Here is a 48,649-nt window from a genome sequence, read left to right as displayed (position 1 = left end):
GATAAGGTAGTCGCTTAGCAAGAGATTGAGTCTAGAGAGATCTAGGCTCATTTGGGAGTTTAGCTCAGCTGGGAGAGCATCTGCCTTACAAGCAGAGGGTCAGCGGTTCGATCCCGTTAACTCCCATTCAAGCGGGTGTAGTTTAGTGGTAAAACTACAGCCTTCCAAGCTGTTGTCGCGAGTTCGATTCTCGTCACCCGCTTTGAACATTTGTTCATTACCAAGTTGTTTAACTTGGGCGCGTAGCTCAGGTGGTTAGAGCGCACGCCTGATAAGCGTGAGGTCGGTGGTTCGAGTCCACTCGTGCCCATTAATAGTATGGTCCGTTGGTCAAGGGGTTAAGACACCGCCTTTTCACGGCGGTAACACGGGTTCGAATCCCGTACGGACTATATTTTTGGAGGATTACCCAAGTCCGGCTGAAGGGAACGGTCTTGAAAACCGTCAGGCGTGTAAAAGCGTGCGTGGGTTCGAATCCCACATCCTCCTTAATAGTAACGCGGGATGGAGCAGCTCGGTAGCTCGTCGGGCTCATAACCCGAAGGTCGTAGGTTCAAATCCTGCTCCCGCAATATTTGGCTCGGTAGCTCAGTTGGTAGAGCAATGGATTGAAGCTCCATGTGTCGGCGGTTCGATTCCGTCTCGCGCCATTACATTTATAATTAGGAAGGGTAGCGAAGAGGCTAAACGCGGCGGACTGTAAATCCGCTCCTTCGGGTTCGGGGGTTCGAATCCCTCCCCTTCCATCCTTTACGGGCATAGTTTAAAGGTAGAACTAAGGTCTCCAAAACCTTCAGTGTGGGTTCAATTCCTACTGCCCGTGTTTATAATTATGGCGGGTGTGGTGAAGTGGTTAACACACCAGATTGTGGCTCTGGCATGCGTGGGTTCGATCCCCATCACTCGCCTATTTATTATTTATATTATTGGGGTATAGCCAAGCGGTAAGGCAAGGGACTTTGACTCCCTCATGCGTTGGTTCGAATCCAGCTACCCCAGTTAAATTTATGCCGGCGTGGCGGAATTGGCAGACGCGCTGGACTCAAAATCCAGTGTCCGCAAGGACGTGCCGGTTCGACCCCGGCCGCCGGTATAGTATTAAAGACAAGGTTTTCGGACCTTGTCTTTTTCTTTTATTTGTTGAATTTATAACGCTGAGTTACTTAAAATTACTAGTTTTATAACAAATCATCTAATTTATCCGCTAATTTTTGTTGCTTGCTTGGATACAAATGAGAGTATGTATCTATTGTTGTAGTTATAGAAGCATGTCCTAACCTTTCTTTTACGACAAGATAATCTTCTCCTTGGTTTATTAGTAGGGAAGCATGTGAATGCCTGAAGTCATGAATTCTTATTTTTTTTAAAGAACTATCTCTTTGTAATATTTTTTTATATTGTTTTTCGATTGAATCTTTAGTTATCGTAATCGGGCTATTTTGAAATATCTGTAGATCATCTAGGTTGGTTGTAAATTCTTTTAATCTTTCATGCTGTGTTTGCCTCCATTCTTCTAGTGTCTCCACTAGTTTGGTGTTCATGATGATTCTTCGGGTTCCAGCTTTTGTCTTTGTACTACTAATGTGTTCTTCACCTTTTTTAACGTATATTGATTTACTTACATGGATTGTATTTGTACAAAACTCTATGTCCTTCCACGTTAGAGCAAGAGCTTCTCCGAGTCTTAGACCAGTAAAAAATAGAACTGTGAATAGTAATTTTATATTGTATTCATCGTTGCTAAATAGGGTTAAGAAGTGCTTAAATTCTTTTACTGTCCAGAAATTTAATTTTACTTTTTCTATTGGTAATTTTTTCAGTAATCCTACGGGATGTTCCTTGTAAAATCCCTTTCTTAATCCAACATCCAGAATTTTCTTTAGTAAAATTATAATTTTATTAATAGTGTTTGGACTTATCTTCTTTTCTGAGTTTTGAGCATTTTTATCTCTTAGATGTTCTCTGAATTGATAGATATCTTCATAAGTTAATTTAGCTACATCATCAACTTTTTCAAAATAGTTTTTTATATGCCTGTTATAGTTGTTTTCTTGTGTATCTATATAGCTTTGTTTTCTGTTGTTTATTCTATCCTCTTCTTTTAAGAGATCATAAAGGATATCAATTGATATTTTTGAGTTGAAACTTTTTTCTTTAAGTTCGACACTTCGTAAGTATTGTTCGGCCTCCAATGCTTCTTTTTTAGTTTTGAATCCTTTTCTTACAATTCTACGTTGTTTTAGAGATATTGGATTTATACCATTGGAAACATCAACAATCCAAGTTCCGTCTCTACTTTTACGTAAAGCCATAAGCTACGCTTCTTTCTGGAGTTCAATTCCTAATAGTTCTTCTGCGACACTGGCTGGAATTGTACCAATCCGTTTGTTATCGTAGATGTTAAAACCACGATTCACTAATAGTAATTTGCCGGTATGGATAATCTTTCTTGCAGTTCCTGGAGCAAATCCAAGTTCGATAAGGTCATCTTTTGTTACAGTTTTAATCATGTGATCTCCTTTTCTAATTAGATTAAGTAAGGGGAGGATTAACTCCCCTTGTATTTTACTTATTTTTGTTTTACATCTACTAAATGGATAGCATCTGCCTTGTAATACATTGTCGTGCTAATCATAGTAGCTTGTAAATTGTCAAATGTAACTGGTACCTCGTCCATTGCTTGGATATAGTCATTATCAACCAAGGCATCTGGATTGTCTACTGAGACTTGGGTTGATTTCTTTTTGAATTGTCCATCCTTGATTGTTACATTGTATTTCCAACCAATGATTTTATCGGTATTAAAACGTCTTTCGCTACCATCTCGGTTTTTGATAATTTCTCCGTTTGCATCTGCTCGGACTTCCGTTTCAAATTTTGGAATAACTTCATCCAATTCAAATTTTGTTCCAATGTTATTAAAATTCCAGTCATTTTGTGAAAGCATTTTTGCCATAATTAATTTCTCCTTTTGATATTTTCTTTGATTGTGGGGATCAAATCCTCTCTTTTAAAGAGAATTGCCCTTTCTATTAATCCACTTGCTAAATCTGGTGGATATTCCATATTGTTGAGTGCAAGATAGTTAGATTTCTCGTACTCATGCAGTAAATTATTGTCGTATAGAAATTTATACGCTTTTAGAATAGCCCCTGAACCTTTATAAGTAAACCATTCTAATTTTTGTTCTAGTTCTGTTTTTGATTTTGAAATAATGATAGAGACAGGTTTTGAGTGACCTAAAAACTTTTCCCAAGATCTCAAAGGTTTTGAGAAGTGACTATCACTATAGAACCTCACTTTTTCCTTGAGATATCCCTTGGTAAAGTTGAGAAGGTCTATTTCTGAATGCAACCATTCTTGAATGAAGTAGTGAGCTTTTTCTTTCCTAAGTTCTAACTCAGTTCTTATCCAATTTTCTATATACCGCTTGCTGATACCGAGCTTCTCAGCTCGTTCTAAGCGTTTATCGTAAATTCTAAGTCTTTCATCATCATTGGGTTTTCTCAAATATAAGGTCTGGCCGATTGTTTCATCTCCGTAGGTATTGTAGTAGGTACTTTTTCCATATATAAAGCGTTTCTTCTGACAAATCTTTAGAAGCTGATTAGGAGTGAAATAGGGTGTTTCATTAAAATCATCTATTGCAATATCAATTCGTCTTACTGAAAATTGATTGTAATTGTAGTAGAGGTTGTTCAGAAACTGTCTTTCGGACAGACTATTTGGATCTAATACCATATCTCTATAGAACTCGAGTGCCTGTCCTGACATGACAAGCATGTAGGACGACTCTTTCGCTCCATAGTAGATACGGATATTCCCATAATGAAGCTGGCTATCATAGTTATAGTATTTAAGGCTCCCTATATTCTCAATAAATAGGTCATAGTCAAGAAATAGAATGTCTTCGATTATTTCTCTTGGCGAAAATTCAGTCTTATCAAACTGAATTTGAATCCAGTCAAATACAGAACGTAAATGTTCATTTTTTGCCATAGATTTTGATTCAACTTTTTGCCTAATTTTGCCACCCTTAAAATCTACGAAACCCTTGGAAATACTGAATTCTTTCGATGGTACACCTAACTTGCAGAGGGTGGTGTTACTACACACCCTATCGGTCAAAAATGGTCCGTCCGCATCTACGCTCATTTTCGGCTTTCTGCCTCATGGCTCAGCCGAAAACTCGCTATTAGCCGAACCTATTTTTTGACCTCTCGTTAACAAACCCTAGTAAGCCGGTTTGCATCGACTCTTCAATATCTTGGATTTTCTTTTTTAGGTTGGAATTCTCAATTTTTATCAGTCGCATTTCTCGCTTAAATTCCTGTTTTAAGGCGCTCAGTTCATCGTAGAGCTCATCTATTACTTGGTTTAGGGATTCATGCTCATTGTCTGCTAGACTCCCAAATACGGCTTGTATAGCCTCTTTTAGACCTATTTCAAGTTTTAGTTTAGCTAACTTTTGAAATTGTCTAAGGTCTTCGTCTGTAAAATCATAGGCAACTGTATAACTTAATTGATGAGTTCTGGGATTTCTACTGATAGGAACTTTAATTTTCTTAAATTCCTTGCCACTTATCTCTTTAATCAGTTGAATCCAATTTTTAAGAGTAGAGGTAGAGTTTAGGCCAGAAATTTGATTGACTAACTCTTTATTGGTCATCTTTTTGTGAAACCTCCGAAATTTTCTTGTGCAACTGAAGAGTTTTCTGTGGTATAATTGTTACATAATATGTTTTGATCTTGGAACGAACGGCACATTTGTTTCAAGATTTTTTATTTTGTCGAATCTTACCTCCTTTATTAAAATTTTTTAAATCGACTACTAGTTACATACGCTTTTACCTCCTTTTATGCTATAATATTCTCAATGGAATATTCAATCTCAAAATAAATATTCCTTATGGAATAATTCTATTTTATACCGTTTGGAATATTTTGTCAAGCTAAAATATACGAATAAGAATATCTATAGGAGAATTATGTATACAGAGGATTATAAATTTTCAGAGAGGTTAAAAACTCTCAGAAAATCAAAAAAGTTAACTCAAGTACAAATATCGGAATTAATTGGAGTTCAACAAGGGACATATTCTCGGTGGGAGAATGGAACGTTAGAACCAGGATTAGAATTCGTTGTGAAATTGGCAAATATCTTTGGGACTACTACAGATTATTTGCTGGGACAAAAACCTTATTCAATTATCAGTAGTTTACCTCTAGAACAATTAGATCTTACCAATATTGCAAACTTTTCAAAGGATGAGTTTGATATTTTGAAACATTCAATAGCAGTTTCGGTGGCAAGAAATAAAATAAAGGCAACAGAACTAAAAGATAGAGTTATAGAAAAAAATCAGTTGTCAGAAAAAGATGCAGAACTTTTGAATAAGATTTTTGAAGAAGTTAAAACTTATTGGGAAAATTAGGAGGACGCTAGTCTTCAAAATTCCCTCCCAAAATGTGTCCAAAATATTGACAGAATTCTAGCTTTTCATTATAGTTCTTATGGAACTTTTTTTCTACAACAAAATAGGCTCCATAATATCCATAGGGGATTTACCCACTACAAATAGTATAGAGCCGGTTTTATTAATGTCCTGCATTTCCTAATAAGTTAACCATGACAACACCAATGATAATCAAAATTAAACCGATAATGCTATAAACATTTAGTGTTTCTTTGAAAATCATTACTGAGATAGAGGCTATCAAAACTAAACCGACAGCTGACCATGTTGCATAAGCTATTCCTACAGGAATTTTTTGCATTGCTAGTGATAAGAAATAGAAACAAACGCCATAGCTAAGTAGGGCAGAAACGGTTGGAATAGGCTTTGTAAAACCGTCTGATAATTTCAAAAGGTTAGTTCCCAATATCTCTCCTACAATGGCGATAAAAAGATAAAAGTATGACATGTCTTTAACCTCCTATATGTCATGTTTTTGCTCTAAGAGCTATTATAGCTATCCGTTTTTTATAAATCTTGGCACAAGTCATGAGAATTTGTAGTAAAACTGTGGCAGACACTTTTTCAGAACCAATAGCTGATAAGTTTAGTATATCATAAGATAAATTTTAAATAAAGTCTTGATTTATTTCAATGTCTTGCGTGGTCTCGATTTTACTGGTAAAATTACTTTTAAGAACTTTAAAAAAGAGGCTTCTATATTTGACAAAACAATGACTTGTTGTCCCGAATGTGGGCATCCTTTGGAGAAAAAATTTTTAAAAGATGAGGGAGATATTCCTTATTGTTCACAATGTGCGAGTTTTCGTTTTCCAGTCTTTAATACAGCAATTAGTGCGATTTTATTTAATGAAAAACATGATAAGATTCTCTTGATTAAGCAATATGACATGGCTGAGCATATTTTGCTAGCTGGTTATGTGTCTAATGATATTCACAACCAATTTCTACAATCATTAAAGGCAATTAATTTAGCCTCTCTTATTACGGATATGGGTAATAAAATTGCACAAAACTAGTCCAAAACTCTTTTTAATAAGGAGTATACTTTCTAGCATTTTATAGTTACTAAAAAGTATCTAAACTTTGGAAGTGATACTAAGTTTTAAAAAATATTATGGAAAAAAAGCTTATAAAATCAATATTTCTGAGATTTAAAACTAATAATATTAGACTCAAAATCCAGTGTCCATTAGGACGTGCCGGTTCGACCCCGGCCGCCGGTATAGATTATAAAAGGAGTTTTTACTCCTTTTTTTGTTTGTTTTTTTTCTTTTTTGTGATATAATTAACCGGTAAAGTTTCTTTTAGTGAATTAGAAGGAGTTAATTTTGTCTGAAGTTGCAAATAAAATCGATCGATTTTTAAATTCTATTTTATTGTTATCAGAAAATCAGCATGAGATTTTAGTTGGTTCTTGTACAAGTGGTGTTTCATTAACCAACACTCAGGAACATATTTTGATGCTGGTTGCTGATGAAGCTCTAACCAATTCTGTCTTAGCTAAGAAATTGAATGTCAGTCAGGCGGCTATCACAAAGGCCGTGAAGCCCTTATTAAGTCAGGGGATGTTAGAGACTTATCGCGATGAGAATGATGCTCGGGTTCTCTATTATCGCTTAACTGAGATTGGTAAGCCGATTGCATTAGAGCATCAGCACCACCATCAGCATACTCTTCACACTTATGAGGATGTTTTGTCGAAGTTTACTAAGAATGAGCAAGGGGTTATTTCGAGGTTTTTAGATTTATTGGAAGAGGAGTTATAGTTTGAGGTATATTACGGTTTCAAATTTATCGTTTTATTATGATCGGGAACCGGTTTTAGAAGGGATCAATTACTACTTAGATAGTGGGGAGTTTGTGACCTTGACCGGGGAAAATGGTGCTGCTAAGTCAACCTTGATTAAGGCTAGCCTTGGGATTTTACAGCCCAAGGTCGGGACAGTTGAGATTTCAAAGACAAATGTAAAGGGAAAGAAGTTAAGGATTGCTTATCTTCCACAACAGATTGCTAGTTTTAATGCTGGATTTCCAAGTACGGTCTATGAATTTGTGAAGTCAGGTCGGTATCCTCGTAAAGGCTGGTTTCGAAAGTTGAATGAGCACGATGAAAAACATATTCTGAAGAGTTTAGAATCTGTTGGGATGCTGGAGTTCAAGGATCGGGCGATTGGTTCTTTGTCTGGTGGTCAGAAACAGCGGGCCGTCATTGCTCGGATGTTTGCTTCAGATCCGGATATTTTTGTTTTAGATGAACCGACAACAGGGATGGATGCGACGACAAAGAGTGATTTTTATGAGTTGATGCATCATAGTGCGCATCACCATCAAAAATCTGTTTTGATGATTACTCATGACCCTGAAGAGGTTAACCAGTTTGCGGATCGGAATATTCATTTGGTTCGCGACCAGAGCTCTCCTTGGAGATGTTTTAACGTCCATGATACAGAAGGGGAGGGTGACCATGCTTGATTTATTCCAGTATGATTTTATGCAGCGGGCCTTGTTAGCTATGGTTGCCATGAGTCTTTTTTCTCCTGTGTTAGGGATTTTCTTGATTTTAAGACGGCAGAGTCTGATGAGTGATACTCTGAGTCACGTCTCTCTTGCGGGTGTCGCTTTTGGGCTTTTCCTTGGGATCTCTCCAATGCTCTCGACTATGATCATTGTCATTATAGCTGCGGTCTTTCTTGAGTATTTGCGGACCTTATTTAAGGACTTTATGGAGATCGGGACGGCAATTTTAATGTCCACTGGTCTTGCCCTAGCTTTAGTACTGATGCGTGGTGGTGGGAAAAGCTCGATGAGCTTGGATCAGTATTTGTTTGGTTCTACCCTAACCATTACGGATGAACAGGTGATCGCCTTGTTTGTGATTGCTTTCGTTGTATTAGTGCTGACGGCCTTATTCTTGCGTCCTATGTATATTTTGACCTTTGATGAAGATACGGCCTTTGTAGATGGCCTTCCGGTCCGGACCATGTCCATCTTATTTAATGTGGTAACGGGGGTTGCTATCGCCTTAATGATTCCTGCAGCAGGATCGTTATTGGTTTCAACCATCATGGTCTTACCGGCTAGTATTGCGCTGAAATTAGGGAAGAACTTCCGTGGGGTCATGCTGATTGCGGTCATCATTGGTTTTATGGGGATGTTTAGTGGGTTGATTTTGTCTTATATTGCAGATACACCAGCGAGTGCCAGCATCACGCTTTTATTTGTGGCACTGTTCTTGCTTGTGAATCTTGGATCACGTTTGAGGAAATAGATATGAACTTTAAAAAATTTGGTTGGTTATTGTTAGTGGCTTTAACACTTGTTTTGACAGCTTGTGGCAAAAGTCAGAGTCAAAATGGGAAATTAAAAGTGATGACCACTTTTTATCCTGTTTATGATTTTACAAAAAATATTGTCGGAGATGAAGGAACGGTAGACCTGCTCATTGGAGCGGGATCAGAGCCTCATGAATATGAATTGTCTGCTAAGGGGCGGGCTATGATTCAAGATTCGGATGTTTTCGTCTATGAAAATGAAAATATGGAAACGTGGGTTCCAAATCTTTTGAAATCAATGAAGGATAAGAAAACCAAAGTGATCGATGCTACCAAGGGTATGGTCTTGCTTCCTGGATTGGAAGAGGAACATGAACACGAAGGTGGCGAAGAACACCATCATGAATATGATCCTCACCTTTGGCTCTCTCCACATCGTGCCATGAAGATGGTAGAGTCGATTCGTGATCAGTTGGTCGCAGCTTATCCAGATAAGAAAAAGACGTTTGAGAAAAATGCCCAAGCCTATCTGAAGAAATTACAGGCTTTGGATCAAGCTTATCAGGATGGATTGAAAGATGCGAAGCAAAAGAATTTCGTAACCCAACACGCGGCTTTCCGTTACTTGGCCTTGGATTATGGCTTAAACCAGGTGGCTATTTCAGGAATTTCACCTGATAGCGAGCCTTCTGCTGCACGATTGCGTGAATTGACAGAGTATATCAAGAAAAATGAGATCAAGGTCATTTACTTTGAGGAAAATGCTTCTAAGTCCTTGGCGAAAACCTTGTCTTCTGAAGCTGGTGTTGAGTTGGCTGTCTTAAATCCTTTGGAAAGCTTGACGGATCAAGAAATGAAAGATGGCGAAGACTACGTGTCTGTTATGAAGGAGAATTTGAAGGCGCTAGAGAAAACAACGTCACAAGCTGGTAAGGATATTCAACCGGAACATGAGGAAGATTCTAAGACGGTTCAAAAGGGCTATTTCGAGGATAGTCAAGTGAAGGATCGTAGCTTGGCAAATTATGCAGGTGATTGGAAATCGGTTTATCCATACTTGCAAGATGGAACGTTGGATCAGGTCTTTGATTATAAGGCAAAATTAAATCCAACTATGACGGCTGCTGAGTATAAGGAATATTATACCAAGGGTTACCAAACAGATATTGATCGGATTAAGATTGATAAGGATTCAATGGAGTTTTATCAAAAAGGATCTTCTAAGAAATATACCTATAAATACGTAGGTAAGCACATTTTGACTTATAAGAAGGGAAATCGTGGTGTTCGTTATCTCTTTGAAGCGAAAGAGAGCGATGCGGGAGACTTCAAATATGTTCAATTTAGTGACCATGAAATTACTCCGGTAAAGGCAGCTCACTTCCACATTTTCCATGGAGGAAAGAGTCAAGAAGCGCTTTATGATGAGTTAGAAAATTGGCCAACTTATTATCCTTCCAACTTATCTGGTTTAGAAGTGGCACAGGAAATGCTGGCTCATTAAGAGCTGTATCAAAAGAGAGACTAGGACTGATTATCCCGGTCTCTTTTTGATTAAAAATGAGGAGTGAAGCTTGTCAAATACTTGAAAATACGTTACAATGAAAGGGCTTTAAACTAAAAAAATGTATGGGGAATTTTAAATGAAAAAAGTTGGTGCAATTCTTGTGAGTCTTCTCAGTGTAGTCCTGTTGCTAGCTTGTTCGCAACAGAGCGCGAGTAAGAAATCAGATTCTTCTTCTAGTCAAACGAGTGCTTCTTCTGAGGTGAAAAAGACGACAGCTTCTAGTTCAGAAGTGAAGGAGAAAGAAAAAAAAGAAGAGAAAAAAGAAGTGAAGAAAATGGATCTTGAGGCGATTGCTAATGGAGATTACAGCAGTATTGCTGGGATTTGGCAAGATGATAAGGGAAACAAGCTGGTCTTTAACGACAAAGGGTTGGTCTCACAAGAGTTAGAGGGCTATGGAGCTTCTTTGACGGATTATGGAACAGCATCAGAAGGCATTTATGGTGGTCGTGATGGAGGCTTCTTGTTGGAGTATATTCCTGCGGGAGTGACCATTGGTGATCAGGTCGATGATCAAGGACAAGTGGTCTTTAAGGATACATCAGATGCCTCTAAAAACCGCTTGTGGTCTGGTGTTGGTATCGCTAGTTTTGGGGAACAAGGCTCGATCTACTATCATGTAGGAGATGAATAACAGAAAAAAGAGGCTGGGACAAAAGTCCTAGCCTCTCAATTGTTTTTGGATTGTCAAGCAAGACGCAGTGGTTGAGTGGGCTCTACTACGCTGATTTCATCAGCTTTTACAGCCCTACTCAACTGTGCGGAGGTGGGACGACGAAATCGAATTCTAATGAATTACCGATTTCTGTCCCACTCTCTTTTTCTTATGCATGTGGGGGGAGCCAAGAAAGCTCAAACTGGAGCAATTGGGCTTCAAGGAGATCTTGATGGGAAATCTCTTGTTTCTCTTTGCCATCTAATAGGGCTTTTTGGATGAAATAGGCGCCTGCAGTGTGTGAGTTGGCGCAAATTTTGAGCTCATGATTTGGAAGATGGAGAAGAACTTCTTTAAAGAGAGGGAGGCCCAGATCATAGATTGGTTTTCCTGGGCAGGTTGGGTAGAGTCCAAGGGCTGACCAGATGTACCAAGCAGATAGGCTACCATTGTCCTCATCACCTGGATAGGCTTGGAAATCTTGATGAAAAGCTTGAGAACGGATCTGGTGGATCAGGAGATTGGTGTATTCGGGATGAAGGCTGTGACGGAAGAGGTAGGGAATGTGAAAGCTGGGTTGATTGGAGATGGCGATCTGCCCAAATGGGGCTTGGGCCATTTCACTCATTTCATGGATTTCATAGCCATATCCTCTTACATCAAATTGAGGTTTTTGATTGGCTAGATCCAGCAGTCGTTGGGTAAAGGCTTTTTTACCGCCCATTAGCTCTATCAGGCCGGAGAGGTCGTGTAAGGCTCCAAAAGTAGCCTGGGTTGCAGAACATTCTGCATAATCTCCTCCCCAGCTGGTAGGAGAGAAGGGTTCTTTAAAGTTTCCATTGGTGGATCGCGCCCTCATGAAGCCTGTTTGGGTATCATACAATGTTCGGTAGGAGAAGCTAGAAGCAGCATACCGAGCGGCTGTTTTTGTATGCCCCAATTGCTTGGCAACGGTAGCAATGCAAAAGTCACTATAGGCATAATCGAGGCTATAGCTCACACTTTCGTGAAAATCATCGGGTAGGTAGCCAAGGGCCTTGTAGCTTTCATTGCCATGGCGACCAAAATGTTGAGTGGGATCTGTTTTTTGGGCCGTCTGGAGCATGGCTGTCAGCATGTTTTCATGTAGGTCTGGTGCGATCCCTTTTGTGACAGCATCCGCAAAGACTCCATCGATGAGGGTACCTGGCATCATTCCTCGTTCATCTGGGGCCAACCATTTTGGTAGAAAACCAGTATCCTTGTAAGTGTTTAAAAATCCTTCGAGAAAGTGACGGTAGTAATCGGGGTAGCCAAGGCTAAAGAGCGGAAAAGAGGTCCGAAAGAGGTCCCAAAATCCGATATTCGTATAAGCTTTTCCTGATTTGATTTCATTATGGGTGACATCCAGGTGCCAGTCATTTCCCTCAGTATCCGTTTCATAAAAAGTTTGAGGGAAAAGGAGGAGTCTGTAAAGGCAATGGTCGAAAAAGGCTTGGTCACACCCTCCGCTATCCTTCACTTCAATTCGTTTTAGCAGCTGATTCCATTGATCGGTTGCTTCTTTTTTAGCTTCCTCTAGGGAAGGGTTGGGAAGATGGCTGTGAGCCATGTCTTGGGACAGATAAGAAGTTCCTAATTGGACGGTCACTTCATTGCTAGAAAAGGTGAGAAAAAGATCTTGATCGATATGAGTGACGTTCTCGATCGGCTGGCTAAATTGCCACTGGAGAAAGAAAGAGTAGAAAGTATCTGCGGTATGGGCCTGATCCAGAATGTGGAAGTGGCAGGTTTGGTCTGTCAGAGTCAAGTCCTCTAGTTCCTTTGCTGCATGAAAGCAGAGTGTTAGCTTTTCTGGTGCTCGAAAGCGCATGACAGCCCCGTAGCGACTTGGAACCAGCTCGCTTTGAATCTGATAACGTTCCGAAAAAATACGAAGGTAGTGGGGCTGGAAAAGAGCTTCTTTCATTGAATAACTGCTTTGGCGACGGAAGAGGTCGGAACTTGCAATTTCTCCTGTGATGGGCGTGATGAGGCACCAAGCGTAGTCTCCTATCCAAGGACTAGGCTGGTGGGTGAGACGAAATCCCTGAAAAATAGGGAGATTGGGGTTGAAAAACCAAGCTCCTTGTTCGTGTGTCGTCTGAGGAAGAAAGTAGTTCATCCCAAAAGGGACTCCGGTATAAGGGAGGGTGTTCCCGTGCGAATAGTGGGGATGATTATCGCTTCCCCAGCGGGTATCGATGGTTTGGCAATGTGTGCGCATCTTGTCTCCTTTTTCTTCATCAACCTTAAATGATCTGTGTTTTTCTTGGAACACGCGCTGGTATTTTCTTCATTGTATCAAAGTGTTGTCAAATATGATAGCGTTTTTATCAAATGGAAAATTTAGTAGAAAAAGGGCTATAGTTTGCGTATGTATTTCCCTTTTGAAATCTTTTATACTGAATAGGAAAGAATCGATACGTGTGAGGAAAATAAATGACCTATTCAAAAGAAATTGTGCGAGAATGGTTGGATCAAGTGGCTGAGCGAGCTAAGGAGTACCCTGAGTGGGTGGATGTCTTTGAACGTTGTTATACAGACACTTTGGACAATACAGTTGAAATTTTAGAAGATGGCTCAACCTTTGTGTTAACAGGGGACATCCCAGCTATGTGGTTGCGTGACTCAACGGCTCAATTGAGGCCTTATCTTCATGTGGCTAAACGAGATCCCCAATTGCGTCAGACCATTGCTGGTTTGGTCAAACGCCAGATGACCTTGATCCTCAAGGATCCCTATGCCAACTCTTTCAATATTGAGGAGAACTGGAAAGGCCATCACGAGACTGATCACACCGATTTGAATGGCTGGATTTGGGAACGCAAGTATGAAGTAGATTCGCTGTGCTACCCCTTGCAGTTGGCTTATCTTCTGTGGAAAGAAACTGGTGAGACTAGCCAATTTGATGAAACATTTATCACAGCGACTAAGGAAATTCTTCATCTCTGGACAGTGGAACAAGACCACAAAAATTCCCCTTATCGCTTTGTTCGGGATACAGATCGTAAGGAAGACACGCTGGTAAATGACGGATTTGGTCCTGACTTTGCTGTGACAGGGATGACCTGGTCAGCCTTTCGTCCAAGTGATGACTGCTGTCAGTATAGTTACTTGATTCCGTCCAATATGTTTGCAGTGGTTGTCTTGGGTTATGTGCAAGAAATCTTCGCAACATTGAATCTAGCCGATAGCGAGAGCATCATTGCAGATGCCAAACGCCTGCAAGCGGAGATTCAAGAAGGGATCGAAAACTACGCCTACACGACTAACAGCAAGGGCGAGAAGATCTATGCTTTTGAAGTAGACGGTTTGGGAAATGCTAGTATCATGGATGATCCAAACGTGCCAAGCTTGTTGGCAGCTCCTTATCTGGGATATTGCGCCATTGACGATGAGGTCTACCAAGCTACTCGTCGGACGATTTTGAGCCCTGAAAATCCTTACTTCTATGAAGGGAAGTATGCTAGTGGGCTCGGAAGTTCTCATACCTTTTATCGCTATATCTGGCCGATTGCTTTATCCATTCAAGGATTGACAACAAATGATAAAGCTGAGAAAAAACATTTGCTGGACCAGTTGGTTGCCTGCGATGGAGGCACGGGCGTCATGCACGAAAGTTTCCATGTAGATGATCCAACCAAATACTCGCGTGAATGGTTCTCTTGGGCCAACATGATGTTCTGTGAATTGGTCTTGGATTACTTGGATATTCGCTAATGAGCTGTCGCTTAACAGATTCTGGGAAAGAATCAAAAATATATTTTTAAATTTAAGTTAGAATGAGGTTTTACTCATGGAAAATGTTGTTGTACATATCATCTCTCACAGCCACTGGGATCGTGAGTGGTATTTACCTTTTGAAAGTCACCGCATGCAATTGGTGGAACTCTTTGACAATCTCTTTGATCTTTTTGAAAATGACCCTGAATTCAAAAGTTTCCACTTGGATGGACAAACCATTGTCCTTGACGACTATTTAGAAATTCGCCCTGAAAACCGTGACAAGGTGCAGCGCTATATCGACGAGGGCAAGCTCAAGATTGGTCCCTTCTACATCTTGCAGGATGATTACTTGATCTCCAGCGAAGCCAATGTCCGCAATACCTTGATCGGACAGGCTGAATGCGCTAAATGGGGCAAATCCACTCAGATTGGTTACTTCCCAGATACCTTTGGAAATATGGGGCAAGCACCTCAAATTCTTCAAAAATCAGGTATCCACGTAGCAGCCTTTGGTCGTGGAGTCAAACCAATCGGATTTGACAACCAAGTCCTCGAAGATGAGCAGTTTACCTCTCAATTTTCTGAAATGTACTGGCAAGGGGCGGATGGTAGTCGCGTACTCGGTATTCTTTTTGCCAACTGGTACAGTAATGGGAATGAAATTCCAGTGGATAAAGATGAAGCCTTGGCTTTCTGGAAACAAAAATTAGCAGACGTTCGTGATTATGCCTCAACCAACCAATGGTTGATGATGAACGGTTGTGACCATCAACCAGTTCAACGGAACTTGAGTGAAGCTATTCGCGTGGCCAATGAACTCTTCCCTGACGTGACCTTTATTCATAGCTCTTTTGATGAATATGTGCAAGCAGTGGAAAGTGCGCTTCCTGAACAATTATCAACAGTTACGGGAGAATTGACCAGTCAGGAAACGGATGGTTGGTACACACTGGCAAATACGTCTTCCTCTCGGATTTATCTCAAGCAAGCCTTCCAAGAAAACAGCAACTTGCTCGAGCAAGTGGTGGAACCTTTGACCATCATTACTGGTGGGCACAACCACAAGGATCAATTGACCTATGCCTGGAAGACACTCTTACAAAATGCGCCACACGATAGTATTTGTGGATGTAGCGTAGATGATGTTCACCGTGAAATGGAAGTTCGTTTTGCCAAGGTCAACCAAGTCGGAAACTTTGTCAAGACCAACCTTCTGAACGAATGGAAGGGTAAACTAGCGACTCAAAAAGCCCAGAGTGAGCACCTCTTTACGGTCATCAACACTGGCGTGCATAATAAGGTGGACACCGTCAGCACGATTGTCGATGTTGCGGTTTGTCCATTTAAGGAATTGCATCCGACAGAAGGCTTCAAGAAAATGGCTGCTTTGAGCTTACCAGACTACCATGTAGAGGATTTAGATGGACATATTGTAGAAGCAGAGATTGAAGACTTGGGAGCAAGCTTTGGCTATACCCTGCCTAAGGATAAATTCCGCCAACCCTATATTGCACGTCAAGTGCGCGTGACGGTTCCTGTTCATTTGGCAGCCTTGTCTTGGACGACCTTCCAGCTCTTGGAAGGCAAAGCACCTCATCATGATGGTCTGTTCCAAAATGGGGTGATCGATACGCCATTTGTAACCCTTAGTATCGATGATGGCTTGACCCTCTATGATAAAACGACCAATGAGGCTTATGAGGATTTCCTTCGCTTTGAAGATCGTGGGGATATCGGTAATGAATATATCTACTTCCAACCAAAAGGAACCGAGCCGATCTATGCGGAGTTAACAGCTTATGAGGTCTTGGAAAACAATGCTCGCTATGCCAAAATCTTGCTCAAGCATGACTTGACGATCCCGGTCAGCGCGGATGAACAATTGGATGCGGAGCAAAGAGGCATTATCGAGTTTATGAACCGCAAGGCAAGTCGCTCAGAAGAGATGACAACCATCCCTCTTGAAACGGAGATGACCATCTTTGTGGATGACCCGCAAATTCGCTTCAAGACACGCTTTACCAATACTGCTAAGGATCACCGCATTCGTCTCTTGGTCAAAACTCATAACACTCGTCCAAGCAATGACTCGGAAAGCATTTATGAGGTGGTCACACGGCCAAATAAACCGGCTGCTTCTTGGGAAAATCCTGAAAATCCTCAACACCAGCAAGCTTTCGTCAGCTTGTATGATGACGTCAAAGGGGTAACAGTGGCCAATAAAGGATTGCATGAATACGAAATCCTTGGAGACGATACGATAGCTGTAACACTTCTCCGTGCTTCCGGTGAACTTGGTGACTGGGGCTATTTCCCAACACCAGAAGCACAATGCTTACGGGACTTTGAGGTTGAATATGCAGTAGAATGCCATCAAGCTCAGGGGCGCTTCTCAGCTTATTGCCGAGCGAAAGCTTTGCAGACACCGATGACCAGCCTTCAAGTTGAAAAACAAGAAGGAAGTGTAGCAGCGTCTGGTAGCTTACTCAAGCATACAGCTTTGACACATCCTCAGGTTTGTCCAACAGCCTTTAAGGTAGCGGAAAATGAAGAAGGTTACATCCTTCGCTATTACAACATGAGCCAAGAAAATGTGCGCGTGTCAGAAGGACAACAAACGGTTGTCGATCTTCTGGAACAACCGTATCCGGTCCATACAGGTTTATTGGCACCGCAAGAAATCCGGACAGAATGGATTAAAAAAGAAGAAATCTAATTTCAAAAAGATAACATAAAAAGAAAGGAGGAGCGAAAAGAGTAAGAACCGACTGCTGACTCGCTCCTTTTTACAGGTAAAAGCCATGACCCTTGCAACGATTGATATCGGAGGGACTGGGATTAAGTTTGCTAGTCTCACTCCGGATGGAAAGATTTTAGATAAGGCCAGCACCCCAACGCCAAAAACTCTAGAAGATTTGTTGGTTTGGTTGGACCAGCTATTGTCAGAACGTGACTACCGTGGGATTGCCATGAGTGTACCAGGAGCTGTTAACCAAGAAACAGGTGTGATTGAAGGGATCAGTGCCATTCCTTATATTCATGGTTTTTCTTGGTATGAGGCGCTTGCCCATCACCAACTACCTGTCCATCTAGAAAATGATGCCAACTGTGTTGGACTGAGTGAACTGCTGGCACATCCTGAGATTGAAAATGCAGCCTGTGTCGTGATTGGTACAGGGATCGGTGGAGCTATGATTATCAATGGCAAGCTTCACCGAGGTCGTCATGGATTGGGAGGAGAGTTTGGCTATATGACCACCATTGAACCCGCAGAAAAGCTCAACAACTGGTCACAACTCGCTTCTACAGGAAACATGGTTCGCTATGTGATTGAAAAATCAGGTCAGTCTGACTGGGATGGACGTAAGGTCTACCAAGAGGCTGCAGCCGGCAATGCCCTTTGCCAGGAAGCCATTGAGCGCATGAATCGTAATCTTGCTCAAGGACTGCTCAATATCCAGTATCTCATTGACCCAGATGTGATTAGCCTAGGTGGCTCTATCAGTCAAAACCCAGATTTTATCAAAGGGGTTCAAAAAGCAGTGGACGCCTTTGTGGACAGATATGAAGAATATACCATCGCTCCAGTCATTCAAGCCTGCACCTATCAGGCAGATGCCAATCTCTACGGTGCCCTTGTCAACTGGTTACAGGAGGAAAACCAATGGTAACTTTTACAGGACTTAGTCCCAAACAAGCCCAATCTATCGAAGTATTAAAAAATCACATTTCTCTACCAGATGTAGAAGTGGCAGTCGCTCAGTCTGACCAAGCTTCTATCTCTATCAAGGGGGAGAAGGGGCAGTATCAACTGACCTACCGTAAACCGCATCAACTCTACCGTGCTTTATCTGTGCTAGCAACAGCTTTAGCAGAAGGGGACAAGGTAGAGATTGAAGAGCAGGCGGCCTATGAAGATTTAGCCTATATGGCGGACTGTTCGCGCAATGCCGTGCTCAATGTCGCATCTGCCAAGCAGATGATTGAGGTCTTAGCTCTTATGGGTTATTCAACTTTTGAGCTCTACATGGAAGACACTTATCAAATCGAGGGACAACCTTACTTTGGTTATTTCCGTGGAGCTTATGCTGCTGAAGAGTTACAGGAAATCGAAGCCTACGCCCAGCAGTTTGACATGACCTTTGTACCATGTATCCAGACCTTGGCCCACTTATCAGCCTTTGTCAAATGGGGGGTCAAAGAAGTGCAAGAACTCCGTGATGTAGAGGACATTCTCCTTATCGGCGAAGAAAAAGTTTACAACCTAATTGACGGCATGTTTGCGACTTTGTCTAAACTGCAGACACGCAAGGTCAATATCGGCATGGACGAAGCCCACTTGGTTGGTTTGGGACGTTACCTTATCCTAAACGGTGTTGTGGACCGTAGCCTCCTCATGTGCCAACATTTGGAGCGCGTGCTGGATATTGCAGACAAGTATGGTTTCCACTGCCAGATGTGGAGCGATATGTTCTTCAAACTCATGTCAGCAGATGGCCAGTACGACCGTGATGTCGAAATTCCAGAAGAAACTCGTGTTTACTTAGACCGTCTCAAAGACCGTGTGACCTTGGTTTACTGGGATTATTATCAGGATAGCGAAGAAAAATACAATCGTAACTTCCGTAATCACCACAAGATTAGCCAGGATATCGCTTTTGCAGGTGGAGCTTGGAAGTGGATTGGTTTTACACCACACAACCATTTCAGCCGTCTCATTGCAGTCGAAGCCAATAAAGCTTGCCGTGCCAATAACATCAAAGAAGTGATTGTAACTGGTTGGGGGGACAATGGTGGGGAAACAGCCCAGTTTTCTATCCTGCCAAGCTTACAAATCTGGGCGGAGCTTAGCTACCGCAATGATTTAGAGCGTCTATCTGCCCACTTCAAGACCAATACAGGCCTATCCGTTGAGGACTTCATGCAGCTGGATCTGGCCAATCTCTTGCCAGACCTACCAGATAATCTCAGTGGGATCAATCCTAACCGTTATGTCTTTTATCAGGATGTCCTCTGTCCAATCCTTGACAAGCACATGACTCCTGAACAGGATAAACCCCACTTTGCCCAAGCAGCTGAGACTCTTGCTGCTATTAAAGAAAAAGCAGGCGTCTATGCTTATCTCTTTGAGACTCAGGCTCAGTTGAATGCTATTTTAAGTAGCAAGGTGGATGTGGGACGACGCATTCGTCAAGCCTATCATGCAGGCGATAAAGAGAGCTTGCAACAAATTACTCGAGAAGAACTGCCAAAACTCAGAAGCCAGATCGAAACCTTCCACAATCTCTTTAGCGACCAATGGCTGAAAGAGAATAAGGTCTTTGGCTTGGATACAGTAGACATTCGTATGGGAGGCCTCTTGCAACGGATCAAGCGCGCAGAAAGCCGCATTGAAACCTACCTTGCAGGTGAAATTTCTCGTATCGACGAACTAGAAGTAGACATCTTGTCATTTAATGATTTCTACGGAGATAAGGACTTCGCCGCAACGACAGCTAACCAGTGGCATACTATTGCGACAGCTTCGACTATTTATACGACCTAAAAAATGCCAAGTTGGATGACAGAAGTCTCATCCACGGTCGATAGGAGTAAAAGAGGAGCTGTGTTTACGATCGCCCTTTTCTACTCCTTTTTTAAATCTATGTCATAAATTTGTAGAATTTTTTCTATAATTAGGAGTTTGAAAATCGAAAGGGGCTATCTTATAATAAGTGATGTAAACGCTATCAATGCATAAACACGCTCAAGACTCAAAGGGGGGAGTTAGATGAAAAAGTTTGTGAGAACTCTGAGAGAAAATTTCATTTTTCTTTTAATGGTCTTACCTGGTGCAGCGTGGTTAATCTTATTCTTCTATATCCCGGTTTTTGGGAATATCGTAGCATTTAAGGACTATCATATCACAGGAGAAGGCTTCGTCGACAGTGTTATGAAGAGTAAGTGGGTTGGTTTTGACAACTTCAAGTTCCTCTTTAGTTCCAAAGATGCCTACATTATTACAAGAAACACGGTATTGTACAACTTAGGATTTATCTTCCTAGGATTGATTGTTTCCGTTGGGATCGCCATCATCTTTAGTGAGTTGAGATCAAAAAGAGTGGTCAAGGTGCTTCAAACCTCCATGCTCTTCCCATATTTCCTATCATGGGTTATCATCAGCTTCTTCACCGATGCCTTCCTAAATGTAGACAAAGGATTGGTCAACCACATCTTAACTTCATTTGGCATGAAAGCCATCAATTTCTACTCAGAATTGTGGATCTGGCCAGCGCTTCTCCTCTTCCTAGGGATATGGAAAGGCTTTGGTTATAGCAGTGTCATGTACTATGCGACCATCATGGGAATCGATCCAACCTTCTATGAAGCAGCGACCGTGGATGGTGCCTCTAAGTGGCAACGCATTCGCAACATCACCATTCCTCAGTTGTCTTCCTTGATTACGGTCTTGACCATTCTTGCAGTCGGAAATATCTTCCGCGCAGACTTCGGTCTTTTCTACCAAATTCCGCATAATGCTGGAGCACTCTATAGTGTGACCAACGTTATAGATGTCTATGTCTACAACGGTTTGACCAAGTCAGGGGATATCGGGATGACTGCGGCAGCAGGGCTTTACCAATCAGTTGTCGGTCTGGTTCTTGTGTTAATCTCAAATATCATTGCCCGTCGCATTGATAAGAATGCTGCTCTCTTCTAGAAAGGAGGATCGTATGAAAAAATCAACCATTCAAAAAGAAAAAATTGATAATGTCGGGATCCATTCTTTCAGTAAGAAGAGCAACTTTTTCTTCACTTTATTGTTGACCCTAGTCGGCTTGACCTGTGTGCTTCCCTTCATCTTTGTTGTCATGATCTCTTTGACAGATGAACAAAGTTTGGCAGTCCATGGTTTCCAATTCTGGCCAGCAAAATTTGGATTTGACGGCTACCTTTTCTTGGTACAGTTTAAAGAAAAAATCTTGCAAGCCCTCTTCATTACCTTGTTTGTGACCATTGTGGGTACAGCATGTAATGTCTTTATCACAACAACCTATGCTTATGCGATCTCACGGACGACCTTTAAATACCGCAAGTTTTTTACCGTATTTTCACTCCTTAGCATGCTCTTTAGTGCAGGGTTGGTACCAAGCTACATTGTTACCACTCAACTCTTGCAGTTAGGTGATACCATCGGGGCTTTGATTATCCCAATGTTGCTCAGCCCATTTAACATCATCTTGATGCGGACCTTCTTTAAACGGACCATTCCGGAAGCCATTCTGGAATCTGCTCGGATCGATGGGGCAAGTGAAACACGGATCTTCTTCCAAATCTGCTTACCATTGTCTCTCCCAGGGATTGCAACCATTAGTCTCTTTACCGCTTTGGGATTCTGGAACGACTGGTTCAACGCCCTTCTCTATATTAAGAGTGACAACCTTTACCCATTGCAATACCTCTTGATGCAAATCCAAAACAATATGGATTACATCGCTAAAAACGTCGGGGTATCCGGCCAATTGGCAGGAGCTGTACAATCCATCCCACGGGAAACAGGACGTATGGCCATGGTGGTTGTGGCGACTGTGCCAATCGCCATTCTCTATCCATTCTTCCAACGCTACTTTGTAAAAGGCTTAACCATCGGTGGTGTGAAAGAATAGGAAAACAATCGAAAATCAACATGATTTTCAACTCATAACTTAGTCTATAAAGAAAATAACATAAAGGAGATTTTTCTTATGAAAAATTGGAAAAAATACGCGTTAGCATCTGCTAGTGTCATTGCTCTTGGAGCTACTCTTGCTGCTTGTGGGAACCTTACAGGGAACAACAAGAAATCAGCAACAACAGAAGATGGTAAACCAATCATCAAAATGTACCAAATCGGTGACAAACCAGATAACTTGGATACCTTGTTAGAAAACGCCAACAAGATCATTGAAAAGAAAGTTGGTGCTAAATTAGATATCCAATACCTTGGTTGGGGTGATTATGCACAAAAAATGAACGTTATCATCTCATCTGGTGAAAACTATGATATTGCCTTTGCCAATAACTACGTGATCAATGCTCAAAAAGGTGCTTACGCTGACTTGACAGAGTTGTACAAGAAAGAAGGAAAAGACCTTTACAAAGCGCTTGACCCAGCTTATATCAAAGGAAACACTGTAAACGGCAAGATCTATGCTGTTCCAGTAGCAGCCAACGTTGCATCTTCTCAAAACTTTGCCTTCAACGGACCACTTGTTGAAAAATATGGTATCGACATCTCAAACGTGAAAGACTATGCTTCTCTTGAACCAGTCTTGAAAGCCATTAAAGAAAAAGATCCAAACGTTGTTCCATTTGCAATGAACAAGAGTTACGGTGGACCTTCAGATGACTTCGACTATGTGGCTGTTGATGGACTTCCATTCGTTGTTGACTTGAAAGGTGACACTACGAAGATCGTGGACCGTTACACAATCCCTCGTTATGTAGAAAACTTGAAGACTCTTCACAAATACTACGAAGCAGGATACATTCCAAAAGACGTAGCAACAAGCGATACTGGTTATGACCTTTCTCAAGATACTTGGTTGGTTCGTGAAGAAACAGTAGGGCCAGCTGACTACGGTAACAGCTTGCTTACTCGTGTAGCAAACCGTAAGATTGATATCAAACCATTTACTGAACTTTACAAGAAGAACAACACCACTCAAGTAGCTAACTTTGTTATCTCAAACAACTCTAAGAACAAAGAAAAAGCGATGGAAGTGTTGAACCTCTTGAATACAAACCCAGAACTCTTGAATGGTCTTGTGTACGGACCAGAAGGCAAGAACTGGGAAAAAGTTGACGGTAAAGAAAACCGTGTGAAAGTCTTGGATGGCTACAACGGAAACACTCACATGTCTGGATGGAACACAGGTAACAACTGGATTCTTTACATCAACGAAAATGTAACGGATGAACAAATTGCACAATCTAAGAAAGACTTGGAAACTGCAAAAGAATCTCCAGCATTAGGTTTCATCTTTAACACAGATAATGTGAAATCAGAAATCACTGCTCTTACAAATACTTTGAACCAATTCGCAGGTGCGATCAATACTGGTACTGTGGATCCTGAAGTAGAAGTTCCTAAGATGCTTGAAAAATTGAAATCAGAAGGTGCTTACCAAAAAGTGCTTGACGAAATGCAAAAACAATACGACGAATACCTTGCTTCTAAAAAATAAGAAACAGGTCGTGTAAAAAGGCTTTGGAGGGATCTCCAGAGTCTTTTTGTTTCCTTATGAAAATGAATCATGTAAATGAGAATTAAAATGTTAGAGTACCATTGTAAGTGTGTGAAAACGTTTTATAGTTATGATATAATAGAATGACGAATAGGAAAAGAGGTTGAACGATGGGGAAAATCATCGAGCTCATATTTACGAGAGTCTACGTTGCCATGCTGGTAACAGGGATTTTTTGGATCTTGACGATTTGTGGAGGAGTCCTTTTTGGAGTGGGACCAGCCGGTGCTACTGTCATGAGCCTCTATGCGGAAAATGGCATGACCTACAAAGACTACCATTGGTCACGCGCTTGGGAATTGTTCAAAGAAAATTTTGTACCAGCCAATCAAGTCTTTTACTCCTTTTTCGCTGTTGAAGGAGTGCTAATCTATGGCATGTATCTCTTGATCCAGATTCCTCACTTGAATTTCTTCCAAATTTTGGTTCTCTTGTTTAATCTGGTTTTCCTTTTGGTTGCACCTCTAGCTTACGCCGTTTATTTGAAATTGCAAGTTCATTTCGATCTCTCTTATGTCAATAGTATTAAGCTCAGTTTGATCGGAATGTTGTTAGACATTCGTCCGATTCTCAAGCTGATTCTTGGGACAGCCTTACTGGGGGTTATCAGTTACTATATGCCCGCCCTTCTCTTTTTTGTCTTGATCGGCGTCTGGCATTTCTTTGTCAATGATATCTTTGATCCTGTTTATCAAAGTATTCACGAAAAATTGGTACCTTAACGATGAAAAAAATCTGGTTAAGTACGCTTTTAAAATTCTATGCCTATGTTATGGTAGTCATTTTGACCATTATGGGTCTGGTCGTAGCAGGGATCTCTTGGAAAAACCAACAAGCGGAAGCTGATCGGATCGCCCAACGGGTCTTGACAGAAGTCGTGACGGATCTTGAGACCTCTTACCAACGGGTTACCCAAGAAGGGCGTAGTCTTGTTGAAAATCCTGCAAAATTAGAAGGACTTTATCGCTATTTTACCTTGTCACCATCGGAGTATGAGACCTGGCGGCTGAATGCCCAATTCCCTTCTTATATCCAATTGTCCCTACATAAGAATATTGATAGCCTCTATTTGAGCAATAAAAATATCGAGGGGATCGATATCACCTTGTCTGACTACAAGACAGTTTTTGTCTCTACGCGGCAATCCAAAGGTGGCAAACAGGTCTCGGCAGATCATTACCAGGCTCCTGCGACCGCCATCCCTGTTCCTTTGACAGATCCGACCACGGGTGCGGGAATTGGGATTGCTTATTTGACTTTGGACCAAGAAATATTGACAGCAGCGATTGACAATGCCAGAGGCGATCTTCCGATCGCTGTACGGATCTTCACTCCCTTTGGGAAAGAGATGTACCATGAAGGGGATAAGGAGCAATCAAAAGATGTTAAATGGCAAACCCGTAGCACGATCTATGGCTACAAGGTGGATGTAGCTGTTTCTGAAAGTTATCTGGTCAAGAAGGGTCTAGCTAACTTGACCACTTTTCTCTCCATTGCTTTCCTGATTTTCTTGATCCTTTACTTGTTATTAGGTCAGATTTTCAAAAATTACCGGCGTCAAGTCCTCGATTTGGTCGATACCATGAATCTGATCAGTCAAGGCGATAGTGAACGACGGATTGATACCTCGACCAAGGACCAAGAACTGCTGGTTATTGGTAATATGATCAATACCATGTTAGACAATATGGATAAGAATATTCGGGATATCTACCAGCTGCAGCTCAGCCAAAAAGATGCCAATATGCGGGCCCTACAAGCCCAGATCAATCCCCACTTCATGTACAATACACTGGAATTTATCCGCATGTATGCCGTCATGCAAGAGCAAGAAGAGTTGGGTGATATTATTTATGAGTTTAGTAGTCTCTTGCGCAATAATATCTCAGATGAGCGAGTGACGACAGTTGACAATGAGCTCGAATTTTGTCGCAAATACAGCTACCTCTGTATGGTGCGTTATCCCAAATCGATCGCCTATGGCTTTAAGATCGATCTAGGCTTGGAAAAAATGAAGATTCCAAAATTCACCATCCAGCCTTTGGTCGAGAACTATTTTGCCCATGGAGTGGACCACAAACGCAAGGACAATGTGATTAGTGTCAAAGTCTTGCAAGGAGAAGGGCAAGTCATGATTCTAGTTACTGATAATGGGCGCGGGATGGAAGAAGAACAGCTAGAAAGCATTCAAGAGATACTAGCCAATCGCAATCCACGCTCAGAAATCGAAGAAAAGAGTGGGCGGCAGTCCATCGGAATTATCAATGTTCATGAACGCATGCTACTCTATTTTGGAGATCGCTACCATATCCAAGTCTTCTCCCAACCTCACCATGGAGTGACCTATACGATAACCATTCAAGATGAATAAAGGAGATAGAATGTACAAAGTCTTATTAGTAGACGATGAGTATATGATTACAGAAGGGTTAAAAAAATTAATCCCCTTTGACCACTGGAATATGGAAGTGGTCGCAACTGCTGAAGATGCAGACCAGGCCCTTGATTATGTGCGAGAACATCCGGTGGATGTGGTGATCACGGATGTCAATATGCCTGGAAAGACCGGACTTCAGATGATTGCAGAGATGAAGGATTTGATCCCAGATGCTGCCTATATCATTATGTCAGGCTATCAGGATTTTGAATATGTCAAAACAGCCCTCAATTTGCGCGTGGCAGACTACCTGCTCAAACCTGTCAATAAGGTGGAGATGGGCAATATCCTAGAAAAAATTCAGCACCAAATCCAGCAACCAAGCCAAGAGTTGGCCAATCGTTTGATTCACGATGACATCTCTGAGGAAGAGTTTTGTCGGTATATCGCAGGCCGGAACTCATTGTGGATTGGAGTCGCTAAGGAGAAAAAAGGCTTTATCAGCTCGTCTTACCAAGTTCTTGGGCAAAATCTTCAACTCTTTATCTCGGATCAAAAAGAAGATGCCATGATTGAGAAGGCCTTTGAGCCTCCTTATAAGGAGCACTTTCATCAATTTAAGGACCTAGTGGAGCGGAGTCTCTTTTATGGGGCGACCCCTCTCAATCAAGATGAAGAGGTCTTCCATTACTACGAGCCGGCCTACCGGGTGATCATGCAAGGAAATATCCAACAGATCTTAGAAGAACTGGACTGGTTGGAAAAAATGATTCTTGAGAAGACACCTAAGGTTTCGCTGACCAAGCAGCTCTTTATCCAATTTTTGATGGATGTCTTTCATTTGTTTGAATACCTGCAAGGAGATGATTTGGCTGATGTGGTCAAGAAAGTCCAAGAAGCTGCTACCTTTAGCGATATGCTTGGCTTCATCCAGGAAGAGTTGTCCCGTTTCTTATCCCACTATCGGATGAACGAAAATGTAGCGAGTGTCCTCCAAGTGATTAGCCGTGATTACCAAAAAGAGCTGTCACTCAAAGACATCAGTCGTGAACTCTTTATCAATCCAGTCTATTTAGGACAATTGATTAAACGCGAAACCAACGCAACTTTCGCAGAACTCCTAAACAAACAGCGGATCAAGGCTGCCCAGCAGCTCCTCTTATCGAGCAATGACAGTATTGAGGATATCTGCTACAAGGTCGGCTACAGTAATGTTGGCTATTTCTACAAGGTTTTCCGTAAACTCTGTGGAAAATCTCCTAAAACCTATCGTTTACAAGTTATGATAGAGCATACAGAAGATGAGTAAAAGGCTGAGACGATTTGTCTCAGCCTTTTAATTGAAGACAAAGTCTTCTTAAAAACTTTCCTTAGGTGAGTACGGACGTTAGGTGAAATTGTCCAGTGGATGATTTCAGCAATCCAGGAAGTTCCATGACTAATTATTGAACCTAAGGTTTCAATAATTCCGAGTACTTGAAACAAATGTGTTTCAGGTAATTTTTCACGGCGGAAAGTTCAGTAGATGATTGGATAATTCTAACGAATGAAGTTTTTTAGGATTTGATTAGATTTATAAAGATGTATCCTCCTAGAATCTAATGATTCTGCATCAAATACCCTATTTTGACTTTATCCGCTACGTCCTTTGTGTCTTGATTTTCCCAACCAGAAGCTTAGCTTCGATGGTGATTTCTGTGAGTTGGGTCCAATCGATTTTTTCTTGGTCTACGTGAAATAGAAGGGGGGTCATGGCGAGGAGCGCTTGGCGTTCTTCAGGAGTTAAATTCTTGGTGAGGCTGATCGTTTCGGATGAGAGGATCTGGCAGTGGTCTTCAAAGTGCTCCAAAATTTCCTGGTTGGAGTAGGATTGCTTGGTCAATTGATCTTGGGCCAACTGACGAATTTCTTTCAGATGAGAAGAGGTTGGGACGACCTTAATGATCACCCCTTCATCCTTTAAGACACGCTCAAATTCAGCGTAATTAGCTGGGGAGAAGATGTCCAAAATGACCTCCATACTTTTGAATTGAATGGGTAAATGAGCCAAGTCTCCTACAAACCAATTGACCTTCCAGTTAGCGTCACTCTTGGCAGCTAGTTGCACAGATTCCTTGGAAAGATCGAATGCATAGAAAGTAGCTTCGGGATAAGCCTCTTGTAGTTTACGGGAGTAATAGCCTTCCCCACATCCGATATCTAAAATCTTAGCATCACTGGTCGGAATTTTTTGTCCGATCGCTGTTAGAATCGGCTCATAAAAACCTGCTTCTAAGATCAGCTGGCGATTCTGGAAATTTTCTTTGTCATAGTCCTTCGATTGTTTGATCTGGGGAGCTAGGTTGACATAGCCAAATTTCGCTAAATCAAAAGAATGGCCCTTGGGACATTTAAAACTGGTCCCCGCAAGTTCTAGGTCCAATTGACAGATGGGACAGGCAAAAGCAGTGGCTGTTTGAAATCGTTGTAATTTTGGTTTAATCGGTGTATTCATATTAGTAGTGTAACAAAAGAGCTTCTAGATAGCAACCGATGCTCTAATAGAGCACCATACAGAATATGAGCTGACAGAAAAAGGCAAATCACTGATGCCGATTTTAAAGGACTTGAATCAATGGGGAAAAGAATGGCTGCAATAAATTTTCTTCTTCTTTTTGTCTCTTTCATCTTGCCACTCATCTCTTCATTTTGACCACTTATCCCCAAAAGTCGTTTTTTAAGTGGCTTTTTTGCTAGACTGATACTGTCAAAAAGGAGAGAGAACATGATATTACAAGCTAAAAACATCAGTAAACGGTATGGAAATCATCTAGTGGTTGATCATATTCACCTACAGTTTGAAAAGGGAACGTTTAATGCGATTCTAGGACCAAATGGGGCGGGGAAATCAACGACGATTTCTATGTTGATCGGTTTGAAACAACCAACGCAAGGCGAAATAATCTATGAACCCGGTACTAAAATTGGTGTGGTCTTCCAAACCAGTGTTTTAGATGAGATGCTGACGGTTAGGGAAAATCTGACCATTCGTGCCAGACAGTATAAAGGACTAAAACCAAATCGTGTGTCTGATCTTATTGATCGACTAGGGCTATCAGCTTTTCAAAAGCAGAAATATGGGACACTTTCAGGTGGCCAAAAGCGTCGGGTTGACATTGCGCGTGCTCTACTGCATGGTCCAGATCTTCTGTTCTTAGATGAGCCAACGACAGGTTTAGACATTCAAACTCGGAAGTCTATTTGGGATTTGCTCTATCAATTGCAGAGAGAAGAGGGAATGACCGTTGTATTGACCACGCATTATCTTGACGAAGCAGATGAAGCTGATCAAATTTATATTGTAGATCATGGGAAAGTGATTGCTCAAGGATCGGCACTAGATATTAAGAGCCAGTATGCTACTAATATCTTAAAGATTCGTTTCAAGGAGAGACAGCAGATAGAAAGTCTCAAATCTTCGGGAATGTCAGTAGAGCAACAAAGTCAATTGGAGTATGTTCTTCAACCCGAGAGTGAAAGGGAAGCCATTGATTACTTGGCGCAAGTTAGAGATAATCTAGCCCATTTTGAGTTTCGTCCAGGGACCATGGATGATGCCTTTATTGCACTTACAGGAAGGGAGGTCCGCTAATGCTAGCCTTACTAAAACGAAATTTTTTATTGTATTTTAGGAATCGTTCAGGAGTTTTCTTCTCCCTGTTGGGAGCCTTGATTTCCTTTGTTCTCTATATTATTTTTCTTCAAAAAAATCTAACAGATGCTTGGGCTCAGCTACCTAATAGTGGTCCTGTGTTAAATAATTGGTTAATGAGTGGGACGCTGGCTGTGACAGGGATTACGACAAGTCTGGCTGCCCTGACTCAGCTAGTAAAGGATCGTGAACATCAAGTAGATCAGGATCTTTATTTATCGGATCAAGGGAAGTGGCGGTTAGCATTTTCGTATCTAACGAGCGCAATCATCATCTCTTTTTTCATGCAAGTCCTAATGTATGTACTGATGTGTGGCTATTTTAGAGAAGTTCCAACCCTTTCTCTATTACCTGAGGTGCTCCTCATCATGCTGCTTAGTAGCCTGCTTTCTAGTTTAGTGAATGCCATTTTTGTTTATTTTTTCCAATCCGTAGACAGTTTGGGGAAGTTTGCGACCATAGTGGGTACAGCTTCTGGTTTTTTGGTAGGGACTTATGTACCTTTAGGTGTTTTACCTGATTTTGCACAACTACTAATGAAATGTACTCCAGCAACTTATATTGCTGCACTTTATCGACAAGTCCTCATGAAAGAAGCAGTGAGCGAAACCTTTAAGGGGCGAGATGATCTTCTTCGAGAATTTCAAGAAAAAATGGGTGTTCAGCTCAAATGGCAAGCTTTATTGACAAAGGAACAAACATACCTTATAGTGTTAGGAGGTATTCTTCTAGCTTTGGGGATTTGGATTTCCTTGGCAAAAAGATCGAGTAAAAGAAAGTAAGTGAGAATTGGAGTAGGAATGAAGATTCGTTTTGAGGAAAAACAAGATATCCCAGAAAACGACCCCTGTGTGGTCATTCAAGCCAAGCATTTATCTGATCAAGCACGAGAGGTGATGGACTATCTCGAACAATTTTCGACAGTGAATCAAGTAGTGATCCCTATCAAAACAGATGATCATTTGATCATGGTGAAAATTGATGACATTATTCTAGCCGAGATTGATAAGAATCAGCTAACCATTTATACGACAGACAAAACGTTCACCGTCAGAGATACTTTGACAAATTTTCAACATCGGATTAATCGTCGTAATTTTTTACAGATATCCCGCCACGCGGTGATGAATATCGACCATTTGGAATCGCTATCGGATAGTTTTTCAGGCAATATGATGGCTAAACTGACACGCGGAGTAAAATCAAGTGTCAGTCGGAAATATGTCAAATCCTTGATGGATTATTTAGGGGTATAGGAGAAAGTGATGAAACGAGTTATAGCTTATTTTGTATCTGGTATGAGGACAGGATCCTTCTTTTATTTGTGTTTGGTGTTATTATCCCATGTCTACACCAACATCGTATATCCTGCCGTGAATGTACGCAACATCTTAGCGATCTTTTTAATGAGTGGAACAATGGGAGTCTTGACGTTCATTCTTGAGGAAGAAGAGTTTTTGACCTATAGTTTACGTGTGGCTTTGCATTTAGTTGTGACAGCTGCCATCTTAGCATTGACCTACTTATTTTTTGGCTGGGGGGCAGCCTTACGGAGTCCGATTCCTTGGTTGATCTTTCTAGCAATATACGGCCTGATCTGGCTGTACCAGATTTGGCAACTCCATAAAAAAACTCAACGAATCAACCAAGCTTTGTTGCATCGCAGAAAAGGGAAATAGTCTCAGAAAAAAGTGTATAAGAAAACCACGAAGTTCATATGAAACTTCGTGGTTTTACTTTCTTAATAAGTCAAAACAAAGTATTTTTTCTTACCGCGACGGATAACGGTCAATTCATTTTCTAATTTATCGCTATCGCTCAAGACATAGTCAAGGTCTTGGATGCGTTCGCCATTGACGTAGATAGCTCCATTTTGAACATCTTCGCGGGCTTGGCGTTTAGAATTTACCACACCAGCTGTGACCAAGAGTTCAACAATGTTGAGGTTGTCTTCTGCTTGGACCTGGTAGTTTGGCACACCACGAAGGCCTTGTTTGAGTTCTTTGACAGAAAGGTTTTTGATGTTTCCTGCAAAGAGTTGTTCTGTGATGTTGAGGGCTTCCTTGTAGGCTTCTTCGCCGTGGACAAGGGTAACCACTTCACGCGCCAAGATCTTTTGAGCCAAGCGTTCGTGTGGCGCCGCTTCAAACTGTTTGCGGATCTCTTCAATCTCATCAAGTGACAAGAAAGTGAAGATTTTCAAGAAGCGCACAGCATCCGCATCCATCACATTCATCCAGAATTGGTACATTTCGTATGGAGATGTTTTGTCTGCATTGAGCCAGACGGCGTTTCCTTCTGATTTTCCAAATTTCTTACCAGTTGCATCTGTGATCAAAGGCACAGTCATAACATGACCAGTTTTATCTGCCTTACGGCGCATCAACTCAGTACCGGCTGTCATGTTTCCCCATTGGTCAGATCCACCGATTTGAAGGGTTACATTGTGTTCTTGGTTGAGGACGTAGAAGTCATAACCTTGCATAATTTGGTAGGCAAACTCTGTGTAAGAAATCCCTGTCTCAATCCGTTTTTTAACAGATTCTTTACTCATCATAGCATTGACCGTAAAGTATTTTCCGACATCACGAAGGAAGTCAATAAAGCTAATGCTTCCGAACCAATCGTAGTTGTTGACCATTTCGGCTTTGTTGTCACCATTTTCAAAATCGAGGAAACGAGACAATTGCCCTTGAATGGAGCGAACCCATTCTTGTACAGTTTCTTTTGTTTGGAGACTACGTTCAGCATCTTTGAAGGACGGATCACCAATGAGACCAGTCGCACCGCCAACGAGCGCATAAGGTTTGTGGCCTGCTAATTGAAGGCGACGGCTCGTCAAGATGGCAACCAAGTGACCAAGGTGAAGGCTGTCAGCAGTTGGATCATAACCAGTATAATAAGAAACCTGACCTTCTTCCAGTGCTTTGCGCAAGGCTTCTTCATCCGTCGTTTGAAATACCAAACCACGCTCTTTTAGCTCATCAAAAATGTGCATGTGTCTTTTCTCCTTTATAAGTTTATTCATTTCTCTATTCTACCATAAACCATGGAAATGGCAATGCTTTCCAGTATTTTCTTAGGCTTCCTCAAAAACAATTGGCGACGAATTCCACGCTCTTGTGATTGAAATCAAGGTGCCTAATCTGCTATAATATAGGGAACAAGGAGAAAGAATTAGTGAATCAATTAAAAGAGAAGCTGCAAGATTTTTGGAAGAAAGTCCAGAAATTTTTTGCAAACATGAATACAGATACTCCGAAGAAGGAAAAAGATGAAGAGAGCAGATGGTCTGTTGGCGATATTTTTGCGACCTTTTTACGGACCCTCAAACTCCTGTGGGATGTGATGATTGCCCTGTTGATTTGTCTCTTCTTATTTGGTGCAGGGATCGGGATTGGCTATGCGGCGAGTCTCTTTAGTAATGTCAAAGTTCCAAAGACAGAGGAGTTGATCCAACAGGTCCGCAATGTAAGCAGGGTTTCAAAACTGACCTATTCCGATAAGAGCCTGATTGCTGAAGTAGATAGTGATTTAATCCGGATTCCCGTCACTGGAGATGCCATTTCAGACAATGTCAAAAAGGCTGTAATTGCAACCGAAGATGAGAATTTTGAAAGTCACAAGGGGGTTGTGCCCAAAGCAGTTCTGCGGGCAACACTTGGATCGGTAGCCGGTGTGGGTTCCTCTAGTGGAGGATCAACCCTAACTCAACAGTTGATCAAACAGCAAGTTGTCGGAGATGCTCCAACCTTTACACGTAAGGCGACAGAAATTGTCGATGCTCTGGCCTTGGAGCGGGGGATGGATAAGAATGAAATCCTCACCACTTACCTAAATGTCTCACCTTTTGGACGGAACAATCGGGGACAAAATATTGCAGGTGTCGAAGCAGCAGCCCAAGGGATCTTTGGGGTTTCTGCAAAAGATTTGACCATTCCGCAAGCGGCCTTTATCGCTGGGTTGCCACAGAGTCCAATTGTCTATTCTCCTTACGCGGCAGATGGTAGTTTAAAGAGCAAGGAGAACCTCGAGTTAGGTTTGGCGCGTGCCAAAGACGTCTTGTTCAATATGTACCGGACAGGAGTTTTGTCGAAAAAAGACTACGAGTCCTACGTTCAGTATGATTTAACCAAAGATTTCATTGCCCCTGATGGCATCGAGAAAACACCTCATGATTATCTCTATTTCCAGGCCATGCAAGAGGCCAAAGAGGCCATGTATGATTACTTGATCAAGCGGGACAATGTGACCAAGCAAGACTTGAAAAATAATGAAACCGTCAAAGCCTATCAAGAATTGGCTGAAAACGAGTTGCGTGAAGGTGGCTATACCATTCAAACAACCATTAACAAACCGGTTCACAATGCGATGCAGGCAGCAGTAGCAAATTTTGGAAGCGTCTTGGATGATGGAACGGGTCTTGTAGAAGTCGGTAATGTCCTCATGGACAATCGCACGGGCGCGATTTTAGGCTTTATTGGTGGACGTAATTTTGATGGCAACCAAAACAACCATGCTTTTGACACAGAGCGATCACCTGGATCGACGATTAAACCATTATTGGCCTATGGGATTGCCATCGACCAAGGTTTGATGGGAAGCAATAGCATCCTATCAAACTATCCAACCAATTTCTCTAGTGGTGAGCCGATCATGCACGTGGATAGTCGAGGAACGGCTATGATGGACCTCCGTGAAGCTCTAAATACCTCTTGGAATATCCCTGCTTACTGGACCTACCAGACCCTTCGTGAACAGGGCGTAGATGTTCCCTCCTACATGAAGAAGATGGGTTATGATATTTCAGAGTACGGAATTGAGAGTCTGCCGATGGGGGGAGGAATTGAGGTCACGGTTGCCCAACATACCAATGGCTTCCAAACCATTGCCAATAATGGGAACTACCTCAAGCGCTACATGGTAGAGCAAATTATCGATCGTGATGGAGATGTGGTCTACAAGCATGAAGCAGATCCTGTTCGTGTTTACTCTCCAGCAACAGCAACTATTCTGCAGGATCTCTTGCGTGGGGTGATTACGTCAGGTGCCACAACGACCTTTAAGTCACGGATTAGCCAAGTCAACCCAACGCTGGCAGGTGCTGACTGGATTGGAAAAACTGGTACCACCAACTCAAACGGGGATATGTGGTTGATGTTGTCCACTCCAAATGTTTCTTTAGGAGGTTGGATCGGCCATGACAACAATGCTTCCATGCAAACCTTGACAGGCTACAACAACAATGCTCAATACATGGCGCAGTTAGCCAATGCAATCTACCAAGCAGATCCAAGTCTCTTTGGGATTCAGGATAAATTTACTCTCGATAAGAGTGTGATCCGTTCTGAAGTGCTCAAATCGACCGGTGAAAGACCGGGCCGCGTCAATGTCAATGGCCGAGATATCGATCTGAGTGGTCAAACGGTGACCAGTCTGTGGGCCAAAAATGGAGCCCCTACCACTCAATACCGCTTTGCCATCGGGGGATCGGATAGCGATTACCAAAGCGCTTGGGCAGCGATTCTAGGCAATGCAGGTGGCAATCAAAGCAACAATAAGAACAATACGACGACCAATAGTTCCAATCGAAGCAACTCAAATCGAGGCAATCAACGGTAATCGCATCCAGTAGAAAACCTGGCCAAAGCCTTGATTTTTGAAGGGAAATACGGTATAATGGGTGTAACTAATTTGTCGTGTGCTTTATTTGAAATATTGTCCAAATAAGAGCTTACAGCAGTTAAATCTTACTTGAATAAGTCGATTTAGCTGCTCTTTTTGTGTCTATTTTTTAGAAAAAAATCTAGTTTGTTACACAAATTTAATTTTTCTAAAAATTACAAAAACGGCAAATGAGGTGAAGAGACAGCTCTTCACGTGATGCAAGTCACACAAATGTAGTTAAAACCGGATAGGTGGTGAAAGTCATTTTACCTAGCTATCCTAGTATGGAAAAAGGAGCTAAAAACTTTGGCAGGACATGACGTTCAATACGGGAAACATCGGACCCGTCGTAGTTTTTCAAGAATCAAAGAGGTTCTTGATTTACCAAACTTGATTGAAATCCAGACAGACTCATTCAAAGATTTCTTGGATCATGGCTTGAAGGAAGTATTTGAGGATGTGCTTCCCATCTCAAACTTCACGGATACAATGGAATTGGAATTTGTGGGCTATGAAATCCGCGAACCGAAGTATTCGCTTGAAGAAGCCCGCATCCACGATGCCAGCTACTCAGCACCAATCTTTGTGACCTTCCGTTTGGTCAACAAAGAAACAGGTGAAATCAAGACCCAAGAAGTCTTCTTTGGCGATTTCCCAATCATGACTGAAATGGGAACCTTCATCATCAATGGTGGAGAGCGGATCATCGTATCTCAGCTCGTCCGTTCACCAGGTGTCTACTTCAATGATAAGGTGGATAAGAACGGTAAGGTCGGTTATGGATCAACGGTTATCCCCAACCGTGGAGCTTGGTTAGAGTTAGAAACAGACTCAAAAGACATTGCTTACACGCGCATTGACCGTACGCGTAAAATTCCATTTACAACTCTTGTACGTGCTCTTGGATTCTCAGGAGATGATGAAATCATCGATATCTTTGGGGATAGCGAATTGGTTCGCAATACCATCGAAAAAGATATCCATAAAAATCCAATGGATTCACGAACAGACGAAGCTCTTAAAGAAATCTATGAGCGCCTTCGTCCAGGTGAACCAAAAACAGCAGAAAGCTCACGTAGCTTGTTGGTAGCCCGTTTCTTTGATCCACGTCGCTATGACTTGGCTCCTGTTGGTCGCTACAAGATCAATAAGAAACTCAATATCAAGACCCGCTTGTTGAACCAAACCATTGCTGAACCATTGGTAGATGCTGAGACAGGGGAAATCCTTGTAGAAGCTGGTACAGTCATGACCCGCGATGTCATCGACAGCATCTCTGAACAATTGGATAATGGTTTGAACAAAATTACCTACATTCCAAATGATGCTGCTGTTTTGACAGAACCAGTTGAATTGCAAAAATTTAAAGTTGTTGCTCCAACTGATCCAGATCGCGTTGTCACTATCATCGGAAATGCCAACCCATCTGACAAAGTTCGCATCGTAACTCCAGCAGATATCTTGGCAGAGATGAGCTATTTCTTGAACCTTGCAGAAGGTCTTGGCCGTGTGGATGATATCGACCACCTTGGAAATCGCCGGATCCGTGCCGTTGGCGAATTGCTTGCCAACCAAGTGCGTCTTGGTCTTTCACGGATGGAACGAAACGTTCGCGAACGCATGTCTGTACAAGATAACGATGTCTTAACACCACAACAAATCATCAACATCCGTCCAGTTACTGCGGCGATTAAAGAATTCTTTGGTTCTTCACAATTGTCCCAGTTCATGGACCAACACAACCCACTTTCTGAGTTGTCCCACAAACGTCGTTTGTCTGCCTTAGGACCTGGTGGTTTGACACGTGACCGTGCTGGATATGAAGTCCGTGACGTACACTACACTCACTATGGTCGGATGTGTCCAATCGAAACACCTGAAGGACCAAACATCGGTTTGATCAACAACTTGTCATCTTATGGACACTTGAACAAATACGGCTTCATCCAAACGCCATACCGGAAAGTGGACCGTGAAAAAGGTGTGGTAACCAACGAAATCGTCTGGTTGACAGCCGATGAAGAAGATGAGTACATTGTCGCTCAGGCCAACTCTAAGTTGAACGAAAAGGGAGGCTTTGCTGAGCCAATCGTTATGGGACGTCACCGTGGTAACAACCAAGAGTTCCCATCTGATCAAGTCGACTACATGGACGTTTCTCCAAAACAAGTAGTTGCCGTTGCGACAGCATGTATTCCTTTCTTGGAAAATGATGACTCCAACCGTGCCCTCATGGGTGCCAACATGCAACGTCAGGCTGTTCCGTTGATCGATCCAAAAGCCCCTTACGTGGGGACTGGTATGGAATACCAAGCAGCCCATGACTCAGGAGCCGCAGTCATTGCTCAACACGATGGTAAAGTTACTTACGCAGATGCGGACAAGGTAGAAGTTCGTCGGGAAGATGGATCCCTTGATGTCTATCATATTCAAAAATTCCGTCGTTCAAACTCAGGTACGGCTTACAACCAACGTACCCTTGTAAAAGTTGGCGATGTTGTTGAAAAAGGCGACTTTATCGCAGACGGACCATCGATGGAAAAAGGGGAAATGGCCCTTGGTCAAAACCCAATCGTCGCTTACATGACTTGGGAAGGCTATAACTTCGAGGATGCCGTTATCATGAGCGAACGCTTGGTGAAAGAAGATGTCTATACATCTGTTCACTTGGAAGAATTCGAATCAGAAACACGCGATACCAAGTTAGGCCCTGAAGAAATTACCCGTGAAATTCCAAACGTTGGGGAAGATGCTCTTCGCGACTTGGATGAAACAGGTATTATCCGTATCGGTGCGGAAGTAAAAGAAGGTGATATCCTTGTCGGTAAGGTAACACCGAAGGGTGAAAAAGACCTTTCTGCTGAAGAACGTCTTCTTCACGCGATCTTTGGAGATAAATCTCGTGAAGTGCGGGATACCTCTCTTCGTGTACCTCACGGTGGAGATGGAGTCGTTCGCGATGTTAAGATCTTTACGCGTGCAAACGGAGATGAATTGCAATCGGGTGTCAACATGTTGGTTCGTGTGTACATCGCACAAAAACGTAAGATTCGCGTCGGAGATAAGATGGCCGGTCGTCACGGAAACAAAGGGGTTGTATCCCGTATTGTTCCTGTAGAAGATATGCCTTACCTTCCAGACGGTACACCAGTTGATATCATGTTGAACCCTCTTGGGGTGCCATCGCGTATGAATATCGGTCAGGTTATGGAACTTCACCTTGGTATGGCAGCTCGTAACTTGGGTATTCACATCGCAACGCCAGTCTTTGACGGAGCAAGCTCAGAAGATCTCTGGGATACTGTGAAAGAAGCTGGTATGGATAGCGATGCTAAGACCATTCTTTATGATGGTCGTACAGGTGAGCCATTTGACAACCGTGTCTCTGTCGGTGTCATGTACATGATCAAGCTTCACCACATGGTTGATGATAAACTCCATGCCCGTTCAGTCGGACCATACTCAATGGTTACCCAACAACCACTCGGAGGTAAAGCTCAGTTTGGTGGACAACGTTTCGGGGAAATGGAAGTGTGGGCCCTTGAGGCTTATGGTGCGTCTAATGTCCTTCAAGAAATCTTGACCTACAAGTCAGATGATGTCAACGGACGTTTGAAAGCTTATGAAGCGATTACCAAAGGTAAACCAATTCCAAAACCAGGTGTGCCAGAATCCTTCCGCGTTCTTGTCAAAGAATTGCAATCTCTTGGTCTTGACATGCGTGTCTTGGACGAAGATGATCAAGAAGTGGAACTTCGTGACCTCGATGAAGGGGAAGATGATGATGTGATTCATGTGGATGACCTTGAAAAAGCACGTGAAAAAGCAGCTAAGGAAGCAAAAGCAGCCTTTGATGCGGAAGAATCAGAAAAATAATCAAGACTCAGAGTTATCCTGTGAGAAAGGAATGTCTCTAACAGGATGATTTGGAAACAAGATACAGAAACTAGGAGATGGTGAGAAGGTTCGCTTTCTTGCCCCCTAAGACTGTATCCAAATGAAACAAGTATGAAAACAAGGAAAGGTAAGAAATAGTGGTTGATGTAAATCGTTTTAAAAGTATGCAAATCACCCTAGCTTCTCCAAGCAAGGTCCGTTCATGGTCTTATGGAGAGGTCAAGAAACCTGAAACAATCAACTACCGTACATTGAAACCAGAACGTGAAGGTCTCTTTGATGAAGTCATCTTTGGACCGACAAAAGACTGGGAATGTGCGTGTGGAAAATACAAACGGATCCGTTACAAAGGGATCGTTTGTGACCGCTGTGGTGTGGAAGTAACACGTGCCAAGGTTCGTCGTGAACGCATGGGTCACATCGAGTTGAAAGCACCTGTATCACACATCTGGTATTTCAAAGGCATCCCTTCTCGTATGGGATTGACCTTGGATATGAGTCCTCGTGCTCTTGAAGAAGTCATCTACTTCGCAGCTTACGTGGTCATCGATCCAAAAGATACGCCGCTTGAGCACAAGTCCATCATGACAGAACGTGAATACCGTGAACGCTTGCGTGAATACGGAGCAGGTTCCTTTGTTGCCAAGATGGGTGCAGAAGCGATCCAAGACCTCTTGAAACAAGTAGATTTGGAAGCTGAAATTGCTGTCTTGAAAGAAGAATTGAAGACTGCAACTGGTCAAAAACGTGTGAAGGCTGTTCGCCGTTTGGATGTTTTGGATGCCTTCTACAAATCTGGTAACAAGCCAGAATGGATGGTTCTCAACATCCTTCCAGTTATTCCACCAGATCTTCGTCCGATGGTTCAATTGGATGGTGGCCGTTTTGCCGCCTCTGACTTGAACGACCTTTACCGTCGTGTGATCAACCGGAACAACCGTTTGGCGCGTTTGCTTGAGTTGAATGCTCCTGGTATCATCGTGCAAAATGAAAAACGGATGCTCCAAGAAGCTGTCGATGCTTTGATCGACAACGGTCGTCGTGGTCGTCCAATCACAGGACCAGGTAGCCGTCCACTGAAATCATTGAGCCACATGCTCAAAGGGAAACAAGGACGCTTCCGTCAAAACTTACTCGGTAAACGGGTTGACTTCTCAGGACGTTCCGTTATCGCCGTTGGTCCAACTCTTAAAATGTACCAATGTGGTGTGCCACGTGAAATGGCCATCGAGCTCTTCAAACCATTCGTGATGCGTGAAATCGTTGCGCGTGATATCGTGCAAAACGTCAAGGCTGCAAAACGCTTGGTAGAACGCGGAGATGAACGCATCTGGGATATCCTAGAAGAAGTGATCAAAGAACACCCAGTTCTCTTGAACCGCGCACCGACCCTTCACCGTTTGGGGATCCAAGCCTTTGAACCTGTCTTGATTGACGGGAAAGCTCTTCGCTTGCACCCACTTGTCTGTGAAGCCTACAATGCCGACTTTGACGGGGACCAAATGGCCATCCACGTACCGCTTTCAGAAGAAGCCCAAGCAGAAGCTCGTATCTTGATGCTGGCTGCTGAGCACATCTTGAATCCGAAAGATGGGAAACCAGTCGTTACCCCATCTCAGGATATGGTATTGGGGAACTACTACTTGACTATGGAAGAAGCTGGTCGTGAAGGCGAAGGAATGGTCTTCAAAGACCGTGATGAAGCGGTCATGGCCCTTCGCAATGGCTATGTTCACTTGCATACTCGTGTCGGAATTGCGACCGATAGCTTGAACAAACCATGGACAGAAGCGCAACAGCACAAGATTCTATTGACAACTGTTGGTAAGATTCTCTTTAACGATATCATGCCTGCAGAACTTCCATACCTTCAAGAGCCAAATAATGCCAACTTGACAGACGGTGTTCCAGCTAAGTACTTCTTGGAGCCTGGTCAAGATGTCAAATCAGCGATTGAGCAATTGGAATTAAACGTTCCATTCAAAAAGAAAAATCTTGGAAATATTATCGCTGAAATCTTCAAACGTTTCCGTACAACTGAAACGTCTGCCTTCTTGGACCGCTTGAAAGACTTAGGTTACCATCATTCAACCCTTGCTGGTTTGACAGTGGGGATTGCCGATATTCCGGTCGTTGAAGATAAGGCAGAAATCATTGAAGAATCTCACAAACGTGTGGAACAGATCACCAAACAATTCCGTCGTGGTTTGATCACGGATGACGAACGCTACAATGCCGTTACAGCTGAATGGCGTGCAGCCCGTGAGAAATTGGAAAAACGCTTGGTGGATAACCAAGATCCGAAGAATCCAATCGTTATGATGATGGATTCTGGAGCCCGTGGTAACATCTCAAACTTCTCACAACTTGCCGGTATGCGTGGTTTGATGGCCGCTCCAAACGGACGGATCATGGAATTGCCGATCCTTTCAAACTTCCGCGAAGGTTTGTCAGTACTGGAAATGTTCTTCTCAACTCACGGTGCCCGTAAAGGGATGACCGATACGGCCCTCAAGACAGCCGACTCAGGTTACTTGACCCGTCGTTTGGTTGACGTTGCCCAAGACGTTATTATCCGTGAAGATGACTGTGGAACAGACCGTGGACTTGTGATCCGTGCCATTACTGATGGTAAGGAAATGATCGAGCCACTCGAAGAACGCTTGACAGGTCGTTATACCAAGAAATCTGTTAAACACCCTGAAACAGGTGAAGTGATTGTTGGTCCAGATACTTTGATTTCAGAAGACTTAGCACGTGAAATTGTCAATGCTGGTGTGGAAGAAGTCACTATCCGCTCTGTCTTTACATGTAACACCCGCCATGGTGTCTGCCGTCACTGTTACGGTATCAACTTGGCGACTGGTGATGCGGTTGAAGTGGGTGAAGCAGTCGGAACCATCGCTGCCCAATCTATCGGGGAACCTGGTACACAGCTTACCATGCGTACCTTCCACACGGGTGGGGTTGCCTCAAATACCGATATCACTCAGGGTCTTCCTCGTGTCCAAGAAATCTTTGAAGCCCGCAATCCAAAAGGGGAAGCGGTCATCACTGAGGTCAAAGGGGAAGTCACAGCTATTGAAGAAGATGCTTCTACACGGACCAAGAAAGTCTTTGTTAGCGGAGCAACTGGAGAGGGTGAATACGTTGTCCCTTACACTGCCCGCATGAAAGTCGAAGTGGGAGATCAAGTCTCTCGTGGTGCGGCTCTGACAGAAGGGTCTATCCAACCAAAACGTCTCCTTGCCGTTCGTGATGTCTTGTCTGTTGAAACTTACCTTCTTGCGGAAGTACAAAAAGTTTACCGTAGCCAAGGGGTAGAAATCGGCGACAAACACATCGAGGTAATGGTGCGTCAAATGATCCGTAAAGTACGTGTCATGGATCCAGGAGATACGGACCTTCTCATGGGTACGCTCATGGACATTACAGACTTTACAGATGCCAATAAGGATGTCCTTATCTCTGGTGGGGTTCCTGCGACAGCTCGTCCAGTCCTTATGGGAATCACTAAAGCCTCTCTTGAAACCAACAGTTTCTTGTCAGCGGCTTCCTTCCAGGAAACAACTCGTGTCTTGACAGATGCGGCGATTCGCGGTAAGAAAGACCATCTCCTTGGACTGAAGGAAAATGTTATCATTGGTAAGATTATTCCTGCTGGTACAGGTATGGCTCGTTACCGTAACTTGGAACCACAAGCGATTAACGAAGTTGAAATCATCGAAGAAGTGCCAGTAACAGATGGAACTGTAGATGAAGTTCAAACAGCTGAAGTCGTAGAAGAATAAGAAAAAAAGTCGGAACTATGTGTTCCGACTTTTTTTGAGAAAATAATAAAAATTTATTATTTGAAAAATAATTGTATAATTATTGAATTGTTTTTTTACCAAAAATATTAGCCCCTTAAAAGAGATGTTGTAATTATTTACAATTAGTGATTATGTGGATATGTATTCTAAACACCAAAATAATAAAATGACTAACTATTAGTAATTTCTTTATAAAACCCAAAATCGGTTTGACATTTAAAGTCATTGGCGGTAGAATGGAAAAAGATGTACACAAATTAAAAAAATGTCGAATTACATGTATGTCGATGGGGGAAGTTTATGGAAAAATTAAAGATTATGGTTGTGTTTGGGACGCGACCGGAGGCCATTAAAATGGCCCCTTTAGTGCTGGAATTGCAAAAGCAGAAGGAGACTATTGAGACCATTACGGTGGTGACTGCTCAGCACCGTCAAATGTTGGATCAAGTCCTAGAGACTTTTAAAGTTGTACCAGATTACGACTTAGATATTATGGGGAAGAGCCAGACCCTATTAGAGATTACCTCTAAAATTTTGGATAAATTAGATCCCGTTATCAAAAAAGAAAAACCGGATATGGTCTTAGTCCATGGAGATACGACAACTACCTTTGCGGCGAGTTTGGTTGCCTTTTATAACCAAGTGAGTATTGGCCACGTCGAAGCCGGTTTACGGACTTTTGATAAATATTCTCCATATCCAGAAGAAATGAACCGCCAAATGACGGATAACCTAGCGGATCTGTATTTTGCGCCGACAAGTGAAAGTAAGGACAATCTCTTAAAAGAAAATCATCCAGAATCTTCTATTGTGGTGACGGGAAATACAGCTATTGATGCCTTAAAACTAACCGTTCAAGAGGACTACCACCACGAGGTACTAGATCAAGTAGATCCAGCTAAAAAAGTGATTCTTGTCACCATGCATCGAAGAGAAAACCAAGGAGCGCCGATGCGAGCAGTCTTTGGAGCTCTGCGAGAAATGGTGGATCAAGAGCCGAATATTGAAGTAGTCTATCCGGTTCATCTTAGTCCAGCGGTCCAAGAGGCGGCGAACGATCTATTAGGAGATCACGATCGGATCCATCTCATCGCACCCCTGGATGTGCTTGATTTCCATAACTTGGCTTCTAGAAGTTACTTTATCATGTCGGATTCAGGTGGTGTGCAAGAGGAGGCGCCATCACTAGGGAAACCGGTATTGGTATTGCGCGACACGACAGAACGCCCAGAAGGTGTTCGAGCAGGAACCTTGAAATTAGTTGGGACAGATCCTGCAGTCGTTAAAGCTACGATGACAGAGCTCTTAACCAATGAACATCTTTATCTAGAAATGGCGAATGCGCGAAATCCTTATGGGGATGGAAGAGCGTCTGAGCGAATCGTACAAGCTATTAAACATTATTTTGGCCAGGGAGAGGCTGCCGAAGAATTTCATGAGGGAGAGAAAGAATAAATGAAAAAAACGGAAAAGTTAAGTAGATGGTTGCTGATTTTGATTGTTTTCGAAGTACTTCTTTTACTTTACTGCTTGTTTTTTGCAAGAGGGATTCTTCTTGAAGAAGGATTATTCTTTGTTTTAGGATTATTTTCTGCCATTGTTTTATCTGATTTATTGTTGACCTGGACCATCCTTTTGTCCTTTGCCTTTGGGATTGTCTTTTTGGTAGCGGGTGTCGTTTATATCCCCTTCCACCAAGCCTTGCTCTTACTTTTTAGTTTTCCAGCTTTAATTGGAATCTTGCTAAATATTCGCTATCATCTCTTTAAAGAGATCGCAAAAGTAAAAGACCAAGAGCCAGAAGCCTATGCGGCTTACCGCAATCTCATTGCTTCTTATGGTGGGGAAAATAAGGGACAGATTCAAGCCTTACTTATCCACTGGTCTCACGAGGAATTGTTTTTCCAAGTGCAACCGAGGGAGTATAATCGGACCTTGAACCAAATCAACTATTTGTTAACGCATCATCTAAAACCAAATGAAGGTTTGTATTATGTATCAGACGGTAATTTTTTGATCTTATCTGCTGACAGCGAGCGGGATCTGAAAAAGGATTATGTGACGGTCTTGAAACCACAATTGGAAGGCCTTGTATTCAAAGGCGAAGATGGGGTTCAAGCCATTCAATTTCAATCCGGCTTTCTTGTAGTGGATCAATCCAATCGAACCAAATATCATCGCTATAAAGAAATGATTCGTTACTTAAAACGTCAACTTGAAACAGATATTATTGTGGAATATTAGGAGGAAAAAATGACTCTTACAAATATATTTTTTAATATAGCTGTGGGCATTAGTGTATTTTTTGCCCTGTGCTTTATTGTATTATTTGTAGCTTATATGGTAATTTACCATCGTGTTAATAAAAACTTTAAGGCGGTGGACCATGATTAGTCAAATTATGATGATTATTGCCTTGATTTCAATTTGGCTTTCCTTAGCTTGGGGCTTGGTCATCCTCTTTTCAGCTGTTCATTTTTGGTTTAAACATAGTGATTTTCGTGTCAATACGGATCCGCTTCCTTATTATCCAAAAGTGACCATTGTCGTGCCAGCCCATAATGAAGATGTCGTTATTGCACAGACAGCCAAGGCTATTCTTGAAATGAACTACCCTCATGATCGGGTAGAATTACTGCTGTTTGCGGATAATTGTTCCGATCGGACCTATGAAGAATGTCTAGCCGTCAAAGCATTGCCAGAGTATGCAGGACGTGATTTGACCATCATCAATCGTAGTGGAACAGGTGGGAAAGCAGGTGTTCTGAATGACGCTTTGAAAATGGCAACTGGGGATTATATCTGTGTCTATGATGCGGATGCCATGCCTGAAAAGAATGCTCTTTATTTCCTTGTGAAAGAAGTCTTGAAGGATCCAGAACGACATGTGGCCTCTTTCGGTCGGAACAAAACGCGGAATGCAGGTCAAAATTTCTTGACCCGTTGTATCAACCAAGAAATTGTTGTGACCCAACGGGTGCATCATGTGGGGATGTGGCACCTCTTTAAGATTGGACGGATTCCAGGAACCAACTTTATCATCCAAACAGACTTTGTAAAAAGTATTGGAGGCTGGAAAAATGGTGCCTTGACAGAGGATACGGATATTTCCTTCAAGATTATGCAAAGTGGGAAATTGATTGCGCTAGCCTATAATTCAGAAGCCTTCCAACAAGAGCCGGAAACTCTGAAGAGTTATTATATGCAACGGAAACGTTGGGCCAAAGGGAATTATGAAGTGGTTCTTTCTAATTTTAAGCATTTATTTGGTAAGGGAAATTGGCGCGTGAAGTTGGAAGTGACCAACTATTCTTGTATCTTCTTCTGGTTTAATGCGGCGATCGTGTTATCTGATTTGATCTTTTTTGCCAACATTCTCGCCATGTGTCTCCATACAGTAGTACCAGGTATTCAAATTCCGTTTGCTTTTGATGCTGATAATATCTATATTGCACAATTGATGTTGTTCAATTGGATCTTGATGATTGGGCTCTACTTGCTTCAGATCAATGTAGCTCTCGCTTCACAGTTTGGTCAAGCAACTACCAAGCAGATTTGGTTGGCCTTGGCTGCCTATTTCACCTATTCTCAACTGTTTATCATTGTGTCAATTGATGCCATCTCCTCTATTGTGATGGATAAACTATTGCACCGTAAAGAAACCAAATGGGTTAAAACAAAACGATTCGCAGGATAGGAGAAAATATGAAAACGAAAAAGATGAGATATGTATGGTTTCTAGTCATCCTTTGCATTTTCTGTTTGACCTTGTTTTTAGCTAGAACGAGAAGTAAGGTGGAAATGAGAAATCGAATTTATCGTCAGTGGAGTGAGCATTTTGTTGTTTCGAAAGGAAAAGAGTCCTTTGTTCGGACAACCAATGATGCCGATCAATCAGTAGTCTTATCTGAGGGGCAAAGTTATGGGATGCTCATTACAGTTGCGGCTGCCAGAAAAGGGCAAGCCCAACAAGAAGACTTTGACCGACTCTACCAATATTATCTAAAGCACCGCTTAGAAGGCACTCAGTTGATGTCTTGGAAACAAACGATCAGCAATGGAAAAGCAAAGGCTGAGGATCATAACGCTACAGATGGGGATCTTTACATTGCCTATGCCTTGTTAGAAGCTGCTCAGCAATGGCCAAAGCAAGCTAAAGAATACCAAGCTCAAGCCAAAGCGATTCTAGAAGATATCCTCACTTACAACTACAATGAAGAAACTGGTGTGTTGACAGTGGGAAATTGGGCTAATCAGAATTCAGAATTTTACCATTTGATGCGAACGTCTGATACACTACCAGCGCAATTCCAGATCTTTTATGAAGTGACAAAAGATTCGAAGTGGTTGGATATCAAAGAGAAGATGTTGCAACAATTAGAAACAATTAGTTCCCAAACAAAAACGGGCCTATTGCCTGATTTCATCTGGGTTGATGAGCAAGGCACTCGCGTAGCGGATCCTAAGACGATTGAATCCAAGTATGATGGTGCTTACTCTTATAACGCTTGTCGTCTTCCATACAACCTTGTTCAAAGCAAGGACGCAACTAGTCAAAAACTGGTGAAAAAGATGTTAAACTTTTTCAAGAGACAAAGAAACCTGTATGCGGGTTATGATTTGAAAGGGAAGGCCTTGAACAATCATCAGGCAGCAAGTTTTTTGGCACCGATTGTCTATGCGTCTGAGCATGAAAAAGGCTATTTGAAGTTGATTCAACAGAATAAGTATATCTTCACACAAGATTTACCTCTGAACAACTATTACGATGCAACCATGACAACCATGATTGCGCTTGAATTGTTCTAAGGAGTTAAAAAGAGTGAGAGTCCCGCAAGATGGCTTGACCATTTTGGTGGGATTCTCTTTTTGTTATTTTCGAAAAAAGGAACCTAAAGGAAAGGGATAGTCTATTTTTAGAAAAATACATAGAAAAACATCTGAAAATTATCTGAAAAATTATGTTATGAGCAGAAAGCTTTTATTCTCAAATGATTTTCTATATAATAGAGAATACAAAGGATGGAAGAGTTTATGTATCGAGTGATTGAAATGTACGGGGACTGTGAACCCTGGTGGTTCTTAGATGGTTGGGAAGAAGATGTCGTTGGTAGTCAAACTTTTGACGACTATTACCTAGCGCTTAAATTCTACAAGAAAAAGTGGTTGGAGTTGAATGATCACTTTCCTAGTTACAAGAGTAGGAGTGATTTGATGA

General features: G+C 42.1%; 38 protein-coding genes, 12 tRNA genes and 1 pseudogene (1 of these 51 only partly in view). 42 read left to right on the top strand and 9 right to left on the bottom strand.

Features of this window, described 5'->3' with window-relative positions:
- The first annotated feature begins 53 nt into the window (after positions 1-53).
- From QM830_RS08015 to QM830_RS07960, 12 genes are all read left to right on the top strand, one after another.
- Positions 54-126, top strand: a tRNA-Val gene (locus QM830_RS08015).
- A gap of 5 nt (positions 127-131) precedes the next feature.
- Positions 132-202 (top strand) — tRNA-Gly (locus QM830_RS08010).
- Positions 203-236: 34 nt separating this feature from the next.
- Positions 237-310: transfer RNA gene (locus QM830_RS08005), tRNA-Ile, on the top strand.
- Between the two features lie 10 nt (positions 311-320).
- A tRNA-Glu gene (locus QM830_RS08000) sits at positions 321-392 on the top strand.
- 7 nt (positions 393-399) lie between these two features.
- A tRNA-Ser gene (locus QM830_RS07995) sits at positions 400-489 on the top strand.
- A 9-nt stretch (positions 490-498) separates the two neighbouring features.
- Positions 499-572 (top strand) — tRNA-Met (locus tag QM830_RS07990).
- A 5-nt stretch (positions 573-577) separates the two neighbouring features.
- A tRNA-Phe gene (locus tag QM830_RS07985) sits at positions 578-650 on the top strand.
- 15 nt (positions 651-665) lie between these two features.
- Positions 666-746 (top strand) — tRNA-Tyr (locus QM830_RS07980).
- Between the two features lie 6 nt (positions 747-752).
- A tRNA-Trp gene (locus QM830_RS07975) sits at positions 753-823 on the top strand.
- Positions 824-835: 12 nt separating this feature from the next.
- Positions 836-908: transfer RNA gene (locus tag QM830_RS07970), tRNA-His, on the top strand.
- Positions 909-927: 19 nt separating this feature from the next.
- Positions 928-999, top strand: a tRNA-Gln gene (locus QM830_RS07965).
- Between the two features lie 10 nt (positions 1,000-1,009).
- Positions 1,010-1,093: transfer RNA gene (locus tag QM830_RS07960), tRNA-Leu, on the top strand.
- Positions 1,094-1,178: 85 nt separating this feature from the next.
- Here the strand turns inward: QM830_RS07960 and QM830_RS07955 are convergent.
- Genes QM830_RS07955 through QM830_RS07935 form a run of 5 tightly spaced genes read right to left on the bottom strand, consistent with a single transcriptional unit; the run spans position 1,179 to position 4,669 of the window.
- A complete protein-coding gene (locus QM830_RS07955; protein ID WP_414326383.1) occupies positions 1,179-2,312 on the bottom strand; it encodes a tyrosine-type recombinase/integrase in 1,134 nt (377 codons plus the stop codon).
- A 3-nt stretch (positions 2,313-2,315) separates the two neighbouring features.
- Positions 2,316-2,510 carry a DUF3173 domain-containing protein gene (locus tag QM830_RS07950; protein WP_000598356.1) on the bottom strand — a complete coding sequence of 65 codons (195 nt, stop codon included), beginning with the start codon at positions 2,508-2,510 and terminating at the stop codon, positions 2,316-2,318.
- A 59-nt stretch (positions 2,511-2,569) separates the two neighbouring features.
- On the bottom strand, positions 2,570-2,956 hold the full coding sequence (locus QM830_RS07945) for a hypothetical protein (RefSeq protein ID WP_001096843.1): 387 nt from the start codon (positions 2,954-2,956) through the stop codon (positions 2,570-2,572).
- A gap of 2 nt (positions 2,957-2,958) precedes the next feature.
- Positions 2,959-4,155 carry a replication initiation factor domain-containing protein gene (locus tag QM830_RS07940; protein ID WP_414326380.1) on the bottom strand — a complete coding sequence of 399 codons (1,197 nt, stop codon included), beginning with the start codon at positions 4,153-4,155 and terminating at the stop codon, positions 2,959-2,961.
- Between the two features lie 40 nt (positions 4,156-4,195).
- Complete coding sequence (locus QM830_RS07935; protein WP_075227842.1) at positions 4,196-4,669, bottom strand: hypothetical protein; 474 nt, start codon at positions 4,667-4,669, stop codon at positions 4,196-4,198.
- A gap of 319 nt (positions 4,670-4,988) precedes the next feature.
- Between QM830_RS07935 and QM830_RS07930 the strand changes: the two genes are divergently transcribed.
- Positions 4,989-5,435, top strand: a complete 447-nt coding sequence (locus QM830_RS07930; RefSeq protein ID WP_000287814.1) for a helix-turn-helix transcriptional regulator — start codon at positions 4,989-4,991, stop codon at positions 5,433-5,435.
- 163 nt (positions 5,436-5,598) lie between these two features.
- On the opposite strand, the gene QM830_RS07925 is transcribed toward QM830_RS07930, so the two are convergent.
- The gene (locus QM830_RS07925) at positions 5,599-5,925 is read right to left on the bottom strand and encodes a DMT family transporter (protein WP_049505554.1); all 327 of its coding nucleotides are present in this window, start codon (positions 5,923-5,925) and stop codon (positions 5,599-5,601) included.
- Positions 5,926-6,097: 172 nt separating this feature from the next.
- Here QM830_RS07925 and QM830_RS07920 point away from each other — a divergent pair, with 172 nt between their 5' ends.
- The 6 genes from QM830_RS07920 (at position 6,098) to QM830_RS07895 (ending at position 10,953) form a co-directional block, all read left to right on the top strand.
- A complete protein-coding gene (locus tag QM830_RS07920; protein WP_049496811.1) occupies positions 6,098-6,496 on the top strand; it encodes a hypothetical protein in 399 nt (132 codons plus the stop codon).
- Between the two features lie 312 nt (positions 6,497-6,808).
- Entirely contained in the window at positions 6,809-7,246 is a 438-nt protein-coding gene (locus QM830_RS07915) for a zinc-dependent MarR family transcriptional regulator (RefSeq protein ID WP_003004547.1), read from the top strand.
- Position 7,247: 1 nt separating this feature from the next.
- Positions 7,248-7,952: a metal ABC transporter ATP-binding protein gene (locus QM830_RS07910; protein WP_003013743.1), complete on the top strand. Its 705-nt coding sequence runs from the start codon at positions 7,248-7,250 to the stop codon at positions 7,950-7,952.
- The gene (locus QM830_RS07905; RefSeq protein WP_414326376.1) at positions 7,945-8,748 is read left to right on the top strand and encodes a metal ABC transporter permease; all 804 of its coding nucleotides are present in this window, start codon (positions 7,945-7,947) and stop codon (positions 8,746-8,748) included. Before QM830_RS07910 ends, QM830_RS07905 begins: the two co-directional genes overlap by 8 nt.
- Before the next feature lie 2 nt (positions 8,749-8,750).
- Entirely contained in the window at positions 8,751-10,256 is a 1,506-nt protein-coding gene (locus QM830_RS07900) for a zinc ABC transporter substrate-binding protein AdcA (RefSeq protein ID WP_155200276.1), read from the top strand.
- Between the two features lie 139 nt (positions 10,257-10,395).
- Entirely contained in the window at positions 10,396-10,953 is a 558-nt protein-coding gene (locus QM830_RS07895; protein WP_155200275.1) for a DUF6287 domain-containing protein, read from the top strand.
- 190 nt (positions 10,954-11,143) lie between these two features.
- Here the strand turns inward: QM830_RS07895 and QM830_RS07890 are convergent, their stop codons facing one another.
- Positions 11,144-13,219: a GH92 family glycosyl hydrolase gene (locus QM830_RS07890; RefSeq protein WP_414326374.1), complete on the bottom strand. Its 2,076-nt coding sequence runs from the start codon at positions 13,217-13,219 to the stop codon at positions 11,144-11,146.
- Between the two features lie 215 nt (positions 13,220-13,434).
- Between QM830_RS07890 and QM830_RS07885 the strand changes: the two genes are divergently transcribed.
- The 10 genes from QM830_RS07885 (at position 13,435) to QM830_RS07840 (ending at position 27,673) form a co-directional block, all read left to right on the top strand.
- Positions 13,435-14,715, top strand: coding sequence for a glycoside hydrolase family 125 protein (locus QM830_RS07885; protein WP_155200273.1), 1,281 nt, complete (start codon positions 13,435-13,437; stop codon positions 14,713-14,715).
- A gap of 76 nt (positions 14,716-14,791) precedes the next feature.
- The gene (locus tag QM830_RS07880; RefSeq protein ID WP_414326371.1) at positions 14,792-17,437 is read left to right on the top strand and encodes an alpha-mannosidase; all 2,646 of its coding nucleotides are present in this window, start codon (positions 14,792-14,794) and stop codon (positions 17,435-17,437) included.
- 85 nt (positions 17,438-17,522) lie between these two features.
- Complete coding sequence (locus QM830_RS07875; RefSeq protein ID WP_254728580.1) at positions 17,523-18,392, top strand: ROK family protein; 870 nt, start codon at positions 17,523-17,525, stop codon at positions 18,390-18,392.
- Complete coding sequence (locus tag QM830_RS07870; RefSeq protein ID WP_414326369.1) at positions 18,386-20,266, top strand: beta-N-acetylhexosaminidase; 1,881 nt, start codon at positions 18,386-18,388, stop codon at positions 20,264-20,266. The genes QM830_RS07875 and QM830_RS07870 overlap by 7 nt, the downstream gene beginning before the upstream one ends.
- A 225-nt stretch (positions 20,267-20,491) precedes the next feature.
- Positions 20,492-21,421 carry an ABC transporter permease gene (locus QM830_RS07865; protein WP_414326367.1) on the top strand — a complete coding sequence of 310 codons (930 nt, stop codon included), beginning with the start codon at positions 20,492-20,494 and terminating at the stop codon, positions 21,419-21,421.
- A gap of 13 nt (positions 21,422-21,434) precedes the next feature.
- Positions 21,435-22,367 (top strand): carbohydrate ABC transporter permease, encoded by a 933-nt coding sequence (locus tag QM830_RS07860; RefSeq protein ID WP_414326365.1) that lies wholly within the window; start codon positions 21,435-21,437, stop codon positions 22,365-22,367.
- A 78-nt stretch (positions 22,368-22,445) separates the two neighbouring features.
- Entirely contained in the window at positions 22,446-23,927 is a 1,482-nt protein-coding gene (locus QM830_RS07855) for an ABC transporter substrate-binding protein (RefSeq protein WP_009732050.1), read from the top strand.
- A gap of 170 nt (positions 23,928-24,097) precedes the next feature.
- Positions 24,098-24,709: a YesL family protein gene (locus QM830_RS07850; protein ID WP_414326363.1), complete on the top strand. Its 612-nt coding sequence runs from the start codon at positions 24,098-24,100 to the stop codon at positions 24,707-24,709.
- A gap of 2 nt (positions 24,710-24,711) precedes the next feature.
- Complete coding sequence (locus QM830_RS07845) at positions 24,712-26,358, top strand: histidine kinase (protein WP_414326361.1); 1,647 nt, start codon at positions 24,712-24,714, stop codon at positions 26,356-26,358.
- A 10-nt stretch (positions 26,359-26,368) separates the two neighbouring features.
- Positions 26,369-27,673, top strand: coding sequence for a response regulator transcription factor (locus tag QM830_RS07840; RefSeq protein WP_414326359.1), 1,305 nt, complete (start codon positions 26,369-26,371; stop codon positions 27,671-27,673).
- Between the two features lie 330 nt (positions 27,674-28,003).
- Here QM830_RS07840 and QM830_RS07835 read toward each other — a convergent pair whose 3' ends face one another.
- Positions 28,004-28,858 (bottom strand): putative RNA methyltransferase, encoded by an 855-nt coding sequence (locus tag QM830_RS07835; protein WP_009732054.1) that lies wholly within the window; start codon positions 28,856-28,858, stop codon positions 28,004-28,006.
- A 37-nt stretch (positions 28,859-28,895) separates the two neighbouring features.
- On the opposite strand from QM830_RS07835, the pseudogene QM830_RS07830 reads away from it, so the two are divergent.
- The 5 genes and pseudogenes from QM830_RS07830 to QM830_RS07810 all read left to right on the top strand — a co-directional run.
- Positions 28,896-29,003 (top strand): annotated as a pseudogene (locus tag QM830_RS07830) (winged helix-turn-helix transcriptional regulator); the annotation flags it as partial.
- Between the two features lie 125 nt (positions 29,004-29,128).
- Positions 29,129-29,995 (top strand): ATP-binding cassette domain-containing protein, encoded by an 867-nt coding sequence (locus QM830_RS07825; RefSeq protein WP_009732055.1) that lies wholly within the window; start codon positions 29,129-29,131, stop codon positions 29,993-29,995.
- Positions 29,995-30,837 (top strand): ABC transporter permease, encoded by an 843-nt coding sequence (locus tag QM830_RS07820; RefSeq protein ID WP_009732056.1) that lies wholly within the window; start codon positions 29,995-29,997, stop codon positions 30,835-30,837. Before QM830_RS07825 ends, QM830_RS07820 begins: the two co-directional genes overlap by 1 nt.
- An 18-nt stretch (positions 30,838-30,855) precedes the next feature.
- Positions 30,856-31,311: a LytTR family DNA-binding domain-containing protein gene (locus QM830_RS07815; protein ID WP_009732057.1), complete on the top strand. Its 456-nt coding sequence runs from the start codon at positions 30,856-30,858 to the stop codon at positions 31,309-31,311.
- Positions 31,312-31,320: 9 nt separating this feature from the next.
- A complete protein-coding gene (locus QM830_RS07810) occupies positions 31,321-31,734 on the top strand; it encodes a DUF3021 domain-containing protein (RefSeq protein ID WP_009732058.1) in 414 nt (137 codons plus the stop codon).
- A gap of 62 nt (positions 31,735-31,796) precedes the next feature.
- Here QM830_RS07810 and tyrS read toward each other — a convergent pair whose 3' ends face one another.
- Positions 31,797-33,053: a tyrosine--tRNA ligase gene (gene tyrS / locus QM830_RS07805; RefSeq protein ID WP_003004779.1), complete on the bottom strand. Its 1,257-nt coding sequence runs from the start codon at positions 33,051-33,053 to the stop codon at positions 31,797-31,799.
- 182 nt (positions 33,054-33,235) lie between these two features.
- Between tyrS and pbp1b the strand changes: the two genes are divergently transcribed.
- The 8 genes from pbp1b to QM830_RS07765 form a co-directional block, all read left to right on the top strand.
- A complete protein-coding gene (gene pbp1b, locus QM830_RS07800) occupies positions 33,236-35,677 on the top strand; it encodes a penicillin-binding protein PBP1B (RefSeq protein WP_414326355.1) in 2,442 nt (813 codons plus the stop codon).
- 351 nt (positions 35,678-36,028) lie between these two features.
- On the top strand, positions 36,029-39,598 hold the full coding sequence (gene rpoB / locus QM830_RS07795) for a DNA-directed RNA polymerase subunit beta (RefSeq protein WP_414326353.1): 3,570 nt from the start codon (positions 36,029-36,031) through the stop codon (positions 39,596-39,598).
- Positions 39,599-39,756: 158 nt separating this feature from the next.
- The gene (rpoC, locus tag QM830_RS07790) at positions 39,757-43,410 is read left to right on the top strand and encodes a DNA-directed RNA polymerase subunit beta' (RefSeq protein ID WP_414326351.1); all 3,654 of its coding nucleotides are present in this window, start codon (positions 39,757-39,759) and stop codon (positions 43,408-43,410) included.
- Positions 43,411-43,731: 321 nt separating this feature from the next.
- Positions 43,732-44,886, top strand: coding sequence for a non-hydrolyzing UDP-N-acetylglucosamine 2-epimerase (gene wecB / locus QM830_RS07785; RefSeq protein WP_009732062.1), 1,155 nt, complete (start codon positions 43,732-43,734; stop codon positions 44,884-44,886).
- Positions 44,887-45,675 carry a hypothetical protein gene (locus QM830_RS07780; RefSeq protein WP_414326349.1) on the top strand — a complete coding sequence of 263 codons (789 nt, stop codon included), beginning with the start codon at positions 44,887-44,889 and terminating at the stop codon, positions 45,673-45,675. It abuts the gene before it with no gap.
- Positions 45,676-45,817: 142 nt separating this feature from the next.
- Positions 45,818-47,128 carry a glycosyltransferase family 2 protein gene (locus QM830_RS07775; RefSeq protein ID WP_414326347.1) on the top strand — a complete coding sequence of 437 codons (1,311 nt, stop codon included), beginning with the start codon at positions 45,818-45,820 and terminating at the stop codon, positions 47,126-47,128.
- 8 nt (positions 47,129-47,136) lie between these two features.
- Positions 47,137-48,240 (top strand): glycosyl hydrolase family 8, encoded by a 1,104-nt coding sequence (locus tag QM830_RS07770; protein ID WP_414326346.1) that lies wholly within the window; start codon positions 47,137-47,139, stop codon positions 48,238-48,240.
- 225 nt (positions 48,241-48,465) lie between these two features.
- Positions 48,466-48,649, top strand: the 5' portion of a protein-coding gene (locus QM830_RS07765; RefSeq protein ID WP_414326344.1) for a DUF1033 family protein. 209 nt of this gene lie beyond the right edge of the window; the window shows 184 of its 393 coding nt (coding positions 1-184); its start codon is at positions 48,466-48,468; the stop codon falls past the right edge of the window.

The organism is Streptococcus sp. OMI750, assembly GCF_047463895.1.
Classification (GTDB): Bacteria; Bacillota; Bacilli; order Lactobacillales; family Streptococcaceae; genus Streptococcus.
Note: the sequence above shows the minus strand (reverse complement) of the source record. Positions and strands in the feature narration are given on the sequence as shown.

Bases quoted from the DNA above. Each gene is read 5' to 3' on its own strand.
- QM830_RS07955 (WP_414326383.1), bottom strand. From the start codon at position 2,312: ATGGCTTTACGTAAAAGTAGAGACGGAACTTGGATTGTTGATGTTTCC.
- QM830_RS07950 (WP_000598356.1), bottom strand. From the start codon at position 2,510: ATGATTAAAACTGTAACAAAAGATGACCTTATCGAACTTGGATTTGCT.
- QM830_RS07945 (WP_001096843.1), bottom strand. From the start codon at position 2,956: ATGGCAAAAATGCTTTCACAAAATGACTGGAATTTTAATAACATTGGA.
- QM830_RS07940 (WP_414326380.1), bottom strand. From the start codon at position 4,155: ATGAGCGTAGATGCGGACGGACCATTTTTGACCGATAGGGTGTGTAGT.
- QM830_RS07935 (WP_075227842.1), bottom strand. From the start codon at position 4,669: ATGACCAATAAAGAGTTAGTCAATCAAATTTCTGGCCTAAACTCTACC.
- QM830_RS07930 (WP_000287814.1), top strand. From the start codon at position 4,989: ATGTATACAGAGGATTATAAATTTTCAGAGAGGTTAAAAACTCTCAGA.
- QM830_RS07925 (WP_049505554.1), bottom strand. From the start codon at position 5,925: ATGTCATACTTTTATCTTTTTATCGCCATTGTAGGAGAGATATTGGGA.
- QM830_RS07905 (WP_414326376.1), top strand. From the start codon at position 7,945: ATGCTTGATTTATTCCAGTATGATTTTATGCAGCGGGCCTTGTTAGCT.
- QM830_RS07900 (WP_155200276.1), top strand. From the start codon at position 8,751: ATGAACTTTAAAAAATTTGGTTGGTTATTGTTAGTGGCTTTAACACTT.
- QM830_RS07895 (WP_155200275.1), top strand. From the start codon at position 10,396: ATGAAAAAAGTTGGTGCAATTCTTGTGAGTCTTCTCAGTGTAGTCCTG.
- QM830_RS07890 (WP_414326374.1), bottom strand. From the start codon at position 13,219: ATGCGCACACATTGCCAAACCATCGATACCCGCTGGGGAAGCGATAAT.
- QM830_RS07885 (WP_155200273.1), top strand. From the start codon at position 13,435: ATGACCTATTCAAAAGAAATTGTGCGAGAATGGTTGGATCAAGTGGCT.
- QM830_RS07880 (WP_414326371.1), top strand. From the start codon at position 14,792: ATGGAAAATGTTGTTGTACATATCATCTCTCACAGCCACTGGGATCGT.
- QM830_RS07875 (WP_254728580.1), top strand. From the start codon at position 17,523: ATGACCCTTGCAACGATTGATATCGGAGGGACTGGGATTAAGTTTGCT.
- QM830_RS07870 (WP_414326369.1), top strand. From the start codon at position 18,386: ATGGTAACTTTTACAGGACTTAGTCCCAAACAAGCCCAATCTATCGAA.
- QM830_RS07865 (WP_414326367.1), top strand. From the start codon at position 20,492: ATGAAAAAGTTTGTGAGAACTCTGAGAGAAAATTTCATTTTTCTTTTA.
- QM830_RS07860 (WP_414326365.1), top strand. From the start codon at position 21,435: ATGAAAAAATCAACCATTCAAAAAGAAAAAATTGATAATGTCGGGATC.
- QM830_RS07855 (WP_009732050.1), top strand. From the start codon at position 22,446: ATGAAAAATTGGAAAAAATACGCGTTAGCATCTGCTAGTGTCATTGCT.
- QM830_RS07850 (WP_414326363.1), top strand. From the start codon at position 24,098: ATGGGGAAAATCATCGAGCTCATATTTACGAGAGTCTACGTTGCCATG.
- QM830_RS07845 (WP_414326361.1), top strand. From the start codon at position 24,712: ATGAAAAAAATCTGGTTAAGTACGCTTTTAAAATTCTATGCCTATGTT.
- QM830_RS07840 (WP_414326359.1), top strand. From the start codon at position 26,369: ATGTACAAAGTCTTATTAGTAGACGATGAGTATATGATTACAGAAGGG.
- QM830_RS07835 (WP_009732054.1), bottom strand. From the start codon at position 28,858: ATGAATACACCGATTAAACCAAAATTACAACGATTTCAAACAGCCACT.
- QM830_RS07825 (WP_009732055.1), top strand. From the start codon at position 29,129: ATGATATTACAAGCTAAAAACATCAGTAAACGGTATGGAAATCATCTA.
- QM830_RS07820 (WP_009732056.1), top strand. From the start codon at position 29,995: ATGCTAGCCTTACTAAAACGAAATTTTTTATTGTATTTTAGGAATCGT.
- QM830_RS07815 (WP_009732057.1), top strand. From the start codon at position 30,856: ATGAAGATTCGTTTTGAGGAAAAACAAGATATCCCAGAAAACGACCCC.
- QM830_RS07810 (WP_009732058.1), top strand. From the start codon at position 31,321: ATGAAACGAGTTATAGCTTATTTTGTATCTGGTATGAGGACAGGATCC.
- tyrS (WP_003004779.1), bottom strand. From the start codon at position 33,053: ATGCACATTTTTGATGAGCTAAAAGAGCGTGGTTTGGTATTTCAAACG.
- wecB (WP_009732062.1), top strand. From the start codon at position 43,732: ATGGAAAAATTAAAGATTATGGTTGTGTTTGGGACGCGACCGGAGGCC.
- QM830_RS07780 (WP_414326349.1), top strand. From the start codon at position 44,887: ATGAAAAAAACGGAAAAGTTAAGTAGATGGTTGCTGATTTTGATTGTT.
- QM830_RS07775 (WP_414326347.1), top strand. From the start codon at position 45,818: ATGATTAGTCAAATTATGATGATTATTGCCTTGATTTCAATTTGGCTT.
- QM830_RS07770 (WP_414326346.1), top strand. From the start codon at position 47,137: ATGAAAACGAAAAAGATGAGATATGTATGGTTTCTAGTCATCCTTTGC.